56 protein-coding genes, 1 tRNA gene, 1 other RNA gene, 1 pseudogene and 1 riboswitch (1 of these 60 running past the window's edge) are annotated in these 57,671 nt (G+C 33.9%); of the genes and pseudogenes, 26 read left to right on the top strand and 33 right to left on the bottom strand.

Annotated elements, in window-relative coordinates; genetic code table 11:
- The 6 genes from aroC to proQ form a co-directional block, all read right to left on the bottom strand.
- On the bottom strand, nucleotides 1-654 hold the 5' portion of the coding sequence (gene aroC / locus A9G38_RS04960) for a chorismate synthase (RefSeq protein WP_034909680.1). It extends 420 nt beyond the left edge of the window; the window shows 654 of its 1,074 coding nt (coding positions 1-654); the start codon lies at nucleotides 652-654; the stop codon falls past the left edge of the window.
- Between the two features lie 30 nt (nucleotides 655-684).
- Nucleotides 685-1,578 (bottom strand): 50S ribosomal protein L3 N(5)-glutamine methyltransferase, encoded by an 894-nt coding sequence (gene prmB, locus A9G38_RS04955; protein WP_034909682.1) that lies wholly within the window; start codon nucleotides 1,576-1,578, stop codon nucleotides 685-687.
- A 141-nt stretch (nucleotides 1,579-1,719) separates the two neighbouring features.
- Nucleotides 1,720-1,807, bottom strand: a tRNA-Ser gene (locus A9G38_RS04950).
- Between the two features lie 68 nt (nucleotides 1,808-1,875).
- Nucleotides 1,876-1,965, bottom strand: a complete 90-nt coding sequence (gene cydH / locus A9G38_RS11980; RefSeq protein WP_141671006.1) for a cytochrome bd-I oxidase subunit CydH — start codon at nucleotides 1,963-1,965, stop codon at nucleotides 1,876-1,878.
- Between the two features lie 14 nt (nucleotides 1,966-1,979).
- Nucleotides 1,980-4,064: a carboxy terminal-processing peptidase gene (gene prc, locus A9G38_RS04945; RefSeq protein ID WP_065623155.1), complete on the bottom strand. Its 2,085-nt coding sequence runs from the start codon at nucleotides 4,062-4,064 to the stop codon at nucleotides 1,980-1,982.
- A 9-nt stretch (nucleotides 4,065-4,073) separates the two neighbouring features.
- Entirely contained in the window at nucleotides 4,074-4,622 is a 549-nt protein-coding gene (gene proQ / locus A9G38_RS04940; RefSeq protein WP_034909684.1) for an RNA chaperone ProQ, read from the bottom strand.
- 478 nt (nucleotides 4,623-5,100) lie between these two features.
- Here proQ and bamE point away from each other — a divergent pair, with 478 nt between their 5' ends.
- Complete coding sequence (bamE, locus tag A9G38_RS04935) at nucleotides 5,101-5,463, top strand: outer membrane protein assembly factor BamE domain-containing protein (RefSeq protein WP_034909686.1); 363 nt, start codon at nucleotides 5,101-5,103, stop codon at nucleotides 5,461-5,463.
- A 162-nt stretch (nucleotides 5,464-5,625) separates the two neighbouring features.
- An RNA gene (gene rnpB, locus A9G38_RS04930) (RNase P RNA component class A) lies at nucleotides 5,626-6,008 on the top strand.
- Between the two features lies 1 nt (nucleotide 6,009).
- On the opposite strand, the gene A9G38_RS04925 is transcribed toward rnpB, so the two are convergent.
- From A9G38_RS04925 to A9G38_RS04900, 6 genes are all read right to left on the bottom strand, one after another.
- The gene (locus A9G38_RS04925) at nucleotides 6,010-6,705 is read right to left on the bottom strand and encodes a DedA family protein (protein WP_034909688.1); all 696 of its coding nucleotides are present in this window, start codon (nucleotides 6,703-6,705) and stop codon (nucleotides 6,010-6,012) included.
- A 30-nt stretch (nucleotides 6,706-6,735) separates the two neighbouring features.
- Nucleotides 6,736-8,193 (bottom strand): metalloprotease TldD, encoded by a 1,458-nt coding sequence (tldD, locus tag A9G38_RS04920; RefSeq protein WP_034909691.1) that lies wholly within the window; start codon nucleotides 8,191-8,193, stop codon nucleotides 6,736-6,738.
- Nucleotides 8,194-8,331: 138 nt separating this feature from the next.
- Nucleotides 8,332-9,807 (bottom strand): ribonuclease G, encoded by a 1,476-nt coding sequence (gene rng / locus A9G38_RS04915; RefSeq protein ID WP_034909694.1) that lies wholly within the window; start codon nucleotides 9,805-9,807, stop codon nucleotides 8,332-8,334.
- A 10-nt stretch (nucleotides 9,808-9,817) separates the two neighbouring features.
- Complete coding sequence (mreD, locus tag A9G38_RS04910) at nucleotides 9,818-10,303, bottom strand: rod shape-determining protein MreD (RefSeq protein WP_034909696.1); 486 nt, start codon at nucleotides 10,301-10,303, stop codon at nucleotides 9,818-9,820.
- A complete protein-coding gene (mreC, locus tag A9G38_RS04905) occupies nucleotides 10,290-11,132 on the bottom strand; it encodes a rod shape-determining protein MreC (protein WP_051634110.1) in 843 nt (280 codons plus the stop codon). The genes mreD and mreC overlap by 14 nt, the downstream gene beginning before the upstream one ends.
- A gap of 143 nt (nucleotides 11,133-11,275) precedes the next feature.
- On the bottom strand, nucleotides 11,276-12,322 hold the full coding sequence (locus tag A9G38_RS04900; protein WP_034909698.1) for a rod shape-determining protein: 1,047 nt from the start codon (nucleotides 12,320-12,322) through the stop codon (nucleotides 11,276-11,278).
- A gap of 368 nt (nucleotides 12,323-12,690) precedes the next feature.
- Here A9G38_RS04900 and accB point away from each other — a divergent pair, with 368 nt between their 5' ends.
- The 3 genes from accB to A9G38_RS04885 all read left to right on the top strand — a co-directional run bounded on the left by accB (nucleotide 12,691) and on the right by A9G38_RS04885 (nucleotide 15,239).
- Nucleotides 12,691-13,146, top strand: coding sequence for an acetyl-CoA carboxylase biotin carboxyl carrier protein (gene accB / locus A9G38_RS04895; RefSeq protein WP_034909700.1), 456 nt, complete (start codon nucleotides 12,691-12,693; stop codon nucleotides 13,144-13,146).
- Between the two features lie 39 nt (nucleotides 13,147-13,185).
- The gene (gene accC, locus A9G38_RS04890) at nucleotides 13,186-14,532 is read left to right on the top strand and encodes an acetyl-CoA carboxylase biotin carboxylase subunit (protein WP_034909703.1); all 1,347 of its coding nucleotides are present in this window, start codon (nucleotides 13,186-13,188) and stop codon (nucleotides 14,530-14,532) included.
- Nucleotides 14,533-14,600: 68 nt separating this feature from the next.
- The gene (locus A9G38_RS04885) at nucleotides 14,601-15,239 is read left to right on the top strand and encodes a bifunctional 4-hydroxy-2-oxoglutarate aldolase/2-dehydro-3-deoxy-phosphogluconate aldolase (RefSeq protein WP_034909704.1); all 639 of its coding nucleotides are present in this window, start codon (nucleotides 14,601-14,603) and stop codon (nucleotides 15,237-15,239) included.
- Nucleotides 15,240-15,296: 57 nt separating this feature from the next.
- On the opposite strand, the gene A9G38_RS04880 is transcribed toward A9G38_RS04885, so the two are convergent.
- Both A9G38_RS04880 and A9G38_RS04875 read right to left on the bottom strand, forming a co-directional pair.
- Entirely contained in the window at nucleotides 15,297-16,067 is a 771-nt protein-coding gene (locus tag A9G38_RS04880) for an ABC transporter permease (protein ID WP_034909705.1), read from the bottom strand.
- Nucleotides 16,060-17,004 carry an ABC transporter ATP-binding protein gene (locus A9G38_RS04875; protein WP_034909707.1) on the bottom strand — a complete coding sequence of 315 codons (945 nt, stop codon included), beginning with the start codon at nucleotides 17,002-17,004 and terminating at the stop codon, nucleotides 16,060-16,062. Before A9G38_RS04875 ends, A9G38_RS04880 begins: the two co-directional genes overlap by 8 nt.
- 226 nt (nucleotides 17,005-17,230) lie before the next feature.
- Here A9G38_RS04875 and mog point away from each other — a divergent pair, with 226 nt between their 5' ends.
- From mog to cysS, 5 genes are all read left to right on the top strand, one after another.
- On the top strand, nucleotides 17,231-17,809 hold the full coding sequence (mog, locus tag A9G38_RS04870; RefSeq protein ID WP_034909709.1) for a molybdopterin adenylyltransferase: 579 nt from the start codon (nucleotides 17,231-17,233) through the stop codon (nucleotides 17,807-17,809).
- A 162-nt stretch (nucleotides 17,810-17,971) separates the two neighbouring features.
- On the top strand, nucleotides 17,972-18,430 hold the full coding sequence (gene argR / locus A9G38_RS04865) for a transcriptional regulator ArgR (protein WP_034909711.1): 459 nt from the start codon (nucleotides 17,972-17,974) through the stop codon (nucleotides 18,428-18,430).
- 108 nt (nucleotides 18,431-18,538) lie between these two features.
- Nucleotides 18,539-18,712: riboswitch (Lysine riboswitch) on the top strand.
- Nucleotides 18,713-18,786: 74 nt separating this feature from the next.
- Nucleotides 18,787-20,151 (top strand): lysine-sensitive aspartokinase 3, encoded by a 1,365-nt coding sequence (lysC, locus tag A9G38_RS04860; protein ID WP_034909713.1) that lies wholly within the window; start codon nucleotides 18,787-18,789, stop codon nucleotides 20,149-20,151.
- A gap of 306 nt (nucleotides 20,152-20,457) precedes the next feature.
- Nucleotides 20,458-20,703 (top strand): GlsB/YeaQ/YmgE family stress response membrane protein, encoded by a 246-nt coding sequence (locus tag A9G38_RS04855; RefSeq protein ID WP_034909715.1) that lies wholly within the window; start codon nucleotides 20,458-20,460, stop codon nucleotides 20,701-20,703.
- Nucleotides 20,704-20,952: 249 nt separating this feature from the next.
- Nucleotides 20,953-22,350 (top strand): cysteine--tRNA ligase, encoded by a 1,398-nt coding sequence (gene cysS, locus A9G38_RS04850; RefSeq protein WP_034909717.1) that lies wholly within the window; start codon nucleotides 20,953-20,955, stop codon nucleotides 22,348-22,350.
- 101 nt (nucleotides 22,351-22,451) lie between these two features.
- On the opposite strand, the gene trmJ is transcribed toward cysS, so the two are convergent.
- Entirely contained in the window at nucleotides 22,452-23,141 is a 690-nt protein-coding gene (trmJ, locus tag A9G38_RS04845) for a tRNA (cytosine(32)/uridine(32)-2'-O)-methyltransferase TrmJ (protein WP_051634114.1), read from the bottom strand.
- Between the two features lie 314 nt (nucleotides 23,142-23,455).
- Here trmJ and raiA point away from each other — a divergent pair, with 314 nt between their 5' ends.
- The 3 genes from raiA (at nucleotide 23,456) to mutY (ending at nucleotide 26,087) form a co-directional block, all read left to right on the top strand.
- Nucleotides 23,456-23,788 (top strand): ribosome-associated translation inhibitor RaiA, encoded by a 333-nt coding sequence (gene raiA / locus A9G38_RS04840; RefSeq protein WP_034909721.1) that lies wholly within the window; start codon nucleotides 23,456-23,458, stop codon nucleotides 23,786-23,788.
- A gap of 101 nt (nucleotides 23,789-23,889) precedes the next feature.
- On the top strand, nucleotides 23,890-25,041 hold the full coding sequence (gene pheA, locus A9G38_RS04835) for a bifunctional chorismate mutase/prephenate dehydratase (RefSeq protein ID WP_034909723.1): 1,152 nt from the start codon (nucleotides 23,890-23,892) through the stop codon (nucleotides 25,039-25,041).
- A gap of 5 nt (nucleotides 25,042-25,046) precedes the next feature.
- Nucleotides 25,047-26,087 (top strand): A/G-specific adenine glycosylase, encoded by a 1,041-nt coding sequence (mutY, locus tag A9G38_RS04830; RefSeq protein WP_034909724.1) that lies wholly within the window; start codon nucleotides 25,047-25,049, stop codon nucleotides 26,085-26,087.
- A gap of 246 nt (nucleotides 26,088-26,333) precedes the next feature.
- Here mutY and A9G38_RS04825 read toward each other — a convergent pair whose 3' ends face one another.
- Both A9G38_RS04825 and A9G38_RS04820 read right to left on the bottom strand, forming a co-directional pair.
- Complete coding sequence (locus A9G38_RS04825; protein ID WP_034909725.1) at nucleotides 26,334-27,518, bottom strand: FAD-dependent monooxygenase; 1,185 nt, start codon at nucleotides 27,516-27,518, stop codon at nucleotides 26,334-26,336.
- 15 nt (nucleotides 27,519-27,533) lie between these two features.
- Entirely contained in the window at nucleotides 27,534-27,713 is a 180-nt protein-coding gene (locus A9G38_RS04820) for a Sec-independent protein translocase subunit TatA (protein ID WP_034909727.1), read from the bottom strand.
- Between the two features lie 621 nt (nucleotides 27,714-28,334).
- Between A9G38_RS04820 and A9G38_RS04815 the strand changes: the two genes are divergently transcribed.
- Together A9G38_RS04815 and A9G38_RS04810 are read left to right on the top strand one after the other, a co-directional pair.
- The gene (locus tag A9G38_RS04815; RefSeq protein ID WP_034909729.1) at nucleotides 28,335-29,024 is read left to right on the top strand and encodes a LexA family transcriptional regulator; all 690 of its coding nucleotides are present in this window, start codon (nucleotides 28,335-28,337) and stop codon (nucleotides 29,022-29,024) included.
- 241 nt (nucleotides 29,025-29,265) lie between these two features.
- A complete protein-coding gene (locus A9G38_RS04810; RefSeq protein ID WP_034909730.1) occupies nucleotides 29,266-31,101 on the top strand; it encodes an ABC transporter ATP-binding protein in 1,836 nt (611 codons plus the stop codon).
- Nucleotides 31,102-31,162: 61 nt separating this feature from the next.
- Here A9G38_RS04810 and dacB read toward each other — a convergent pair whose 3' ends face one another.
- Nucleotides 31,163-32,599 carry a serine-type D-Ala-D-Ala carboxypeptidase gene (gene dacB, locus A9G38_RS04805; protein ID WP_034909731.1) on the bottom strand — a complete coding sequence of 479 codons (1,437 nt, stop codon included), beginning with the start codon at nucleotides 32,597-32,599 and terminating at the stop codon, nucleotides 31,163-31,165.
- 178 nt (nucleotides 32,600-32,777) lie between these two features.
- Between dacB and A9G38_RS04800 the strand changes: the two genes are divergently transcribed.
- Nucleotides 32,778-33,791, top strand: coding sequence for a TerC/Alx family metal homeostasis membrane protein (locus A9G38_RS04800; protein WP_034909732.1), 1,014 nt, complete (start codon nucleotides 32,778-32,780; stop codon nucleotides 33,789-33,791).
- A 60-nt stretch (nucleotides 33,792-33,851) separates the two neighbouring features.
- Here A9G38_RS04800 and cycA read toward each other — a convergent pair whose 3' ends face one another.
- Nucleotides 33,852-35,225: a D-serine/D-alanine/glycine transporter gene (gene cycA / locus A9G38_RS04795; protein ID WP_034909734.1), complete on the bottom strand. Its 1,374-nt coding sequence runs from the start codon at nucleotides 35,223-35,225 to the stop codon at nucleotides 33,852-33,854.
- 197 nt (nucleotides 35,226-35,422) lie between these two features.
- On the opposite strand from cycA, the gene mltA reads away from it, so the two are divergent.
- The 3 genes from mltA (at nucleotide 35,423) to asmA (ending at nucleotide 39,079) form a co-directional block, all read left to right on the top strand.
- Nucleotides 35,423-36,514 (top strand): murein transglycosylase A, encoded by a 1,092-nt coding sequence (gene mltA / locus A9G38_RS04790; protein WP_051634111.1) that lies wholly within the window; start codon nucleotides 35,423-35,425, stop codon nucleotides 36,512-36,514.
- A gap of 70 nt (nucleotides 36,515-36,584) precedes the next feature.
- Nucleotides 36,585-37,166 carry a dCTP deaminase gene (dcd, locus tag A9G38_RS04785; RefSeq protein ID WP_034909736.1) on the top strand — a complete coding sequence of 194 codons (582 nt, stop codon included), beginning with the start codon at nucleotides 36,585-36,587 and terminating at the stop codon, nucleotides 37,164-37,166.
- A gap of 32 nt (nucleotides 37,167-37,198) precedes the next feature.
- Complete coding sequence (gene asmA, locus A9G38_RS04780; protein WP_034909738.1) at nucleotides 37,199-39,079, top strand: outer membrane assembly protein AsmA; 1,881 nt, start codon at nucleotides 37,199-37,201, stop codon at nucleotides 39,077-39,079.
- A 64-nt stretch (nucleotides 39,080-39,143) separates the two neighbouring features.
- Here asmA and hslU read toward each other — a convergent pair whose 3' ends face one another.
- The 10 genes from hslU to sucC all read right to left on the bottom strand — a co-directional run bounded on the left by hslU (nucleotide 39,144) and on the right by sucC (nucleotide 48,997).
- Nucleotides 39,144-40,469, bottom strand: coding sequence for an HslU--HslV peptidase ATPase subunit (gene hslU, locus A9G38_RS04775; protein ID WP_034909739.1), 1,326 nt, complete (start codon nucleotides 40,467-40,469; stop codon nucleotides 39,144-39,146).
- Between the two features lie 23 nt (nucleotides 40,470-40,492).
- Nucleotides 40,493-41,020, bottom strand: coding sequence for an ATP-dependent protease subunit HslV (hslV, locus tag A9G38_RS04770; protein WP_025316169.1), 528 nt, complete (start codon nucleotides 41,018-41,020; stop codon nucleotides 40,493-40,495).
- Nucleotides 41,021-41,169: 149 nt separating this feature from the next.
- Nucleotides 41,170-42,285 carry a cell envelope integrity protein TolA gene (tolA, locus tag A9G38_RS04765; protein WP_034909791.1) on the bottom strand — a complete coding sequence of 372 codons (1,116 nt, stop codon included), beginning with the start codon at nucleotides 42,283-42,285 and terminating at the stop codon, nucleotides 41,170-41,172.
- A gap of 21 nt (nucleotides 42,286-42,306) precedes the next feature.
- The gene (tolR, locus tag A9G38_RS04760) at nucleotides 42,307-42,732 is read right to left on the bottom strand and encodes a colicin uptake protein TolR (RefSeq protein ID WP_034909740.1); all 426 of its coding nucleotides are present in this window, start codon (nucleotides 42,730-42,732) and stop codon (nucleotides 42,307-42,309) included.
- A gap of 2 nt (nucleotides 42,733-42,734) precedes the next feature.
- Complete coding sequence (tolQ, locus tag A9G38_RS04755) at nucleotides 42,735-43,415, bottom strand: protein TolQ (RefSeq protein WP_034909742.1); 681 nt, start codon at nucleotides 43,413-43,415, stop codon at nucleotides 42,735-42,737.
- Nucleotides 43,416-43,811 (bottom strand): tol-pal system-associated acyl-CoA thioesterase, encoded by a 396-nt coding sequence (gene ybgC / locus A9G38_RS04750; protein ID WP_141671730.1) that lies wholly within the window; start codon nucleotides 43,809-43,811, stop codon nucleotides 43,416-43,418.
- A gap of 291 nt (nucleotides 43,812-44,102) precedes the next feature.
- Nucleotides 44,103-45,239: a cytochrome d ubiquinol oxidase subunit II gene (gene cydB, locus A9G38_RS04745; RefSeq protein ID WP_034909746.1), complete on the bottom strand. Its 1,137-nt coding sequence runs from the start codon at nucleotides 45,237-45,239 to the stop codon at nucleotides 44,103-44,105.
- A 12-nt stretch (nucleotides 45,240-45,251) separates the two neighbouring features.
- Nucleotides 45,252-46,829 (bottom strand): cytochrome ubiquinol oxidase subunit I, encoded by a 1,578-nt coding sequence (locus tag A9G38_RS04740; protein ID WP_034909748.1) that lies wholly within the window; start codon nucleotides 46,827-46,829, stop codon nucleotides 45,252-45,254.
- A gap of 98 nt (nucleotides 46,830-46,927) precedes the next feature.
- The gene (sucD, locus tag A9G38_RS04735; RefSeq protein WP_034909750.1) at nucleotides 46,928-47,800 is read right to left on the bottom strand and encodes a succinate--CoA ligase subunit alpha; all 873 of its coding nucleotides are present in this window, start codon (nucleotides 47,798-47,800) and stop codon (nucleotides 46,928-46,930) included.
- Nucleotides 47,801-47,824: 24 nt separating this feature from the next.
- Nucleotides 47,825-48,997: an ADP-forming succinate--CoA ligase subunit beta gene (sucC, locus tag A9G38_RS04730; RefSeq protein WP_034909752.1), complete on the bottom strand. Its 1,173-nt coding sequence runs from the start codon at nucleotides 48,995-48,997 to the stop codon at nucleotides 47,825-47,827.
- A gap of 178 nt (nucleotides 48,998-49,175) precedes the next feature.
- Between sucC and fldA the strand changes: the two genes are divergently transcribed.
- The 5 genes from fldA to cls all read left to right on the top strand — a co-directional run bounded on the left by fldA (nucleotide 49,176) and on the right by cls (nucleotide 52,784).
- Nucleotides 49,176-49,688 (top strand): flavodoxin FldA, encoded by a 513-nt coding sequence (fldA, locus tag A9G38_RS04725; RefSeq protein WP_034909753.1) that lies wholly within the window; start codon nucleotides 49,176-49,178, stop codon nucleotides 49,686-49,688.
- A 79-nt stretch (nucleotides 49,689-49,767) separates the two neighbouring features.
- Nucleotides 49,768-50,226, top strand: a complete 459-nt coding sequence (gene fur / locus A9G38_RS04720) for a ferric iron uptake transcriptional regulator (RefSeq protein ID WP_034909755.1) — start codon at nucleotides 49,768-49,770, stop codon at nucleotides 50,224-50,226.
- A 65-nt stretch (nucleotides 50,227-50,291) separates the two neighbouring features.
- Nucleotides 50,292-50,834: an inner membrane-spanning protein YciB gene (locus tag A9G38_RS04715; RefSeq protein WP_034909757.1), complete on the top strand. Its 543-nt coding sequence runs from the start codon at nucleotides 50,292-50,294 to the stop codon at nucleotides 50,832-50,834.
- Nucleotides 50,835-50,858: 24 nt separating this feature from the next.
- Nucleotides 50,859-51,314 (top strand): acyl-CoA thioester hydrolase YciA, encoded by a 456-nt coding sequence (yciA, locus tag A9G38_RS04710; RefSeq protein ID WP_051634113.1) that lies wholly within the window; start codon nucleotides 50,859-50,861, stop codon nucleotides 51,312-51,314.
- Between the two features lie 6 nt (nucleotides 51,315-51,320).
- Entirely contained in the window at nucleotides 51,321-52,784 is a 1,464-nt protein-coding gene (cls, locus tag A9G38_RS04705; protein WP_034909759.1) for a cardiolipin synthase, read from the top strand.
- Nucleotides 52,785-52,822: 38 nt separating this feature from the next.
- On the opposite strand, the gene cpdA is transcribed toward cls, so the two are convergent.
- Nucleotides 52,823-53,653, bottom strand: coding sequence for a 3',5'-cyclic-AMP phosphodiesterase (cpdA, locus tag A9G38_RS04700; RefSeq protein ID WP_034909761.1), 831 nt, complete (start codon nucleotides 53,651-53,653; stop codon nucleotides 52,823-52,825).
- 166 nt (nucleotides 53,654-53,819) lie between these two features.
- Complete coding sequence (gene nudF / locus A9G38_RS04695; RefSeq protein WP_034909763.1) at nucleotides 53,820-54,449, bottom strand: ADP-ribose diphosphatase; 630 nt, start codon at nucleotides 54,447-54,449, stop codon at nucleotides 53,820-53,822.
- A gap of 139 nt (nucleotides 54,450-54,588) precedes the next feature.
- Here nudF and tolC point away from each other — a divergent pair, with 139 nt between their 5' ends.
- The gene (gene tolC / locus A9G38_RS04690; RefSeq protein ID WP_034909766.1) at nucleotides 54,589-55,935 is read left to right on the top strand and encodes an outer membrane channel protein TolC; all 1,347 of its coding nucleotides are present in this window, start codon (nucleotides 54,589-54,591) and stop codon (nucleotides 55,933-55,935) included.
- A 150-nt stretch (nucleotides 55,936-56,085) separates the two neighbouring features.
- Here the strand turns inward: tolC and A9G38_RS04685 are convergent, their stop codons facing one another.
- Nucleotides 56,086-56,319 (bottom strand): hypothetical protein, encoded by a 234-nt coding sequence (locus A9G38_RS04685; RefSeq protein ID WP_176713230.1) that lies wholly within the window; start codon nucleotides 56,317-56,319, stop codon nucleotides 56,086-56,088.
- 2 nt (nucleotides 56,320-56,321) lie between these two features.
- On the opposite strand from A9G38_RS04685, the pseudogene A9G38_RS12790 reads away from it, so the two are divergent.
- Nucleotides 56,322-57,055, top strand: a pseudogene (locus A9G38_RS12790) (SDR family NAD(P)-dependent oxidoreductase).
- A gap of 282 nt (nucleotides 57,056-57,337) precedes the next feature.
- Here the strand turns inward: A9G38_RS12790 and A9G38_RS04675 are convergent.
- Nucleotides 57,338-57,671 (bottom strand): IS3 family transposase (locus A9G38_RS04675; RefSeq protein WP_065623264.1); only part of this gene is annotated, 334 nt, incomplete at its 5' end.

Below are 57,671 nucleotides of genomic sequence, written 5' to 3'. Positions count from 1 at the left end.
AAGTCCTACTGGAATATTCTCAGCAACAATGCAAACTTTCGCACCTATTGAGTCACCCTCTTTTTTTAGTAACCGAAGCAACTGTTCAAGCGCATCTAATTTACTTTCATCTGCACAAAAAAATGGATTGTGTTCAACTTGTTGCCAGTCTTTCAATTCACATTTTACATCACCCATCTGAGCCAAATAACCACGAATAGTAATGCCAAGCTTTTCTTGTAGATATTTTTTTGCAATAGCGCCGGCAGCAACTCTCATAGCCGTTTCACGAGCAGAGGAGCGACCGCCACCACGATAATCTCGTATGCCATATTTATTTTGATAAGTGTAATCTGCATGGCTTGGTCTGAAGATATCTTTAATTTTACTATAATCTTGAGAACGTTGATCGGTATTTTCAATAAGTAAACCAATACTCGTCCCTGTTGTAACTCCTTCAAATACGCCTGACAAAATTTTAACTTGATCAGCTTCTCGGCGTTGAGTTGTATAACGAGATGAGCCAGGTCTACGACGATCAAGATCAATTTGCATGTCTGATTCTGTTAACGCAAGTCCAGGAGGAACACCATCGACAACACACCCTAATGCTACACCGTGTGATTCACCAAATGTGGTTACTTTGAATAATTTTCCGATTGAGTTTCCAGCCATAATAAATTTATTCCAATGATTAAAAACAGCTTATTTAAAACAATAATGATATTGGATCAGTTCTTCACGTGTGATAGAAAACACACCCAACCCACCACGTTCAAATTCTATCCAATTAAAAGGGACATCGAGATATTGTTGTTGTAAGCTAACCCAACTATTACCAACTTCACAAACTAATACTCCTTCTGGTGTTAAATAATTTATCGCATCTCGTAAAATTTTTTTTACCAGATCTAAACCATCAAAGCCTGCTTCTAATGCTAATTTAGGTTCATATAAAAACTCATCTGGCAAATCACTCATATCTTCACTATCAACATAAGGCGGATTAGTGACAATCAGATCGTATTGTTTTTCTGGCACATCATCAAATAGATCTGACAAAATAGGAGTAACTTGAAAATCCATTTCGTGCATTTCAATATTTGTTTTGGCGATATCTAATGCTTCTAAGGAAATATCAGTTATATCAACTTGAGCATCAGCAAACTCATAAGCACAAGCAATCCCTATACAGCCACTACCAGTACATAGATCTAAAATATTTTTAGGTTCAGTTAATATTATTTGCTCAAAATGGTTATCAATTAGTTCACCAATAGGAGAACGAGGAATTAATACACGTTCATCAACATAAAAAGCATGTCCACAAAACCAAGCTTGGTTAGTTAAATAAGGGGTTGGTACACGATCTTTTATTCGCTTTTGAATAATATCAATAATTTGATTTTTTTCATCATTAGTTAGATTTGCGGAATAAAATTCTTCAGGAATAAACAACGATAATCCTAACGTTTCTAAAACTAATTGTTTAGACTCATCAATAGGATTATCTGTACCATGACCTAAAAAGACATCTGATAGACTAAGTTGTGATGCTGTCCAGCGTATAAAGTCTTGAACTGTGCGTAAGTTTTCCATAATAACTCCAAATGATTTAGGAGAGGAAGGTATTGTTTGTCATTTTAAATAACAACTATAAATTACGAACTATTAAAATAATCTAGATAGCTAGTTTTATAGCGTTATGAACTAATGGTCCCATCTTTTAATGACTCAATATGGCGGTGAGGAAGGGATTCGAACCCTTGATACGTTGCCGTATACACACTTTCCAGGCGTGCTCCTTCAACCACTCGGACACCTCACCTCATTAGAACCCACTTTTCAAAAGTAGGTTGCATACTATAATGATCACCAACTAATTAATCAAGCTTTTTAATTCACACAAACAATAAAACCAAATGTTGCCAAAACAGCTAACACAGCAATAGTTGTGATTAAAGCATATTTTAAATTTGAATCCATTATGTTATCTCCAATTATTTATTAGCTTTCTCGATTGGTAAATCAAACGTAATAACCTCTTTAATAGGGTTATTGCCTTTGATTTTGGGATACTTAGGTGCAAAATCAAGAAGTATCTCGATAGATTCATCTAAGTAAGCATCAGGTTTTTTATAATTTTTTGGTAAATCATCTAATTTAGTAATTGATGGTAAACCTACCTTATTTAAACGTGCATTAGTTCTTTTTAAATCACGTTCCTCATTATTTTTTTGTTCTGATTCTCGTTTTTTCTTATTAAGTGAAACAATGTATTGACGATCTTTTTTATCATTAAATCGTTTAATATCTTCATCAATATACATAAATTCAGGATTATGTGAAATTCTAGACAAATGTTGTGATTCTAAGTCAGGCAACAATGGCTTAATATTGGCAAGAGTCAAATAATCGGCGGACGGTATTTTATCCCACGGTAATGCGTTATCTAAAAAACGCTCTCCCGTTTCATCAACATACTTAACTTTATTCATTTCAATATCTGGCTCAACGCCTTTTAATTGTGTGCTACCACCATTGATACGATAAAACTTCTGAATAGTATATTGAGCTCCGCCAAGTTCAGGCCAACTTGGATGTAGTCTTGCATCAACTGGATAAGAGATGTTACGAGAAGTTTGGACGGTTCCCTTACCATAAGTGGTTTCACCAACTATTAATGCTCGCCCATAATCTTGCATAGCCGCAGAAAATATTTCGGATGCTGATGCACTATAACGATTAATCATAACAACAAGTGGCCCGGTGTATTCAATACCTTTATTCTTATCATTGTAAGTGATGACTTTTTGTAAATTATCACGTACCTGAACAACTGGTCCAGTATCAATGAATAAGCCAGTTAAATTGATAACTTCGGTTAACGAACCACCACCATTATCACGTAAATCAATAACTAAACCTTGCAAATTTTCTTTATTTGCTTTTGATAAGAGTCCTTCAACTTTTTCCGTTAATCCCATATAGAAACTTGGTATTTCAATAACGCCAACTTTACCACGTGGATTATCAATAATATTTAATTTCGCTTCTCTATCTTCAAAATGAATCTTATCACGAGTGAGCTCAATTACTTTTGCCTTACTATTATTACCAGCAGGTAAAATTTCCAATCTTACAACAGTACCTTTAGGTCCACGAATTTTATCGACAATATCATCCAAGCGCCACCCAATAACATCTTCAATTCCAGAATTACTTTGACCTACTCCAATAATCCTATCCCCGATGGTAAGTAACTTACTCTTTTCAGCAGGTCCGCCTGTTACAAAAGACATAATCACAGTATAGTCATCTTGCTGGCTTAATGTTGCACCAATGCCTTCAAATGATAAACTCATTTCGGAATCAAAATCTCGTTTTTTACGTGGTGCCAAATAACTAGTGTGAGGATCAATTTCTCTGGCAAATGCATTCATAAATACTTGAAAGGCATCTTCATTATTTGATTGCATTATCGTTTTCAAAACGCGATTGTAACGTTTACTTAAAACTTTACGGATCTCTTTTTCATTTTTTCCTGATAAAGATAAACTCAATTCATCATATTTAACACGCTTATCCCAATAAACATTAAGTTCGTTTTCTGATGTCGGCCAAGCAATTTCTTCACGATTAAAATCAATTTCATCATTGGCAGAAAAATCCATAGGCCGTTGTAAAACTTCAAGAGCATATTGATAACGGTCATAACGTTTTTTCAAAAAAAGATTGTAAATATCATAAGCCGTCTTTAAATTACCATCGATTAATTCTTGACCTAAAGACTCTTGTCTATTTCGAAAACCATCAACATCACTTTGAATAAAAATGGATTTACTGCCATCCAATAATTTGAAATAGCGATCAAAAATCTGAGCTGAAAAAGCACCATCCAAGGAAAAATTACGATAATGTGATTGAGTAAAAAAATTCGTTACACGCTTAGCAACAACTTGGTGGATATCATCTTGCTTTAGAACTGGTATTTGTTCATTAGCTTGCGGTTTTGCCTGAACATTTTGGCTAAAAATACCAAAAATAAGGCTAAGTGTAATAATACCATTGAGTAATTTATTCATTCAAACTCTCTACCTATTGATAATATGTTCAGGTTTGACCGTTAACTCCATACCTGCACCAACCTTTACCTTAATATGCTCTTTTTCAATATTAATGACTTGTACTTTTATAGGTTTATTACCTACTATGACTTTAACAAAATCACCAATTTTTAAAGCTTTAGCTTTTTTAGGAAGCATCCGAGTAGCTTTACGTTTTTCTTTTTCACGTTCTTTAAAACGCTCTTTAGCTTTTTCTTTGCTCTCTTTCAACTGTTGTTGCGCATGATCTATCTGTTCTTGGCTAATAACCTCAGTAGGATTACCATCTAAATCAACACGATTGGCTCCTTCTTTTATACTATATAAGTAACGCCAACTCATTGTGTATGAGCGCAGTGCGGCACGAAGTTTAGTTTTACTAAGTTCGTCATTACCATATAAACGAGAAATAATATCTTGAAAAATTCCAATCTTTAATGGCTTTGCCTCACCTCCAAGGGTAAAACAATTTGGGAATTGTTGAGCTAAATAAGCAATAATCTCTTTACTATTTGTTAATTGAAACTGTTTTTCCATTGGTTATTCCATAGCAACTAAATTTTACTAGCGTTAAAGTATATCGCAGCTTATATAATAACACTAACTATCTTTTTCGGTTTATTAATAAATTGTTATAAAATCTTTAATATCTGTATGTATTTGGCATAAAAGCCAAACAGCTTATTCATTAGTTGATAGTTAATTAAATGCTACCACTCAAAATCGATTAAAATAAATACTAAAACGAATTAAACTATCAAATTCTTTCTTGTATTGGGTAGAAAAGAATAACATAGATACTTATGGTTATAAACTAAGATAAATTAAAAAAAGGAAATAAAATTTAGTGAATGGCATAGAGAAGATGTAACTATCTCCTAAAAAAGTACAGCACTAAAGAATTAAATTTTTTAATTATACCTTCAGTTGCCCTATCTTGAACGTTATAAAACATATGCTATTATCAATTCACATTTCATATAAACTACAAATTAACACAATAGGCAACTATATCATGAAAAATATTAAGAAATTTCTGCTCATCCTTTGTTCTATACTTGCTTTATCAGCATGTACACAAAAAAATCTTGTTGAGCAAGGCACACCACTTAATAACGTAAAAGTAAGCAAAATTGTTGAAGGGTCATCAACTGAAGCTCAGATTTTGTCCTTATTTGGTGAGCCAACAACAAAAACCACTATCAATAGCAACGAAACACAGTGGACATATCAATACACTAAAAAGAGCTCAACAAGTCATATGTTAATTGGCGAAACGCAATACAATATTATTGAAGGAAAGCTTGATATTATTATGTCTAAAGGGGTAGTAACATGGTTCAATTATAATGAAAACCAACGACAGAAAAAATGGTAATAAATTATCTTGTTTTATAGCACATCACCAAGATGTGCTAAGAATTTGTTATTTAAATCCTTTGGAATTACATTACTTTACTCATGTTTAAATTTCAGTCATCTATTTCCTAAAGAAAAGACATCTCTGGACAATATTGCGCTTTAGGTTATACTCATCAACGAAATTAACCAGACAATCGCTGCTTTGTTGTTTTTATAAAGAAACAAACAAAGGGGAGGAAAGTCCGGGCTCCATAGGGCAGAGTGCCAGGTAACGCCTGGGGGATTTTGGCGAGAGCGAAAATTCACGACTAGTGCAACAGAGAGTAAACCGCCGATGGCTTATTTTATAAGATCAGGTAAGGGTGAAAGGGTGTGGTAAGAGCACACCGCGCAACTGGTAACAGTTGTGGCACGGTAAACTCCACTCGGAGCAAGGTCAAATAGGGATTCATTGGCGTGGCCCGCGTTGAATCCGGGTAGACTGCTTGAGCTAATGCGTGAGTATTAGCCTAGAGGAATGATTGTCCACGACAGAACCCGGCTTATCGGTTAATTTCACCTTCTACTTCTTGTTATCGTTTAATCCAATTTTAGATTGCTTTTTATTGCTTAAAGAGCGCTTAACAGCAAGAAAAATTGAAAAAATTAACCCTAACACCAACAACAAAACAGGTATTAGCATTAATAAAGACATGATCTGCTTTTCATACTCTTTGAAAACTGGTGATAATCCAAATAGGTAACCTAATGTCACAATCAAGAAAATCCATAATGTAGCACTGATTATGTTATAAATATGGAATTTTCGACTATGTAGTCCTGATAATCCAGCCATCATCGGTAATAATGTACGTACAAAAGCAATAAATCGCCCAATAAATAGCGCTTGTAATCCATACTTATGGAATAATACTTCAGATTTATGATGATATTTTTCAGGTATATGTGCCATCCAACCTTGGACAAGCTTAGTATTGCCAAGCCAAAGTCCTTGAGCATAACCTAACCAAGTACCTAAAGCAGCGCCAGCAATTAAAATAAAATTAATTAAACCAAAATGGAATACATTTTGGCTAATTAACACACCAGTTAAGAATAATAGACTGTCTCCAGGTAAAAAAGCCGCTGGTAAAACGCCATTTTCTAAAAGAATAATGACAAACAACATCCCATATAGTGTCCATAGCACATTAGGGTTTGAAAGCGTTGCAATGTCCAAATTAACAAACGCATGATAAAGTGTAATTATTGTTTCCATCTATTTTTAAATCCCATTGATGTATTATTATTAGTGGTTAATGGTACCACCAACGGTTAAATTATCCACTTTTAAAGTGGGTTGCCCAACCCCAACAGGTACGCTCTGCCCTGCTTTACCACAAACACCCACACCAGAATCTAATGCTAAATCATTACCTACCATAGATATTTGCTGCATAGTTTCTATACCTGAACCAATTAATGTTGCACCTTTAACTGGAGTTGTTATTTTTCCCTTTTCAATCAAGTAAGCTTCTGAAGTTGAAAACACAAACTTACCAGAGGTGATATCTACTTGTCCACCAGCAAAATTAGGGGCATAAAGACCATAATCAACGCTACTAATAATATCGTCAAAAGAAGAATTTCCTGCCAACATATAGGTATTAGTCATTCTTGGCATAGGTAAGTAAGCATATCCTTCGCGACGACCATTACCAGTTGAACATGTATTCATCAATTTTGCGTTGAGCTTATCAAACATATAACCTTTTAAAATACCATTTTCAATAAGCACTGTTTTTTGGCTTGGAGTACCTTCGTCATCAATAGATAGTGAGCCTCGGCGGTTTTCAATTGTACCATCATCAACAATAGTGCAAACTTCTGAGGTGACTTGTTCACCAATTTTCCCAGAAAAAACTGAACTATTTTTACGATTGAAATCGCCTTCTAAGCCATGGCCTACAGCCTCATGTAACAAAACCCCAGGCCAACCAGCACCTAAAACAACAGGCATTGTTCCTGCTGGCGCAGCTTTAGCAGAAAGAGAAACGAGTGCTTGACGCACGGCTTCTCGGGCATAGCTGTCAGCATAACTTTCTGATGTTTTTGGGTTGATTGTTAAAAAATATTCATACCCAAATCGACCACCGCCTCCACTACTTCCTCGCTCACGTCTACCCTCTTTTTCAACCAAAACTGAAACGGATAAACGCACCAAAGGACGGATGTCAGCTTTTAATGTACCATCAGTTGCGGCTATTAAAATATCTTCATAACTTCCAGTCAAACTAGCTGAAACTTCAATAACTCTAGGATCGATTGAACGTGCTAAGTGGTCAATTTGTTGCAACAATTCAATTTTCTGTTCTTTAGAAAAAGAATTGATCGGGTTGATTGACGAGTATATAGATACTGTTTGAGCAGATTTAAATGGCGTCACTTTGATAGGTGTTTGTATTTTAGTGATTGAATTTGCTGCGAATATACTTTGTTCTAACCGCGCTAATGAAAGCTGATCAGTATAAGCAAACCCTGTTTTTTCGCCAACAACGGCTCTAACACCAACTCCTTGGTCACGATGAAATGAGGCATTTTTTATAATACCATCTTCAAGTAACCAGTTTTCATAATAACCAGATAGAAAATACAAATCACCAAAATCAATTTTCCTTGAGCTCAACATATCAAGCAAATGCGAAAGATCTTGTTGGTTTAGATTATTTGGGTTGAGCAGTCGTTCACTCACTTGAGTTACTATCATAAATTCCTTAAATTCTAATTGTTAACAGAAGTTTTTTGATAATCGATTATAACTAGTTGATCATAATAATTATTTAACTTTCATCATTTTTATACTGAAACGTATAGTTACCTGAAACTTTTTTACAAGATATTGCTTCTACATTAATACAACATCATATTGTTCTTGAATATAAAGTGGTTCAACTTTTACTTCAACACGTTTACCCACAAACACCTCAACTTCAGCTAAAGCATGGGACTCATCATTAGTTAAAGCATTAGCCACCGCAGCCGAAGCATAGACCAAAAAGTATTCTGAATGATGCGCTTTATAAACACGAACTATATCACGTAATATTTCGTTGCAAACTGTTTCTACCGATTTGACCATACCACGACCTTTACATGCTGGACATTCTTCACACAGAATATGCCCTATACTTTCACGTGTTCGCTTACGGGTCATTTCGACTAAACCTAAACTCGAAAATAAATTAACAGTTGTTCTAGCTCTATCTTTAGATAAAGAATCATGGAGCGATTGTAACACCCGTTCACGATGCAAATCTTCTTGCATATCAATAAAATCAATAATAATAATGCCCCCCAAATTACGCAAACGTAATTGACGGGCAATCGCTATTGTTGCCTCAATATTAGTATTAAAAATCGTTTCTTCTAAATTTCGATGACCTACAAATGCACCAGTATTGATATCAATAGTAGTCATTGCTTCGGTTTGATCAATAATTAAATACCCACCAGACTTTAATTTAACTTTACGATCTAATGCCCTTTGAATCTCATTTTCGGTATCATAAAGATCGAAAATAGGAATATTACCACGATAAAGAGATAATTTATTGGTTACTTCAGGCATAAATTCTTTTGTAAATTCAACCAATAAATCATAAGTTAATTTTGAATCTACTAAAATTCGTTCAATTGGATCACCAACAAAATCGCGCAATACACGTTGGGATAATGCCAATTCCCCATAAACTAGATTCTTACTTACTGGGCGAGCCATGCGTTCTTGAATTTTAGTCCAAAGTCGTTTTAAAAAATTGGCATCTTGTTCTAACTCATGCGCACTTGCCCCTTCTGCGGCCGTTCTAACAATAAAACCAGCTTCTGTTGTCACATATTGCTCAACAATATTTTTTAACCTTTCACGTTCTTGTTCACTTTCTATGCGTTGTGATGTGGCTACATGCGCAGAATTTGATCCCGGCATTAATACCAAATAACGTGATGGCAAAGTAATATCAGTTGTAAGCCTAGCTCCTTTAGTTCCCAATGGATCTTTAACCACTTGTACCATTAAGTCTTGTCCTTGGCGAACAAGTTCGGAGATATCTTTTACTTGAAATTGTTCTTGCTCTGTATCTGATACGCACTCAGTATGAGGCATAATATCTGATGCATGCAAAAAGGCAGCTTTATCAAGACCAATATCTACAAAAGCGGCTTGCATGCCAGGCAAAATACGAATTATCTTACCTTTATAAATATTCCCAACAATACCGCGTCTAGACTCACGATCAACATGGATTTCTTGCAATACACCATCTTCGATATAAGCAACTCGAGTTTCAGATGGCGTTACATTCATTAATAATTCAACAGACATAGATTTCCTTTTAATTGATAGCAAAGCTTCGTCTTATTAGTCGTAAAAATAAATAGATACCAATCCATAATAGACTATCTATACAGCTTGATATAAAAATCAATGGCGATATTGTTATAGTATGATAAATACAGACTTGAAATAAAAATACCAGTAAATTATAACATATCGATATCCCAAAGATGATAAACGACTGTTGCCATAACGCTAAATTACGTATCAATTGGAATTTAAAAACAAATAAATAAGCAATAAATGAATAAATAAAGGCATGGATTCCTAAAATAGAACCAGTACATAGATCCATTATAGTTCCAAAAACAAAAGCAGTACCAATCCCAACTCGATGAGGAAGCGCTATCAACCAATAAGCAAAAATTAAGATCAGTATATGTGGTTTAAATATACTATATGATGGAGACCATGGAATGATTTGTAAACATAAGCCTATTAATAGCGTTATCCAAATAATTATTATTCGATTACGACCCCTCATGTTTTACTCCTTGATTTCCCCACAATAACAATAAATAACGTAAACGCTTCAAATCCGCTGTCGGTGTTGCTGAAATAATTGGGGTTGAATCTGTAATATCAAGTTTTACTGAACTAACTACGGCTACCGGATATCCTTCAGGAAAACGACCATCAAGCCCTGAAGTAACTAAAATATCACCGACTTTTATATCAACGTTATTAGGCATAAATTCTAATGTTAAATCATTACTACACCCGTTTCCCACAGCAACCATGCCAATATCGTTTCTTAATACTTGTACTGGTATCGCATGTTGATAATCGCACAATAAAATTGCACGACTAGTTGATTGAGCTGTTTCATAAATTTGCCCTACAATCCCTTTTTCATCAACGACAGGTTGCCCAACATAAACACCATCTTGTTTACCTTTATTTACAACAAATTGATAAACATAAGGATCAGTGTCTATAAGCAATACTTGTGCTGCCATCTTCTGTTCATCATGCCTTAAAGGAGAACCTAACAATTCACGAAGTCTATCATTTTCATGTTTTAAATGCTCAAGTAACAATAAATCGTTTTTGTGTTGTAATAAGTCTGCATGCAAATTTGCATTTTCATTTATTAATGTTTCTCGTGTTTTGGACATCTCGTAAAGAGAATCAAACGACGACTTTGGTGCATTGGAAACATAATATAGAGGAGAAATAAGGGTATCTAAATAATAACGAATTTCTTTAAATGGACGATAATTGATATCTAATACAATTAGAACCAAGGCTAACGCCAGAGAAGTAAATAATTGTACACTAAGAGGGGAGCGTTTAGAAAAAAGTAATTTCATTGCCGGTACTTACCTGTTTAAAGCTCAAGATCTAATTATTTCAAAATATGACTCCGCCGACACGATTGTCGGCGGGGAAAATATGATATGCATGCTTACTTATTGTTTTATCAAAATAAAACTAATCAACAATAACTTATTAATTACTCTTCACTAAATAGATCACCACCATGCATATCAACCATATCTAACGCCTTGCCGCCACCTCTGGCAACGCACGTTAATGGATCTTCAGCCACTACTACATGAATACCTGTTTCAGCCGATAATAACTTATCAATATTACGTAATAGAGCACCACCACCGGTTAAAACCATACCATGTTCTGAAATATCAGAAGCAAGCTCAGGAGGGCACTGCTCTAATGCAACTTTTACCGCACTAACAATACCGCTTAATGGCTCTTGTAATGCTTCTAAAATTTCATTAGAGTTTAAGGTAAAGCTACGCGGCACACCTTCTGCAAGATTTCGTCCACGCACTTCAATTTCGAGAACTTCATCACCAGGATAAGCACTACCAATAAAATGTTTGATTTTTTCGGCTGTTGCCTCGCCAATTAAAGCGCCATAATTGCGACGAACGTAGTTAATAATCGCTTCATCAAATCGGTCACCACCAATACGAGCTGATGCAGAATAAACAACACCATTTAGTGAAATGACAGCTACTTCGGTAGTTCCACCACCAATATCAACAACCATTGAACCAGTAGGCGCAGATACAGGTAAATCAGCACCTATAGCAGCTGCCATTGGCTCTTCAATTAAATACACTTCACGAGCACCTGCACCTAAGGCTGACTCTCGGATAGCTCGACGTTCAACTTGTGTAGCACCTACAGGAACACAAACAAGTACGCGAGGACTTGGTCTTAAAAAACTATGGCTATGAACTTGACGGATAAAGTGCTGTAACATTTTTTCAGTAACAGAAAAATCAGCAATAACGCCATCTTTCATCGGTCTAATGGCTGCTATATTACCTGGTGTTCGCCCTAACATTAGTTTCGCAGCATGCCCAACAGCAGCAACACTTTTTGGAGTACCTGTGCGATGATCTTGGCGAATCGCTACAACAGAAGGTTCGTTTAATACTATACCTTGCCCTTTTACATAAATAAGTGTATTTGCTGTACCTAAATCGATTGATAAATCATTTGAAAACAAGCCACGAACTTTTTTGAACATAATAAAAACTCTTCCTAGAATTAATCTTGTTTAAGTATATTTCAGTATTAAAAACCACCATGGAATCAAAAAATAAATATTTCAAATTTATCAAGGCTAAATGGAGTATTATTTAATCCTTTCAAACCATAGCAAATCTCAATAGTAATTAACGGTCGATATTGTATCGCAATTATAAAATAATACCTAGAAAATAGTATAACAAGTGATTGTAAAGGAGATATATAATGACAAAATCTGTTTTACAGTGTATTCTTCCGCGTTAATGTTGAGTTACAACTTTATTACCGACTAAAAAACAGCTTTAGTCGATAATAAGGATGCATTTAAATAATTGTTACTTATATCAAATAAACACGGTGTAATTCATGGATATACGCAAAATTAAAAAGTTAATTGAATTAGTTGAAGAGTCAGGTATTTCAGAGCTTGAAATTTCTGAAGGTGAGGAATCAGTTCGAATTAGTCGAGCAGCTCCTACTACAAACTATTCTGCGCCAGTACAAAATATTCAAATTCCTCAACCAGCTCCTGTTGTAGTTGCTCCAACCGTTCAAACAGAAGTTGTAACTGATAATGTGGTAACTGATGGTACAACAATTAAATCCCCAATGGTTGGAACTTTTTATCGTACACCTAGCCCAGAATCAAAAGCTTTTGTTGAAATTGGCCAAACAGTAAATGTTGGCGATGTGCTTTGCATCGTTGAAGCGATGAAAATGATGAACCAAATTGAATCAGAAAAAGCTGGTACAATAAAAGCCATATTGGTTGAAAATGGTCAACCAGTTGAATTTGATCAGCCACTATTCATTATTGAATAATCTGAATTTATTATTGACAATACGATTAAGAGATTGAATATGCTTGATAAAATTCTTATTGCGAATCGTGGAGAAATAGCTCTACGTATCTTACGAGCATGTAAAGAACTTGGAATAAAAACTGTCGCCGTTCACTCTACGGCAGATAAAGACTTAAAACATGTATTACTTGCAGATGAAACCGTCTGTATTGGCTCAGCAGCTTCGGTAAAAAGTTACCTTAATGTTCCCGCATTAATTTCAGCTGCGGAAGTAACCGGATCAGCGGCTATTCATCCAGGTTATGGTTTCTTATCTGAAAATGCAGATTTTGCTGAGCAAGTTGAACGATCTGGATTTATTTTTGTTGGTCCTAAACCTGATACTATTCGCCTTATGGGAGATAAAGTATCAGCAATTCACGCCATGAAAAAAGCAGGGGTTCCTTGTGTACCTGGTTCAGATGGCCCTCTAAGTAGTGATATTGAAATTAATAAACAAATTGCCAAGCAAATCGGCTATCCTGTTATTATTAAAGCTTCTGGTGGCGGTGGCGGACGAGGCATGCGTATTGTTCGTGAAGAAAATGATCTTGAACAATCTATCAAAATGACCAAGTTAGAGGCCAAAACTGCTTTCAACAATGATATGGTTTACATGGAAAAATTCCTTGAAAATCCACGTCATATTGAAATCCAAGTACTTTCTGATGGTCAAGGAAATGCAGTTTATTTAGGTGAACGAGACTGCTCAATGCAAAGACGACATCAGAAAGTTGTTGAAGAAGCTCCTGCTGTTGGTATTACTCCTAAAATGCGTAAATTCATCGGTGAGCGTTGCGTTAATGCATGTATCGAGATTGGCTACCGAGGAGCTGGCACATTCGAATTTTTATTTGAAAATGGCGAATTTTATTTCATTGAAATGAATACCCGTATTCAAGTAGAACATCCTGTTACTGAAATGATAACCGGAGTTGATCTAATTAGGGAACAAATTTTAATTGCAGCCGGCAAACCACTTTCAATTAAACAAAGTGATATTGAAATTAAAGGTCATGCGATTGAATGTAGAATTAATGCTGAAGATCCTAAATCTTTTATGCCATCACCAGGAAAAATCACTCGCTTCCATGCACCAGGTGGCTTCGGCATTCGTTGGGAATCGCATATTTATGCTGGTTATAGTGTCCCACCTTACTATGACTCAATGATTGGTAAATTAATTGCTTATGGTGAAACACGTGAAGTCGCTATAGCACGTATGAAAAATGCGTTAGCCGAACTGGTTATTGATGGGATCAAAACCAATATTGATCTTCATATTGATATTATGAACGATAAAGGTTTCCAAAAAGGCGGCACAAATATTCATTATTTAGAAAAGAAATTAGGTATTTATGAATAACAAAATAATCCCTATTTATTGGGGATTATTGCTTTATTTAAGTATCAATAAGGTATGGGTAGAAACAAATGAAACAATGGAAACGAAGTGCTGAAGAAATTTTAACTATGGGACCAGTGGTTCCAGTTATCGTTATTGAACGAATTGAGGATGCTGTACCACTAGCTAGAGCTCTCATTGCTGGCGGGGTGAAGGTACTGGAAGTAACGTTAAGAACAGCTTGTGCGATTGAAGCAATTAAGAAAATCATCAAAGAAGTTCCTGAAGCAATTGTAGGAGCAGGAACAGTAACTAGTGTTGAACAACTAAAACAGGTTACTGAAGCTGGTGTAGAGTTTGTTATTACACCAGGAATTACCGATGCTATTTTAGAAGCGGCAGTTGCAGGCCCTATCCCTGTTATTCCTGGTATTGCAACTATTTCTGAATTATTAAAAGCCCAAGAATATGGTTTAACGGCATTAAAATTCTTCCCAGCTGAAATCAATGGCGGAGTTGCAGCATTAAAGGCATTTTCTGGACCTTGCGGATACATGAAGTTTTGCCCTACAGGCGGTGTGAATCCTAAAAACTACCGTGATTATTTGGCACTTAATAATGTACTATGTGTTGGTGGAACTTGGTTTATTCCAACCGATGCCATAGCAAAAGGTGATTTTTCTAAAATCACTGAAATGGCTAAGGAAGCTGTTGCTGGTGCACAGTAGCTAATATTATTCCGCCGATACAATAATCGGCGGTTAATTACTGTTTCCTAACTTTAATTAACTTCTCAATCCTAGCCCTCTATCAATCAGTCGCCATGCAATTACATAAAGTACAGTCACAAATAAAATTAGCATTGAAAAAGTGATCCATAACGGCACGTCTGACACGCCCAAAAATCCATAACGAAAACCGTTAATCATATAAACGATGGGATTAATTTTCGATACCCATTGCCAAAAAGTTGGTAACATAGTAATTGAGTAAAAAACACCACCAAGATAAGTTAATGGTGTTAACACAAATGTTGGAATAATACTTATATCATCAAACGTTTTGGCAAATACTGCATTGAGTAGACCTGCTAATGAAAATAAAATCGAGGTCAATAGCAATGTAAAAATAACAAACAACCAAGAATGTACATCAAAGCGAACAAAAAATAGCGATACGATAGTAACCAAAATACCCGTTAAAATACCGCGCATCACACCGCCACCGACATATCCTAGAATAAGAATATTTGTTGGTACTGGTGCCACCAATATTTCTTCAATATTACGTTGAAATTTAGCACTAAAAAAGGATGAACAAACATTGGTATAGGAATTAGTAATTACTGACATCATTATTAAGCCTGGCACAATAAATTCCATATAGCTAAAACCACCCATGTCACCAACACGAGAGCCAATTAAATTACCAAAGATAATAAAATAAAGCGACATGGTAATAACAGGTGGAATTAAGGTCTGGATCCAAATTCTTAAAAATCGGGTTACTTCTTTACGCCAAATACTTTTTAAGGCAATCCAATATAAATTATTCATTAATGCCACCTTTTTGTTTAGTATCACTATGCAACAGCTCAACAAATAACTCTTCTAATCGATTCGCTTTATTTCGTACGCTGATTACTTTAATATTTTGTTTATTTAATTGTTCAAATAATTGATTTAATCCATTTTGTTTATCTACTTTCACTTCCAACATACCAGGCTCAACATCGGAATAATTATAGCCATTTAACTCAATCTGCTTAGGCGTCGCCACATAATCAATAACAATTGTTTCAGATTGGCTTTTCGACAATAGCTCACGCATTGATGAGTTTGCTATCAATTTGCCGCTCTGAATAATACCAATATTTCTACAGAGCATTTCTGCCTCTTCTAAATAATGTGTGGTTAAAATAATTGTGATACCTTGACGATTGATTTCACGTAAAAAATCCCACATAGAACGGCGTAATTCAATATCAACGCCTGCTGTCGGCTCATCAAGAATTAATAATTTAGGTTCATGCACGAGAGCTCTGGCTATCATTAATCGCCTTTTCATTCCACCTGATAGCATATTAGCTCGACTATGGCGTTTATCCCACAAATCTAAAACTCGCAAATATTTTTCGGCTCGCTCTAATGCGATTTTTCGGGGCAATCCATAATAACCACCTTGATTAGTGACTATTTGTAACACTTCTTCAAATTGATTAAAATTGAATTCTTGCGGTACAATTCCTAATTGTCTTTTGGCATTTACAATATCGGTATCTAAGTCGTAGCCAAAGATTTTTACTTGCCCACAAGTTTTAGTCACTAATGAACTAATAATACCTATAGTTGTTGATTTACCAGCACCATTTGGTCCTAGCAAAGCATAAAAATCACCAGCTTGTACAGTTAAATCGATACCTTTTAATGCTTCTATACCATTTTTATAAATTTTTTTGAGTGAGATTAACTCAAGTGCAGGAATTGATGGCATGAATATATCCTAAGTGAATCAATTGTTATTTTAATAATATGATATCATGTTTAATGAATCGACAATATAATCAATCATTGTAAAAACCTTTTTAGTTTAATTTTATTTATATCAATATAAATAAAATTATAATTTCTAAAATAGAACACATATTATTAATTAAATACTAATAACGTATCTTTAATTATCAATCTGCGTCTAAGTTATTGCTTAAGGAATAAGTATCATGTTTAAGATTGGATTAGTTTCAGTATCAGATAGAGCATCAAGTGGTATTTACCAAGATGAGGGCATACCATCATTAATATCATGGTTACAAACAGCACTGAAAACACCATTTACAACCGAAAACCATATTATTCCAGATGAGCAAGTTGTTATTGAAAAAACATTATGCGAACTTGTTGATAATCAACATTGCCATTTAATTTTAACTACTGGTGGTACAGGCCCTGCGACTAGAGACGTAACCCCAGATGCAACATTAGCAATCGCTGATCGTGTAATGCCTGGTTACGGCGAACAGATGCGTCAGATCAGTTTACATTTTGTACCAACTGCTATTTTATCTAGGCAAGTTGGTGTTATTCGCAAAAAATGTCTAATCATCAACCTACCTGGAAGGCCAAAATCAATTAAAGAAACACTTGAGGGTGTTAAAGATGATCAAGGTAATGTTATTGTGAGTGGCATATTTGCTAGTATCCCTTATTGTATACAACTACTAGAAGGACCTTATATTGAAACCTATGACCAAATAGTGAAATCTTATAGACCGAAGGATGCTATTAAATCAACACTTTAATTTTATGCTATTTTACGCATAATTATGTATATAATAATTGCTACTGATACATTAAAATTGGTAGTAGTTATTTTGGTTTAAATATCAATTAAACTTTATTATGAGTCTTATAACAACATTTATTAGTAGTAAAGAGTAACAAATTAGAAGCCAAGGAACATTATGAAACAAGCTAATCTCACAAAAACATTTAAAGAGATGCTTCGTCAAGAGAAGTTTAGTTCACAAGTAGAAATCGTACAAGCGTTACAAGAACAAGGATTTGATAACATTAATCAATCAAAAGTTTCACGTATGCTAACAAAATTTGGTGCGGTAAGAACCAGAAATGCAAAATCCGAAATGGTCTATTGTTTACCTGCAGAAATAAGCGTACCAACAACTAGTAGCCCATTGAAAAATTTAGTGATTGATATTGATTTCAATAGTTCAATGGTGGTAATACGTACTAGCCCAGGCGCAGCTCAACTCATTGCTCGATTACTAGACTCAATTGGTAAATCGGAAGGTATTTTAGGTTCAATTGCTGGTGATGATACAATCTTTAGTACACCAACTAAAGATTGTACAGTAAAAAAATTATATCAGACCATTATTGAATTGTTTGAACGAGAGCTATAAATCTTTCAATTTCACTTTATTACAACCAAATAATTTTTAACTTTTAACCTATTGACACAATTAATAAAATCGTTAATCCTATATAGTGCTGATTTCGTAACAGAAGTTGCAAAACGAAGAGGCGCATTACTCAGGTAAGTCATTTTAGGGACTGGAACCACTAATAAATGATCGAGGGGACGTAATGCCGAGGTTTGATTACCCATCCAGAAGTAATTAAATCGACTGCAAGGGCTGAATCCCTTGGGTTGTCACCTTAACAGGTGGAGCGCTTCATGGTTTGTACTTTTTAATTGTAAATAGAACATGCCAGCTCTAACTCTGTTAAAAATAAAAATTTTTAATATGAGGAATCCATGGAAACATCATTTGTAATAGCTAAATTTGGTGGTACTAGTGTTGCCGATTATCTAGCAATGGTTAATAGTGCCAATATTGTAATAGCTAACCCTAACGTAAAGGTTGTTGTATTATCAGCCTCCGCTGGTGTAACAAATTTGTTAGTTGCATTAGCAGAAGGACGTGACGCTGAAGTAAGATCTCAACATATTGCGAAAATTCAATCGATTCAATACAACATTCTAGAACAATTACCTGAAAATCCCAAACTACACGCAGAAATAGACCAAATCATTACCAATATAGCCTCATTGTCAGAAGCGGCAAGCTTAGCAACATCACCTGCGTTAACCGATGAGCTTGTTAGTCACGGTGAAATTATGTCTTCAAAACTGTTTGTCGAAATACTAAAAGAAAAACAGAAAAAAGCCATGTGGTTTGACGTACGAAAAGTTATGCGCACCAACGATAACTTTGGTAAAGCAACACCTAAAATTGAAGATATTAAACAGCTTTGTTGTGCCCATTTAAAGTCATTAGACAATAGTTGTGTCATTGTGACACAAGGATTTATTGGTAGTGAAAGTTCTGGAAAAACCACTACTTTAGGACGAGGTGGAAGTGACTATACAGCAGCTTTATTAGGTGAAGCATTGGGTGCAACTCAAATTGATATTTGGACTGATGTTGCTGGAATTTATACTAACGATCCTCGCATTACTCCAGCAGCTAAACGCATTGATGAAATATCTTTTGCGGAGGCGGCCGAAATGGCAACGTTTGGAGCAAAAGTACTACACCCAGCAACGCTAGTCCCAGCTGTACGTAGCAATATTCCAGTCTTTGTTGGTTCAAGTAAAGAACCACAAGATGGAGGAACTATTGTTTATAGTACTAATAGCATCACATCTAAATTACCTGTCTTCAGAGCATTAGCGTTACGTCGTAAACAAACCTTACTAACTTTAACCAGTTTAAATATGCTACATGCACAAGGCTTTCTTGCAAATGTGTTTACGATATTAGCCAAGTATAACATTTCGGTTGATTTAGTAACTACATCAGAAGTAAGTATTGCACTAACCATCGACACTACTGGTACAAACACCAACGGAAACAGTTTATTAACGAAAGAATTATTTGATGAATTATCAAATGTTTGTCATGTCGATATAGAAGAAGATTTAGCACTCATTGCTATTATTGGTAATAACCTAACCTCAACCAGAGGTATTGCAAAAGAAGTGTTTGGTGTATTAGATGAATTTATTATTAGGCTTTGCTGTTATGGGGCAAGTACACACAATCTTTGCTTATTAGCAAAAAGCAATGATGCCGAATCAATTATCAAAATTCTACATAAAACAATTTTCGAACAATAATATATTAAGGGAGATTAAACCTCCCTTTTAATTACGTTTAGTTATCTTCCTATATTCATCAAGTATATGTCCAGAGTTGGAAACATGGTCAAATACTTTAATTTTAATTAAAAAAAATCATAAGTTAACAAATTACCAACAACATTTACCCACAAAACCATAAATCATTGATTATTAAAAAATTTACCGTCATCTATTATTTTTAATCAATTGATTAAAACTATTACATTGAGCATCAACATCTGTTAGATTTTTTAATTTATTTGAGTAAACTAAAATTAATTTCAATAAAAGAAGGAAATTATCATGGCTATTATAAGTTGGGTTATTTTAGGATTAATTGCCGGCTGGATTGCAAAGTTTTTCATGCCACTAGGGCGTGTAGGGGTTATTAAAACTATTTTATTAGGCATAGCAGGAGCCTTAGTGGGTGGGTATATTAGCACCTTCTTTGGTTGGGGTAGTGTAACTGGATTTAATTTCCCTAGTTTGTTAATTTCAGTACTTGGATCGATTATACTCATTTATATCTATCGCCATTTAAAACAATAAGTTATTTTAATTTAAATTGGCGGGTAAACCGCCAATTTAAATAAGATTAAGGTTTGTATTTATAGTACATCATATTTCTTATCATCAACCTTAAAAACATCTATACAAACTCAACAAATTTAATTCAGTTATATTGTTATACGCATTTTCTCAATTTTGCTTACAAAGTTCTTAATAAGTAATTTCGTCATATCCAGAATTTTGTTATATTATCTAACAAAATCCATCAATTTTACCCTGTAGATTATAATGTTAAAAATATTCAATACATTAACACGAGAAAAAGAAATATTTCACCCAATTACCCCTAATAAAGTTGGACTCTATGTTTGTGGAGTGACAATTTACGATCTTTGTCATATTGGTCACGGACGTACTTTCGTTGCTTTCGATGTTGTCGCACGTTATTTACGTTTTTTAGGTTACGATTTAACTTATGTTCGTAATATTACTGATGTTGATGACAAAATAATTAGACGTGCGTTCGAAAATGGTGAAACCTGTGATCAACTTACAGATAGAATGCTACAAGAAATGTATGCCGATTTTGATGCACTAAATATTCGTCGACCTGATATAGAGCCTCGTGCAACTCATCATATGCCACAAATTATCAAATTAGTTGAAGAGCTTCTCGAAAAAAAACATGCATATATTGCTAATAATGGTGATGTCATGTTTTCGGTAGACAGCGATCCGAATTACGGTATTTTATCTCGCCAAAATTTAGAACAATTACAAGCTGGTGCTCGAGTTGAAGTTGTTGATGTTAAACAAAATCCAATGGATTTTGTATTATGGAAAATGTCAAAACCTAACGAACCAAGTTGGGATTCACCATGGGGTAAAGGTCGCCCTGGTTGGCACATTGAATGTTCAGCAATGAACAGCTATCAATTAGGCAATCACTTTGATATTCACGGTGGCGGTTCAGATTTAATGTTTCCACATCATGAAAACGAAATTACCCAATCAACTTGTGCGCATAACGGTCAATATGTAAATTACTGGATGCACTCAGGTATGGTGATGGTCGACCAAGAAAAAATGTCAAAATCACTCAATAATTTTTTCACTATTCGCGATGTATTAAAGCATTATGATCCTGAAACAGTACGTTATTTTTTACTATCTGGTCATTATCGTAGTCAGTTAAATTATAGTGAAGATAATTTAAAACAAGCAAGAATGGCACTTGAGCGACTATATACAGCCTTGCGAGATACTGATGCGAATCATCCACATACGACACCTGATAGTAATTATTATCGCCAGTTTTGTAACGCAATGGATGATGACTTTAATACACCAGAAGCTTATTCAACGCTTTTTGATCTGGCTCGTGAAATAAACAAAGCCAAAGCCGATAATAATATGCAACTCGCTAATGAATTAGCAGCTGAGTTACGTTATTTATCAGCAGTTCTTGGATTATTAGAACAAGATCCTGTTAAATTTTTACAAGGTGATAAGCAAGATGATGTTGATGTGGCATTAGTTGAAGCATTAATAAAACAACGTAACGAAGCAAGAGCAAGCAAAAATTGGTCTCAGGCCGATGAAGCTCGTGACAAACTAAATGCAATGAATATTGTTCTTGAAGATAGTGCAAATGGCACAACATGGCGCAAAAAAGCTAAAAGCTAACATACTTAGAATTGATATTTTGATTAATAGATAAGATACTACATTAAACAGTATCAACCTTAAAATAGCACCCACAAATCTGTGGGTGTTTCTATTTGTCATCAATGTAAAATTTTATTAATCGAAGTTAAAATGCCACGCAAAATATTTAGTTCCTGTTGTTCAATACGTGCACGTGTAAATAATCGACGCAAACGCCCCATAATTTGTCCTGGATGATTGGCATTAATAAAGCCTGTCTGTAATAAAGTTTGTTCTAAATGCTGGTAAAAGCGCTCTATATCAGCATCTATAGGAAACTCAGTTTCAGCCATATTCTCATTCTCCTTTTCAGATTGCTGATCTTCAAGATTGAGCATTGACATGCGAATTTCATAACACAAAACCTGTACCGACATAGCAAGATTTAAAGAACTATAACTAGGGTTAGCTGGAATTCCAACATGATAATGGCACTTTTGCAATTCTTCATTAGTTAAACCAACACGCTCACGCCCAAATACCAAAGCGACTTGAGTATGGAGATTTGAGGCTTCTTGAATAATCTTATCGCCACACTTTTTGGGAGTTAAATATGGCCACTGTAAACTACGAGAACGCGCACTAGTACCAATCACTAAAGTACAATCAGCAATGGCTTGTTCAAGTGAAGAAAAGATTTGTGCATTTTTTATAATATCACTGGCACCTGCAGCTAACGAAATCGATTGAGAATCAGGCTTTATGATCGGATTAACTAAACAAAGGTTAGTTAATCCCATGGTTTTCATTGCTCTCGCAGCAGAGCCCATATTGCCTGTATGAGATGTTTCAACCAAAACAATCTTCACATTATCTAAATAATTCACATTGTCCCCATTATTAAATAATTACTATAACACAGGATAAACTAAATAATTATTAATACAGTATATATTAAAACCATGGTAAAATCAGTTTCATCTGGTCCACATGTTATGCAATATTTAGTCAATGAAATCTATTTTAAAATTAAACTAATAAAAATCAGGCAAAAACAAAAATCTTATTAAAGAGACTAAAATAATTTGCCAATATAGTAACAACATTAAAATTAACTTTGTTGATAAAAAAGAGGAGGTCAATTATGAGTTTAAGTATTACCAGTAAACAAATGGATGTTACCCCTGCAATTCGTAGCTACCTAGAAGATAAGTTTTCGAAGTTAGATAAATGGAGAGCACTGCTAATCAACCCTCATTTTATTTTATCTAAAGAACCAGATGGATTTATTGTTGATGCAACAATTGCCACCAAAGGAACCTCATTAGTTGCTTCTGCCAAACATATTGATATGTATGCTGCAATAAATGACCTTATTGATAAGCTTGAAAAACAACTTAATAAGCTACAACACAAAAACGAATCTCGACGTACAGTTAACAGCATAAAAGACGCAGTATTAGAAGAAGAAATTTAATTTGTCAATTTTCTTGATTGAATAAAAAGGCACTTTGATGGTGCCTTTATTTTTTTGCTTGTTATAATATAAACTATCTTTTTTTAAATAATTAATAAAAAATGGCTACAAATCCTTTATTATCTTTGCGAGATAAAATTAATAAATTAGATAAAGCATTGTTAGAGCTTATTGCCCAGAGGCGCCAACTTTCAACACAAGTAATTCATACAAAAATTGAAGCAAATATTCCTGTGCGTGATATTGATCGTGAGCGTTCACTTATCAGAACTTTAATCAATGAAGGCAAAGACTATCATCTTGATGATATTTTCATTAAACGCTTATATCAATTAATTATTGAAGATTCTGTACTATTACAACAAAAAATCTTGCAAGAAAAACTTAATCTCAGCACAATCACCACAGCCAAAGTTGCCTTTTTAGGCCCCAAAGGATCTTATTCGCATTCTGCTGCGCGCCGCTATGCTAGCGCTCACTTAGATGAAATGATTGAATTAAGCTGTTCAACCTTTAAAGAGATTTTTGAACAAGTCGAAAATGGTGCCGTAGATTATGGAATCTTACCAATAGAAAATTCAAGTTCTGGCTCAATTAATGAAGTTTATGATTTATTGCAAAAAACTAATCTACATATTATTGGTGAGCTCTTCTTACCTATTGATCATTGTGTTCTTGCTATACAAAATTCACAGCTAGAGCAAATCGATACTATTTATAGCCATCCACAACCATTCCAGCAATGTAGTAACTTCTTAGAGAACTATCCTCATTGGAAAATCATATACTGTGATAGTACTTCATCAGCAATGGAAACTGTAACTAAATTGAATCAACCTAATGTTGCAGCTATGGGTAATAAAGATGGTGGTGAATTATATGGGCTACAAGTCCTTGAACGTAATTTTGCTAATCAAAAAGAAAACATTACTCGTTTTATTGTGTTAGCTCGTCAGCCAATAGAAGTATCTGCTCAAATCCCGGCTAAAACCACAATTCTTATGAAAACAGGTCAGCAAGCTGGTGCTTTAGTTGATGCGCTATCGGTATTACGTAACCATAACATTGTTATGACTAAACTTGAATCACGCCCAATTCATGGTACGCCTTGGGAAGAGATGTTTTATATTGATTTGCAAGGTAACATTCATTCTTATGAAATGCAAACAGCTCTCAAAGAATTGGCATCAATGACTTTATATACTAAGGTACTAGGGTGCTATCCTAGTGATTCTATTGTTGCTGCAATGTAATAACTATGACAATACAACACTTTTCACAAACTGTCCTGACGTGGTATGAACAATATGGCAGAAAATCGCTACCATGGCAGGTCGAAAAAAGCTCTTATCATGTTTGGTTGTCTGAAGTGATGCTACAGCAAACCCAAGTTGCAACAGTTATTCCTTACTTTAATCGTTTTATTGAGCATTTCCCACAAATAACAGATTTAGCAAAAGCGCCAATTGATGATGTATTGCATCTTTGGACAGGACTTGGTTATTATGCAAGAGCACGTAATTTACATAACGCTGCACAATTAATTGTTAATAAATTTAATGGTATGTTCCCTACAAAGTTCAATGATGTCATTGCACTTCCAGGTATAGGACGCTCAACAGCTGGAGCAATTTTATCTCTTGCACAAAATCAACATTACCCAATTTTAGATGGAAATGTAAAACGCGTTTTAACCCGATATTTTGCTGTTGAAGGTTGGCCTGGTATTAAAACTGTCGAAAATAAACTTTGGCAATTAAGTGAACAAGTCACACCAAAACATAAGGTAGCAAAATTTAATCAAGCTATGATGGATATTGGGGCGATGGTTTGTACACGCACTAAACCTAAATGCTCCTTATGCCCATTGCAAAACCATTGTATAGCATATAAAACTGAAAGCTGGCAACTCTATCCCACAAAAAAAACTAAAAATGCCATTCCCCAAAAGACAGCCTATTTTTTAATGCTAGAATATGATCATACAATTTGGCTTGAAAAAAGGCCTCCGTCTGGTATTTGGGGAGGATTATATTGTTTTCCTCAATTTTCAAGTAAACAAGCAATAACTGGCTGGTTAAAAAAACAAGGTATCGAAACAACAGCACCAAAGCAACTTGTTGCATTTCGCCACACATTTAGTCATTTTCACTTAGATATTTTTCCTATTTATTGTGTCATTACCAAGTATACAAAATGTTTTAATGAACATAGTGGCTATTGGTATAAACTAAAATCTAACAACGCAAAAATAGGTCTTGCTACCCCTGTTTATAACTTATTAAAACAAACAGTTTAATCACGATTTATTATCAATATTGGTGCACTTTTTAGTGCATCATTATTATTCTTGTTTAACTATAATTTGCTAAGCGCATTAGATCATGCGGCTTTAGTTCAGTTCAGTTTACTTATTTTATGGTTGGATTGTTATTTCTGGAATAGATTCTTAATCTATTAAGTATCATAATTGATTTTTATACTGAAACACATACTTACCTGAAAGTTTTTGACAGACACAATAATAACTAGATATAAGTTTAAATTAAATATGCATAGCATATTTAATCAGTTGCTTTTTTAATAGCTGACTATTATCAATAACATTCATACCAATTGTTCTTAACGTCTTTTTCAACAAATTATCACCATTAAACATATCTTGAATAGTTTGCATGGCCGTGAGCATAACTAACGCATCTTTGCGACGATTAAACTCAAATGATTTTAAATTTTTTACAAGCCCAATATCTTTATTAGTTTCGATTAATTGTTTAATGGTTGAAACTAATAAAGCAGAATCTTGAAAACCTAAATTTACCCCTTGTCCTGCTAAAGGGTGAATAGTATGAGCAGCATCGCCAATAAGTACTAACCGATGCTTAATAAATTGTTTAGCAAACCGCGCTTTTAATGGGAATACCATTCTAGGGTTAATTAACTGGCATTTACCAACTTTATCACCAGTCAACCGAAATAATTCGTTCGAAAATTCTGATTCAGAAAGTGAAGTTAAAGTAGACGCATTATCTGGTTTTGTCGACCAAACTAAACAACTTTTATTTACATTCCAAAGAGGAAGAAAAGCAATAATTCCATTGGGATAAAACACTTGTCTAGCACAGGATTGATGAGGATATTCAGTTTGAACAGTTGTAATCACAGCATGATGAAGATAATCACGCTCAAGAACAGAAATATTTTCACTCCTACGCACCCAAGAATGAGCACCATCAGCCCCTATCATTAATTTAGCTTGTAAAACAGCTTTATTTGCAAGTGTCAAAAAGACAAAATCATCATTAAATGTACAATCAACTGCTTCATGGCTATAAATTTTAATATTCGAACAGTTTAAGGCAAACTGGTAAAGATAATGAGAAATGACATTATTTTCAATTATGTATCCAAGATTAGAATAACCGTAATCTTTGGCTTGGGCAGACAAATGAGCTTGACCATTTTTTTCCCATACACCTATCTCAGTAAATTCCTGTACACGCTTGCTATTGCATAAATCATCCCATATACCAATTTTTGAAAAGTAGCGCTGGCTAGCGCCATTAATAGCAGAAGCTCTAATACTTATTTCAGCATGAGGCAAGAATTCATGCTGACAAAGTTTAGTATCTATAATCGCAATGTTTAAATCACATTGGCTAAGTGCACAAGCAGTGGCTAAACCAACTAATCCACCACCAACAATTACTACGTCAAATTGTAAATTCATACTAAATAAATGCAACTATTTATTATCATCTAACTTATTATCACTTTTTGATTCAACTTCGTCATCATTCATCGCTTTTTTAAAGCCTTTCAACGCTAAACCAAGATCCGAACCTAAATTACGTAACTTCTTAGTGCCAAATAATAAAATCACCACGGCAAGAAACACTAAAAGATGTGGAATGCTAAAAGACATAATCAAATCCTCTCAATAAATACAACGCTCTGTTAGGATAAGCTTTAAAACAGATTCTATAGGAAACTGATTATACTCTTTTTGTGAAGGGATTTCATGAATAGTTCAAAAATAAAAAAAGACCTGTATAAAACTATACAGGCCAACATGAAATATAAGGAATATAAGGAAAGAAAACAATGAAAAATCCTTACCCTGCTTATTATCCATTTTTTTTCGCTTTCGTCAACGTTTTTATTTATTTTTTCAATTTAAATTATTTCTACATAAAAAATATAAATCAAATAAAATCATAATAATATAAAAAAGCCACCATTAAGATACCTTTGATAAATATCAAATAAACAATAAAAAAACTTTAATTAACACAGCAATAAATATTTTTACACAAAAATACACATTCTCGAGCAGAAAAAACAATAAATAACTTTTTTTTCCCAAAAAAATCAACAGTCATAAAAAAAATGAAAAAACAAGATAAAAAAACAAGATATAAAATAAAAAAACAAATTAGCATAGGAATAAAGCAAAACTAATAGATTTTCAATGTTATTAACGTATACAAAAACACAAAAAATACATTATAATTAATAAACTTATGCAAGAAATAATGGTTCAAAGATGAATACAATTAAAAATAATAATATTAAAACTTTTAAAGATAGACTATATAGCTCAATGCAAGGGTTATCTGTATCAGCCTTCGCTAAAAAATGTGATATGTCAGAAACAGTAATCCGAGATTATTTATCAGGTAAAACATATCCATCACTTACACGTTTAGAAGTCATTGCTGAAAAATGTAATGTTTCCTTTAATTGGCTTGCCACTGGACATAAATTAGAAGTATTAGATCCTAAAGACAGTGAAGAAGTCTATAACGAAAATATTTATCGTATCCCTGTATATAAAAAACAGTTACCAACAAAAGAAGAAGCACAAAAAGAGCGTTTTGTTAGAGAAACGCCTCCAGTAATGAATTATCCTATTGTTGAAGGTTGGGTTAAGCATCGAGGTTTGGATGCTAAAAAATTAATTATATACTGGGCTAAAGGCGATTTAATGTCGCCAGAAATCAAAAATAATAACGGATTAATTCTTAATACAGAAATAAATGAGATTATTGATGGTGCAATCTATTTAATTGAATATGAAGATATTACCTTTTTGAGAAAGATTCGTTTAACTCTCAATGGATGGCTGTTAATCTGCAATAATAGCCAATATCCGACTATTGAAGTACCTAAAGTAGACTTTCATAAATATCATATTGTTGGACGCGTTGTACTTATTATAAAAGATATATTTTAAGACCATTAGTATAGTAGCTATATATTGACGTTCAAGATATAATCATAATATGAGGAAATATAAAACATCATATTTCCTCATCAGCTTTTTAATATTTATAATATTATAAATCGCAGATATATCTAAAATTTCATGTAACAATTTAATACATATATAATTTACATATATTTGCGCTATCCTCGTTTTTTAATATCATTGATTGTATTATCAATGGAAAACTCTATTATTTGTCAGGCCTAATATGTATCGATTTTTTGAAAAATTAGTATCACCTTATCCAAAAGTTGAATATGAATGTATGCCTAAAAATTTTTTTAATTTCATATGGCAATCAACTAAAGGAACTCGCTTATTTCTACTATTATTAATTATTCTTAGTGCATTCGCTGGCGCTTTTGAAGCCTTTTTATATGCAGCTCTTGGTAGGGTTATTGATTGGCTTGCAGCTGTTGAACCTAGCAAATTTTGGCAACAAGAAAAAACAACATTAGTAATATTAGCCTTAATCATCATAGCAAGTACAATTATTATTGGATTACAAACTATTATAAAACATCAATGCCTGGCTGGTAATTTTCCAATGAGAATGCGCTGGAACCTTCATCGGTTGGTACTCAATCAAAGTATGCGTTTTTTCCAAGATGAATTTGCCGGTAGAATATCAGCCAAAGTCATGCAAACAGCGCTTGCAGTTCGTGATACTTGTTTTTTAGTGACGGAGATTTTTATCTATGTCTTTATTTCGTTTATTACTATGGCAACAATCATCGGGCAATTAGATCTTTGGCTATTAATTCCATTTATAGGCTGGTGTCTAATTTATGGTATTGCTATGTATTATTTTATTCCTCGTCTAAGTAAAATTGCTAGTTTGCAGGCTGATGCTCGTTCTACGATGACAGGACGAGTAACCGATGCCTATACCAACATCATGACAGTAAAACTTTTTTCTCATGCTGGCAATGAAGCAAAATATGCTAAAGAATCAATGGATGAATTTTTAGTCACTGTCAATCAACAAATGCGCTTAGTCAGTAGCTTTGAAATTGTTAATCATTTAATGTCTATTTTGTTGATACTAAGCACGACAGGTATTGCCTTATGGCTATGGAGCAATCAATTAATTGGTGTTGGTGCAATTGCAACAACAACCGCTGTAGCGCTTCGATTAAACGGTTTTTCACATTGGATCATGTGGGAATTGGCAGCTTTATTTGAGAATATTGGCATAGTTAAAGATGGGATTAATACTTTTTCAGCCACTAAAACAGTTATTGATCAACCTAATGCAACATCACTTCATGTTACCCAAGGGAAAATCGAATTTAAGCACATCCATTTTGCTTATGATAAAAAACAACACAACTCAATTATTGAAGATTTAAATTTAACAATCAAACCTGGTGAAAAGATTGGTTTGGTCGGTCGTTCTGGAGCTGGAAAATCAACGCTTATTAATTTATTACTTCGTTTTTACGATTTACAAAGTGGTAATATTTTTATTGATGGTCAAGATATTACTGCCGTTAATCAAGAAAACTTACGTTCTAAAATCGGTATGGTGACACAAGATACTTCGTTATTGCATCGCTCAGTACGAGAAAACTTACTTTACGGTAACAAAAATGCTTCTGAAGAGGAAATGATAGAAGCAGCCAAAAAGACTCATGCAGATAAATTTATTCAAACACTCGTTGATACAAGAGGTAAAACAGGATACGACGCATTTGTTGGTGAACGGGGCATCAAATTATCAGGAGGACAAAGGCAACGTATTGCCATTGCTCGCGTCATTTTAAAAAATGCCCCTATTTTATTATTAGATGAAGCAACAAGTGCATTAGACTCTGAAATTGAGCAAGCAATTCAAGAAAGTCTATACACTTTAATGGAAGGCAAAACCGTTATTGCTATTGCCCATCGATTATCTACAATTGCGGCAATGGATAGACTAATCGTACTTGATCAAGGTAAAATCATCGAACAAGGAACCCATCAAGAGTTATTAAACAAGAATGGTTTATACGCACAGCTTTGGAAACATCAGAGCTGTGGTTTTTTAGCCGATAACATTTAATTTACAAAGAAGGGCAGGACTTATACTAAATATAAAATATATGTGTCCTGACTACACTTTATTAATTAATAAAATTTTTATAGAATTCCGATTCAAATCGCATGACTGCACTATTTTTGGGTTCTCCTTTATTATCAGCTTGGTATCCTGATAATAGCTGCACAAATGCAACATATTCCCCTTCAGACTTTTGGATAAATCCAGCTAAGTTATAGCAACCTTGAATATAACCTGTTTTGGCTCGTATTGTTTCTTTAAAAGGTGCTTGATTAAGACTTTTTCGATTCTGCAAAGTACCATCAACTCCAGCAATTGGTAACATTTCAATAATTCTTAATTTTGTATTATTAGCTGCAATATATTGTAGAATTTCCATTAACTTATCGGCGCTAACCAAGTTTAATCTAGATAATCCAGAACCATCAGCAATAACTAAATTTTCTAGATTTATACCCGCTTTTTTACGTAAAATTTGCTTAACAGCATCACCGCCATTACGCCATGTACCTTGAACATTATAATAATGGGCACCTAAAGTCCTAAATATAGCATCTGCATACAAATTATTTGATTTTTTAAGCATAACTGTCAACAATTCAGAAAGTTGAGCTGATTGGCTAGAGGCTAATAATGACAACTGAGCATTAGTCCTTTGATTACGTTCAATAATAGTTCCTGTATACGTTATTTTTTTTTGTTTAAGCTCATTTTTTAAAATTTTCGAAAAATATTCAATACTATCAATTACTGCAAATTTTAACGGTATTTTATCTGAACTTACAGCAATGCATCCTGATAAATGGTAATGGTTTTTATCTGAGTAGTTTACATCTAATTCACAATATTTATCATTTAAATCCTTACTATTAGCAGCAATAGTTCTGACATCACCAGTAAGAATAATAGGAGTATTGGAAGATACCGAAACAGAGGCTTTGGAACCGACCTTACCCGGAATAATGGTTGCATTAAAACAGTTATTATCAATAATAGCTGCAGATGGCGGAGCACTATAACATGCAGTTAAGTTATTCCAGGACCAGCCCGATGCTTTATCATGACTTGTAAAGATTGAAGTATCCAAAATCACATTTCCTGAAATTTTCTCAATGCCTTTTTGGCTCAGTGTTGCAATCATACTTTTTAATCGATCACGAGTAAAAGTTGGATCTCCACTTAATTGAATAATAAGATCACCATTTAACTGTTTATTACTTATTGAACCATTGGTTTGTATACGAGTTATAAAACGGAAATCATTACCCAGTTCAAGCTGAGCAGCTAACGCAGTTATCACTTTTTGAGTGCTTGCTGGTTGTTTGAATTGATTACTTTTATATTTTGCTAATGTTTTAGGATTACGCCCAACAGATTGAACCAGAATGGATAAATCACTTCCTTTAGGTAAAGAAGATATATATGGCTCTACTGGTTGTGCATATAATAACCCCGAAATAAAAGGAAGAAGAGTGAGAATAATTATCCTAAATTTTGTCATAAATACTGGCTCAAAATATTATTAAATTAAAACAGTTAAATAAGAATTGCAAATATAACTTTTTTTGATTTAGCTAGCAATATATACTCTATCACTTTTATAATTATATATTACGGTTAAATTAGATAAACCAACTATTCAAATTATCTAAAAACAATTAAAACTAGGTAATATAAATATGATGCAAAGTTCATTAGGATTTCCAATAGATACCATGTTGGTATTTGTTGTGCTAGTCTTGGCTGCAATTATTGTTGATTTATATGCTCACCATAACGATAAACCTATCAGTTTGAAAAATGCCATTATATGGTCACTTTTTTGGATAATTGTTGCACTGGGGTTTGCACTATTTTTATACATTCATCATGGGAGTACTACTGCTAGCTTATTTATTGCTGGTTACGTCCTTGAAAAAGCACTATCTGTCGATAATTTGTTTGTCATTATGGCTATTTTTTCTTGGTTTTCAGTACCTAATAATTATCGACATCGCTTACTTTATTGGGGAGTTATTGGCGCTATTATATTCCGCGCCATATTTGTTGTAATTGGAACAGGTTTGTTATATTTAAGTCCTTGGATGGAATTAGCTTTTTCAATATTAGTAGCTTGCACTGGAATAATAATGCTAAAAAATCAAGATAATGGCCAAGACTTAAAGGATTATTCAAATCACTTAACTTTTCGCATCGCCAAACGTATTTTTCCATCTTACCCCAAAATTGTCGGTCATCACATTTTATTAACAAAAAAACAACTTGATATAGAACTTGCAAAACCTGAGAATAGTAATTTAGTTGGTAAAATACCTAAAAGTATTTTTTATGCTACACCGCTGTTTTCATGTATTGTTGTAATTGAGTTAAGTGACGTTATCTTTGCGTTTGATTCTGTTCCTGCCGTGATTGCTGTAAGCCAAGAACCGTTAATTGTCTATAGCTCGATGATTTTTGCTATTTTGGGGCTTAGAACTATGTATTTTATTTTGCAAGCCATGAAACAGTATTTAGCTCATCTTGATAAGGCAATTATCTGTTTACTCTTTTTTATTGCCGGAAAATTGGCATTAAATGCAAGTAATCATCTATTTGGATACGGTATTGATATAGATCCAATTACCAGTCTTTATATCGTTTTAGGCACACTAGCTTTAGGAATTATTGCTAGCATCATCTGTCCGAAAAAATAAAGTGCGATAATTAGAGTAAAAATATTGGCAGGTTTTCCTGCCAATATTTTTAGTATAAATTTATTGACGTTTTAAAGATCGAATAAAATAACTTATACCTAAAATAACAAACCAAATAGGAGTTGCCACTAATGCTTGGCGAGTATCAATCTCAAAAGTAAGTAATACAATCACGAAGGCAAAAAAAGCCAAACAAACTAAGCACATAAAAATGCCTCCAGGCATTTTAAATTGAGATTGTTCATGTGAGTTATTTCTTTTACGACGATAAGCAATATAAGAAATAAGAATCATCGACCAAATAAACATAAATAAAATAGCCGAAATTGTAGTTACTATAGTAAAGGCTTCCATGACATTAGGCACTAAATAAATCAAAACAACTCCACCAAACAAACATGTGCACGAGAATAATAGCCCATTAGCCGGTACAGAGCGACTCGATAATTTCCCAAAAGGTTCAGGAGCATCTTGTTTTTTAGCAAGCCCAAACAGCATTCTGCTTGTTGAGTAAATACCACTATTAGCAGATGATGCTGCTGAAGTTAATACTACAAAATTAATAATACTTGCAGCAGCAGGCAAGCCAATTAGAGTGAATAATTCTACAAAAGGACTTTTGTTTGGAGAAATAAACTCCCATGGAGTTACACTCATAATAATGATTAAAGCAAAAACATAGAAAAAGATGATACGCGCAGGCACTGAATTAATTGCACGAGGCAAATTTTTGCACGGATCAACGGTTTCAGCTGCAGTTGTGCCAACTAACTCAATCCCAACAAAAGCAAAAATAGCAATTTGAAATCCAGCAAAAAAACCCATACTACCATGAGGGAAAAAGCCCCCGTATTCCCACAAATTCGAAAATGCAGCTGTGGTACCCGTTTGTTCGGAATGAAAAGCAGTCAAAATGAGTACAAGCCCAATTCCTATCAATGCAAAAATTGCAATAATCTTAATCATTGAAAACCAAAATTCTGTTTCACCAAACATTTTTACCGTTAATAAGTTTAGTGTTAAAAGTAAAGCAACTGTTAATAACATTGGTATCCATGACTGCAGTTCAGGAAACCAATGTTGCGCATATCCAGCAATTGCAATAACGTCGGCAATCCCTGTAATTACCCAACAAAACCAATATGTCCAACCAGTAAAAAATCCAGCCCAAGGACCCAAAAGGTCATTGGCAAAATCACTAAAAGATTTGTACTTTAAATTAGAAAGAAGGATTTCCCCCATCGCTCGCATAACAAAAAAAAGGATAAAACCAATAATCATATAAACAAAAATAATAGAAGGCCCTGCAAGACTAATTGTCTTACCCGAGCCCATAAATAAACCTGTTCCGATTGCACCACTAATTGCAATTAATTGAATATGACGGTTAGAAAGATTTCGCTTCAGATCATTTTTTGAGGATGTAATGCTCATCGCTATTATTTCCTTTTATTTTCTATATTTCTCGACTTACTAAGAGTCTAGGACTATAAAGTCTATAGAATAAAATCGCAAGTTGAATTGTTATGAAAACTTTTTATGGATTCATAATAATTATCTGTAGTTTCTTATAATAGAATTGTGTAGCATAACTAGCCATATTGCTTAACTTATTATAATTATTTTTCAAGATGAAAGAAAAAGATCGTTATTATTATTTTTATTTTTTAAGTATTTTACTTGTTTTATCTATTTTTATTGGTAGCCAATACTATTCAAATAAACCAACTAATCAAGGCCAACAATATAAAGATGGAAAATTATCTTTACCACTTAACATTAATCATCCTCAATTAAGTATTCCTGTCAACATATCAGACTACATTATTCAAATAGCTAAAATTAAATCGTCATCGCCTTCTTTATATAAAAAAAATGAACATATTTATAAAGCAATAAATGAGTGGATTAGCCGTTCTTTAACGGTTGATGAATTTTACAAGGTGGGACTTAACAGTTACGAAATGGTTGGACAAGATGGGTATGGCAATATACATTTGACAGGCTACTACACTCCGATAATCAAAGCAAGGCATCAACCAACAGCAGAATTTAAATACCCTATTTATAAGATGCCAGTTGTTAGTGATGAAGAACAACTACCAAATCGTGAACAAATTTATAATGGAGCTCTTTCTGATAGAGATCTTGAAATTGCATACAGTAATTCCTTAATGGATAACTTTATTATGGAAGTACAAGGTAGTGCCTATATTGATTTTGAAGATGGTTCACCTTTAGTCTTCTTCAGCTATGGAGGTAAAAATAATTATGGCTATTCTAGTATAGGAAGATTATTAGTAGAACAAGGCGAAATAGAAAAAGAAAAAATTTCTATACAATCAATTAAAGATTGGGCAAAAAACAAACCAGAAAATAAAATTAAAGCTTTACTAATTCAAAACCGTTCATTTGTTTTTTTTAATCCACAATATAATGCTGAAGTTACGGGTGCTGCTGAAATACCTTTGGTTGCAAATGCATCAGTCGCATCGGATAAATCAGTCATTCCTTTAGGATCTGTAGTATTAGTTGATGTGCCGCTTCTTGAAGACGATGGGCAATATCGAGGCAGACGAGAAACTCGACTTATGGTTGCACTTGATGTTGGTGGTGCTATAAAAGGTCAACATTTTGACCTTTATCTAGGAATAGGAGATAAAGCAGGAAAATTAGCCGGATACTATAACCATTATGGACGCGCATGGGTACTACAGCCTTAAACTACTAACGTCGACGCCATCAAAAGAACCTGTTAGAATAAAGTAATACAAGCTGAATTAAGGATAACTCATGAGATTATGTGACAGAGATATCGAAGCATATTTAAAAAATGGTAAATTAAAAATAACACCGCAGCCTGCAGCAAGCTGTATTAATGGTGCGACTGTTGATGTTAGATTAGGTAATCAATTTCGAACTTTTCGAGAACATACTACACCTTATATAGATTTAAGTGGCCCAAAAGAAGAAGTATCTGCAGTCTTGGAACGAGTGATGAGTGAAGAAATAGTATTACCTGAAGGTGACGCCTTTTACTTACATCCTGGTGAGTTAGCATTAGCTGTAACTTTAGAATCAGTCACTATTCCTGACGATTTAGTTGGCTGGTTAGATGGCCGTTCATCACTTGCTAGATTAGGTCTAATGGTTCACGTTACAGCTCATCGTATCGACCCCGGCTGGCAAGGACAAATTGTATTAGAATTTTATAATTCAGGAAAAATTCCATTAGCACTTAGGCCTGGAATGACAATCGGCGCGCTCAGTTTTGAAACACTAACTGGTCCTGCTACAAGACCATACAATCGGAGGTTAGATGCAAAATATAAAGACCAGTATGGTGCTGTTGCCAGTCGTATTGATAAAGACTGAATAATCGATAACCATAACGAAGGAACATTAATATGATCAAAAAAATATTGGTTATTCTATTTGCTTTAATTTTAGTCATAACAATTAGTGTTGTTTCATTGATTGTTTTTGTTGATCCCAACAATTTTCGTGGGTTTATTTCTGATACAGTTAAAGATAAAACAGGATATGAATTATCCATCGATGGAAATTTACGTTGGCATATATGGCCGCAAGTGAGTATTTTAACTGATTCAATTAAGCTAACTGATGCAGGAGCTTCAAAACCCCTTCTAACTGCAGATAATATGAGATTAGACGTTGAGTTACTACCTCTATTCTCCAAAAAATTATCTGTCAAAAATGTTTTTATAAAATCAGCAGTTATCAGTATCACCAATGAAAGTAAAGGTAATATTGCAAAAAATGGTACAAAAACATCATCTAATACAACCACGAATAAACCAACTGATTCTAAAGATCAAAAAATTTCATCTAATTGGAAATTTAGCTTAAATAAATTTGAAGTTAGTGATAGTACTGTGACATTACAACATAATAATGATTTAATTAACTTTAGAAATATTAATCTAGTGTTAGAACAAAATAGTGAAAAAAATATTTCCATCGATTTAAAAGGTAATATAGATAAAAATCAACAAGATCTATCTTATTTGATACATGCATATGTCGATTTAAATCAATTTCCAGAACAAGCGTTAATCGATTTAAAGAAATTAGATTTCATTTATAAAGGTGTCGACAATTCAACAAAAGAGCTAAAAGGTAACATTAGCGGCGTATTTAACTACCAACATCCACAAATGTTACTTAAAAGCCAAAATTTAGCTTTTTCAATTAATGAAAATCATTTTACTGCTACAATAAATGCTGATTTGGCAAATAAACCATATATAAATTTGCAGTTAAATTCAGATAAAATCGATCTCACTTCGTTCTTGAAAACAAGTCAAAATTCAAATAAAGAAGCAAATCCTCAACAAACTTCACCAGTGGTGTCAAATGTCACAAAAACCAATAATGAATTAAACTTTCTGAATAATTTTAATGCTAAAGCTAAATTAAATATTAAACAGATTAATGCTAACAAAGTAACATTAAATAATATTGACATTGATATGACCAATGAGGAAGGTATTGCAATATTTAAAAAGATTAACTTTGATATTGCTAATGGCCATATAGCTGCAACTGGTTTAGCAAATGGCAAACAAAAAAGTACACTAATGAAGCTTAATACCAAAATATCAAATGTTGATTTAAATACATTTTTTAATCAATTAAATATAGCACATGATTTAGAGGGTTTATTTAACGCTACTGGAGATTTAGAAAGCAACAGCTTATCTGGTTCAAAAATCTTAGCCAACTTGCAAGGAAATTTGAATATAGTAGTGACTAATGCAAGGCTAAATAATTTAAATATTCAAAGAATCATCCAAAATACAGCAACTCAATATTCAAAGGACATCATGACTCCTGAAAATCAAAAAAAATATACTGAATTCCATAAAATTTCAGCTATTGGTAACTTAAGGCAAGGTAATTTGCAATTGTCGACATTAAATGCCAATTCTGAAACTCTTGATGTCATTGATGGCTCAGGGCGAGTTGGTTTTTTAAAACAAGATTTGGATGTTAATTTGAATTTAAAAATATTAGGTGGCTGGAACGGTAAAAGTGAAACAATTAGTAAACTGCAAAAGTTAACAATACCACTACGTATTTATGGGCAATTTGCTAATCTTCATTATCAAATAGATATGAGTAAATTAATTACCGATGCACTAAGCGATAAATTACAAGACCGTTTAGACAAACTCCGCGAAAAATTAAAAACTCATGACTCTAAAGATAATTCAAAATCTAAATCAAAAGCTGCAGATATCTTAGGCGAGCTAATAAGAAAGTAACAAGAAAAAAAGGTGACGTTGAGCAAATTCATCTTCACCTTTTTATGTTTAGAAGTTAAACTTTTTATAAAATAAACTTACTTAGATCTTCATCTGCAACAAGCTTATCTAAATGATCGCTTACATATTTAGCATCAATAGTTACAGTTTCTCCACCGAGTTCACTAGCTTCGAATGAAATATCTTCCATCAAGCGTTCCAAAACAGTATGCAACCTGCGAGCACCAATATTTTCATTTTGCTCATTTACTTGCCATGCTGATTCCGCAATTTTACGAATACCATCCGAGGTAAAATCGATGTTAACTCCTTCAGTTGCCATTAGAGCTTTATACTGAACAGTAAGTGAAGCATTTGGTTCGGTTAAAATACGTTCAAAATCTTCACTTGTTAGGGCTTGTAATTCAACCCTAATTGGTAATCTGCCTTGTAATTCAGGAATTAAATCAGATGGATTTGCTGTTTGGAAAGCACCTGATGCAATAAACAAAATATGATCCGTTTTAACAGATCCATGTTTAGTCGACACTGTACAACCTTCAACCAATGGTAAAAGATCTCGTTGTACTCCCTCACGTGAAACATCTGGGCCTGAAGAATTACCACGTTTACAAACTTTATCTATTTCATCAATAAAAACAATTCCATTTTGTTCTACTGCTTCAATCGCCTCATATTTAAGATCATCAGGATTAACCAATTTAGCAGCTTCTTCTTCAATGAGTTGTTTGAGCGCATCTTTAATCTTCATTTTACGTGGTTTTGTTTTTTGTCCACCTAAATTTTGAAACATTGACTGTAATTGATTGGTCATCTCTTCCATACCTGGAGGAGCCATAATTTCAACACCAATATTAACACCAGCTAATTCGATTTCTATCTCTTTGTCATCAAGTGAACCTTCACGTAATTGTTTGCGGAAAGCTTGTCTTGCTGTTGTATTATTATCTTCAACTTGTCCCCACCCATCTTTAGCTGGTGGTACAAGTACATCCAAAATGCGCTCTTCAGCTAATTCTTCCGCTCGATTACGATTGCGTTCAATCGCCTCTTGACGGATCATTTTTACTGCAGAATCAGTTAAATCCCGAATAATTGAATCAACTTCTTTCCCCACATAACCAACTTCGGTAAACTTAGTTGCTTCTACTTTAATAAACGGTGCATGCGCTAATTTGGCTAGACGTCTTGCAATTTCAGTTTTACCAACACCTGTTGGCCCAATCATAAGTATATTTTTTGGTGTAACTTCATGACGTAATGTTTCATCTAGTTGCATACGGCGCCAACGATTACGTAACGCAATTGCAACAGAACGTTTTGCTTTTTCTTGCCCAATAATATGTTGATTTAGTTCGCTTACAATTTCACGAGGAGTCATTTCAGACATAGTTAAATTTCTCTTAAATCAGATTAATAATTAAGTTCTTCAATTGTTTGGAAATTATTGGTATAAACACAAATGTCTCCAGCAATCGATAATGATTTTTGCACAATATCATGTGCAGAAAGTGAGGTATTATCTAGTAGTGCTCGTGCCGCTGCTTGCGCATAAGGGCCTCCAGAACCAATAGCAATTAAATCATCTTCTGGTTGAATGACATCACCAGTACCTGTAATAATCAATGATGCACTTTCATCAGCAACAGCAAGTAGTGCCTCTAGCTTACGTAGCATTCTATCTGTTCGCCAGTCTTTAGCTAGTTCGACAGCTGCTTTAGTTAAATGTCCTTGATGCATCTCTAGTTTTCTTTCAAACAGTTCAAATAGTGTAAAAGCATCTGCTGTACCGCCAGCAAAACCTGCAATCACTTTGTTATTATATAAACGACGAACTTTACGAGCATTTCCCTTCATAATAATACGCTCGCCGAGCGTAACTTGCCCATCGCCACCTATAACCACTTGACCTTCACGACGGACACTGACAATTGTCGTCATATTCTGCTCCTTCTTTCACTTAAGTAACTTTATTCGGAATGAATAGACTATATATAGGGATGATTAATATAATTTCAACATTTTAATTTGAAGATATTGTTAATTTATTTTAAAAAAATTTCTGGAAATATAGCGTTTGCGAATAGAAACTATTTTGGTTGAAAGTCAATTGTCATTATTTTTACTTGATTATAAAATGTGCTTGCAGGTTTTGGAATAATAGCTTGTTTAGTTGCAGAAAGGGCTTCTCGACATAATGCATCATCACCACCTTTTGCACTCACATCAAGCAATAAACCATCGGGTGCAATTTGAATTTCTAATACACAATTTCGGCCACTATATAATTTATTAGGATTAATAAACTTATTGCTAATCGCATTTTGAACTAATGATTTGTATTTATTTAGCTCTCCATCAGAAGCACCTTTACGACTAGCAGCACCACCTGATGGATTAGATGTGCCTGATGTTAACCCGTTTAGTAAATTATCAAGTTCTTTATCTTTTTTAGCTTGTGCAGCTCGCTTAGCTTTATCGGCAGCAGCTTTTTCAGCGGCTTGCTTTTTTGCTTGCTCTTCTTTCTCTTTAGCTAACTCAGCTTGTTTTTGTTCATTTTCAATTCTCTGCTTTTCTATAATTTCCTGTTCGGCTTTAGCTTTAGCTTCTTGTTCAGCTTTTTGTTTAATTAACTCTTCTTGTTTACGTTGATTTTCCTCACGTTGCTTTTCTAATAGCTCTCGCTCAGCTTTTAATTTAGCTTCTTGCTCAGCTTTTTGTTTAGCTAATTCCGCTTGCTGTTGTTCTAAACGCTGCTTTTCAGCTTGTCTTTGCTGTTCTTCTAGCTGTTCTTTAGCTTTACGTTCATCTTCTTCTTTTTGCCTTGCTACCCGTGCCGCCTGTGCAGCCTCTGCCTCTTTCTTTTGTAGTTCTTCTACTTTTAAGCGCTCTCTTTCTAACTCTTTAAGTCGTTGCTGTTGAGCCAGTTGCTGTTCTTGTAAAGCTTGAGCCTGCTCTTCTATTTGTTGCTGCCTTTGTTGCTCAGCCCGCTTTTGGCTAATCTGTGTTTTTAGTTGTCTTTGGTATTGTTCATTCATTACAGAAGGATCAACCATAATAGCATCGATAGAGTTGCCGTTAAAGCTACCATAATTAACATCATTACTATACATAACTCGGTAACCTAAAATAATAATTAAAATGATATGTAGTATAATAGATATTACAATAGCTATACTTAATTTTGAATTTGACTTATGAGACATTGCTGACATCTTTTATAATATTTAAATTGGTTGAGTCATTAATCCTACAGACTTAACACCTGCTGATTGTAATAAATTCAACGCTTTTATAATTTCTTCATAGGGAACATCTTTAGCTCCACCAACTAAAAACACGGCCTTTTCATTAAGCAACATCTGTTGCTTAACTTCTGCAACAATTTTTTCTTGTGGTAAATTAGCTTGACGGTCATGCTCAATAATTAGAGCATAAACTCCAACACCTGATACTTCAATAATGATTGGTTTAGTTTCTGATGGTGAAATCGTCTTAGATTCCGATGCTTCAGGTAGATCAACTTCAACACTTTGACTAATAATTGGTGCCGTTGCCATAAAAATAAGCACTAATACTAATAGTACATCAAGTAAAGGTACTATATTGATCTCAGATTTAGTCGAATAACGAGAACGTCTGCTTCTACTCATAATTATTTCCTAACAGCAACTGCTTGGCGTTGTAAAATTGCAGAAAATTCATCAATAAAGTTAAGATAGCTTTGTTCAATTCGACTCACACTCAATGATAAACGATTATAAGCAAGTACGGCAGGAATAGCAGCAAATAGACCAATTGCGGTTGCAATTAATGCTTCAGCAATCCCTGGCGCAACCATCTGTAACGTTGCCTGTTTAACTGCACCTAAAGAAATAAATGCATGCATAATTCCCCAAACAGTACCAAACAAACCAATATATGGACTAATAGAACCTACTGTACCTAGAAAAGGAATGTGTAATTCAAGGATATCAAGTTCACGATTCATAGCTAAACGCATAGAACGCAATGCTCCATCTAAAGCAGATTCTGCCATATTTGGATTAATTTGATAAAGCCGTGAAAACTCCTTAAAACCTGAATAAAAAATATGCTCTGTACCACTAATTTCTTCTTTATAAAATTTCGCTTTATCAAATAAAATATTTAAATCATCAGCAGCCCAAAAACTATTATCAAATTCCTCAACTTGTTTTTTAGCTTTTCCTAAAATCTTACTCCGTTGAAATATAATAGCCCATGATATAACAGAAAAAGTAAGTAGCAATAACATAACACATTGTACTAACAAACCCGCTTGCAAAAATAGATTAATAATGTTCAGATTTTCCACTTATATAAACTCCAAAACTAATAACTTAGGAAGCCCGCATGGCTTCATCTTAGCGATATCTACACAGGCAATAAGCACATCTGCTGTGCTGATAACTCGTTCATTTTGATTAACAATAGTCTGTTTGAAAATAATAGATGCTTTGCGAGTTTGATCCACCTTAGTACTAATAGTAAGCATATCATCTAAACGAGCAGGAAAATAGTAGCTAATATCCATCTTTTTAACAACAAACGCAATATTTTCTTGTAATAAGGTCTGTTGGCTAATTCCTAGTTGTCTTAAAATTTCAGTCCTTGCTCTTTCAAAAAATGCTAGATATCTAGCATGATAAACTACACCGCCTGCATCTGTGTCTTCATAATAAACTCTTGCATTCCAATTGAATTGTTTCATATCCAAATCACACTAATCAAATTTGGTGTTATTATATCTGAATATAAACTTCCCTGCACTATGATATAAAAAACAGCAAATGAAAACAATTATCATTTTCCTTTATTGCTAATATTTTACTTACTAATTAAAAAGGTGACTATTTGTCACCTTTTTATTAATTTATACTTGATATTATTTGTTATTAGTTTCTTTTTCGCTACCCCTTTCAACTAACAAACCTGTAACAGCCGATAGCATACATGCAGCAATAATTCCTATAAACCACAAAATGTAATACATAATAGTTCCTTAATAAAGAGAATGTTTATTATTTTCAATATGATTTTTATCTAGTCTTCCAAACATTTTGATATATGACCAAATAGTGTATATAAGGACAATAGGTAAAAATATAAGAACCACAATAAACATAATATTAAGTGTTAATTGGCTTGATGATGCATCCCATATTGTTAAACTTGCATTTGGCATAATGCTTGAAGGCATAATAAATGGAAAAGTTGCAATACCATAGGTAAATAAAACACAGGCAATTGTTAATACTGATGAAATAAATACTAATGCATTTTTGTTTAGACTAGAAAAAAGAATAGTAAGCAGTGGTAACACCATACCTAAAACAGGGACTATCCATAAAACTGGATAATTCAGATAGTTATCTAACCATGAAGCATCAGTAGAAACTGTTTTAGTCAATGGATTAGATGCTGCATTATAATCAATCACACTGGTAACTTCATAACCATGAATGCCAAATGCAACCCAAACTCCAGCCAAAACAAATGCAATTAACATTACTAAGCTAGCAATTTGTGTAGCCTTTCTGGCTCTTAAATAAAGTTCCCCTGATGTTTTCATTTGTAACCAAGCACCACCATGAGCAACAAATAACATTAAGCTAACAACGCCAGTCAACAATGCAAAAGGATTAAGCAAACCAAAGAAGTTACCATCATAAAATACACGATAAGAGTTATCAAATCGGAAAGGAACACCTTCTAATAAGTTACCAAAAGCAACACCAAAAACTAATGCTGGCACAAAGCTACCTGCAAAAATACCAGCATCCCATAAATTACGCCATTTTGAATTTTCTAGTTTACTACGATAATCAAAACCAATTGGTCTAAAAAATAGCGCACAAAGAACTAAAATCATTGCAATATAAAAACCAGAAAACGACGCAGCGTATACCATTGGCCAAGCAGCAAATATTCCTGCACCAGCAGTAATTAACCATACTTGGTTACCATCCCAATGAGGAGCAATTGCATTAATCATAATGCGACGTTCTGTATCAGTCTTACCAATAAATGGTAATAAAATACCGACGCCCATATCAAACCCATCTGTTACAACAAAACCGATTAAAACAACACTAATCAGCACCCACCAGATGACGCGTACAATCTCGTAATCAATCATTGTGTATACTCCCTATGACCTATCTGTTACTGGTTGTGTTTTTTCGTAATGATAATTGCCTGTACCTAAAGAACTTGGTCCTAAGCGAGCAAACTTAAACATTAAGAATAATTCAGCAATTAAGAATAGTGTATAAAGTCCACAAATAAGAACCATAGTGAATAACACTTCACCAGCTGTTAATGATGAATTTGCTACTCCAGTCGGTAAGATGTCTTGAATTGCCCAAGGTTGACGTCCATACTCGGCAACAAACCAACCTGACTCACATGCCAGCCAAGGGAACGGTAAAAAAAGAATTAATATGCGGTGTAACCAACGCTTTTCACCAATTTTATTTTTATAAGTGGTCCATAAAGCAAACCCAGTCCCCAAAATCATTAATACACCAAGGCCAACCATAACTCTGAAAGCCCAGAATAGAGGCCAAACTGTAGGAATTGAGTCTTCTGCCGCAGCCTTTATATGCTCTTCAGTAGCCTGAGGTATAGCCAAATTATCACGATCAGTAAAACGCTTGACTAAATAACCATAACCTAAATCAGACTTATTATCTTCAAAAGCTTTCAGTACATTAGGGTCTTGATTACCCTGATGGATCTTCTCCAAATTGCTATAGGCCAATATCCCATTGCGAATTCTTTTTTCATTATTTGCTAAAATATCTTTTAATCCTGTTACTTGAGTATCAAGTGAACGAGTGGTCATTATTCCCATAACATATGGGATCTCTATTGCAAACAAATTTTCTTTATTGCTTTGTGATGGAAAAGCAATAACATTAAATGATGCTGGAGCAGGTTGAGTTTCCCATTCTGCTTCAATTGCTGCAAGTTTAGCTGGCTGAACAGTTGTCATCTCATGACCTGCTTCATCACCCATAATCGCCACAACGATTGACATAATAAATCCAAATGTGGCTGCAACAGCGAAAGATCGTTTGGCAAAGGCAACATCACGTTTTTTTAACAAATAGTAAGAGCTAATACTTAAAATAAAAATAGCACCTGTTAAATAACCTGCTGCAACAGTATGAACAAATTTATATTGGGCAACTGTATTAGTAATTAACTCATAGAAATTAGCCATTTCCATGCGTGAATTAATAGGGTTAAATTCAGAACCTATTGGGAATTGCATCCAACCATTAGCAACTAAAATCCAAAGAGCTGAAAGGTTAGAACCAAATGCGACACACCAAGTCACCATTAAATGTTTACCACGGCTTAATCTATCCCAGCCAAAGAAAAACAAACCTACCATGGTTGATTCTAAAAAGAATGCCATTAAACCTTCAATAGCTAACGGTGCACCAAAAATATCTCCCACATAATGCGAATAATAAGACCAGTTAGTACCAAATTGAAATTCCATGGTTAAACCTGTTGCGACACCTACTGCAAAGTTGATACCAAACAGTTTACCCCAGAATTTTGTCATATCTTTCCAGACTTGCTTACCACTAACAACGTATACCGTTTCCATAATTGCTAGCATAAACGCTAATCCTAGCGTTAATGGAACAAAAATAAAATGATACATTGCAGTAAGAGCAAACTGGAGCCGTGAAAGTTCTACTATATCTAGCATAAACGCTCCCTAATCCTTAAATGCTCACAAATTTCTACGTTATTGCCAAGCATTATACACCGATAATCACAGAATAAAATTGATATACATCAAAAAATTTATATTTTGAGTTGTTTTTTTACTGCATCACCTATATCGGTAAGGCTTGTTACAACTGTAATACCTGCAGATTGCAATGCTTTAGATTTTTCTACCGCTGTTCCTTTCTTTCCTGAAATAATTGCACCTGCATGCCCCATACGTTTTCCTGATGGAGCTGAAACACCAGCAATATAAGCTATAACAGGTTTAGTTACATGTTTTTTAACATATTCAGCTGCTTCTTCTTCAGCACTACCACCAATTTCACCTATCATTACAATAACTTCAGTTTTAGGATCTTGCTCAAGCAATGCTAAAATAGAAATAAAATCACTACCAGGTATAGGGTCACCTCCTATACCTATACATACGGATTGCCCTAAACCAATATCCGTTGTTTGTTTAACCGCTTCATAAGTTAACGTTCCAGAACGCGAAACAATGCCAACCTTTCCTGCACGATGAATATGTCCAGGCATAATACCAATTTTACATTCATCAGGAACAATAATACCCGGGCAATTTGGTCCAATCATTACAACATTATTTTGTTGTAATTTTGCCTTAACAACAAGCATATCTAGAGTTGGAATACCTTCGGTAATACAGACTATTAGTTTAATGCCTGCATCAATCGCTTCCAAAATAGAATCCTTACCAAATGCTGCTGGCACATAAATAACACTAGCTGTTGCACCAGTTGCAACAACCGCTTCTTTAACAGTATTAAAAACAGGTAAACCTAAATGGGTTGTTCCACCTTTACCTGGTGTCACACCACCAACTAACTTAGTACCATAGGCAAGCGCTTGTTCAGAATGAAAAGTTCCCTGACTACCAGTAAATCCTTGACAGATAACTTTTGTTTCTTTATTAACTAAAATTGACATAATAACTATTCTCCATGCGTCCTATTATTTGGCAACAGCAACAATTTTTTGGGCCGCATCTAGTAAACTTTCGGCAGTAATAACATTTAATTTACTTTTAGCTAAAATTTCTCGAGCAAGCTGTGCATTGTTACCTTCAAGGCGAACAACAACAGGAACAGTAAGACCTATTTCTTTAATTGCACTAATAATTCCATCGGCAATTAAATCGCAACGAACAATACCACCAAAAATATTAACTAAAATCGCTTTCACGTTTTTGTCAGATAATATCAACTTAAATGCTTCAGCAACACGCTCTTTCGTTGTGCCACCACCAACGTCCAAAAAGTTAGCTGGCGAACCACCATGTAGTTTAATAATATCCATAGTTGCCATCGCAAGACCTGCACCATTAACCATACAACCAATATTGCCATTTAATGATACATAGCTAATACCTTGTTTTGCGGCAATTGACTCACGTTCATCTTCTTGAGTTGTGTCCCTTAAAATATTTAAATTAGGATGTCTAAAAATGGCATTATCATCTAACACAACTTTTGCGTCCAAACAAATTAGTTCATCGGAATCAGTAATCACTAATGGATTAACTTCAGCTAATGAAACATCATTTTCTAAAAATAGTTTTGCAAAATTAACAAATAACTTTGTAAATTGATTAATTAATTTACCTGTTAATCCCAATTTGAACGCAAGTTCACGCCCTTGGTAAGCACAAGGGCCAGTTAACGGGTCAAGTGAAGTTTTATAAATTAAATATGGTGTTTTTTCAGCAACGCTTTCAATATCAACACCACCTTCTGTCGAAGCCATAATTACTACACGCTTGGAACTACGATCGACCACTGCTCCTAAATAAAGTTCTTTCTGAATATTAGACGCTTTTTCAATTAAAATCTTATTAACTGGTTGACCTTTATCGGTGGTTTGATAAGTAACTAGATTTTGCCCTAACCATTTTTCAGCAAATTGCATTATTTCACTATAGTTTTGAGTACAAATAACACCACCAGCTTTACCCCTTCCCCCTGCATGAACTTGACATTTAGCAACCCAAGCTCCTAAATTTGTCCCTGAAGATAATTCAGCTAATGTATCTTGTATTTCACCGATTGAGTTACAAACATACCCTTCAGGTACAGGCAAATTATATTGTTTAAAAAGATATTTAGATTGATACTCATGCAAATTCATAATGAAATTCCACAGCCTAATTTAATATAAAAAATAGGCAATAATTTTAATGCAAGATAAATAAATTGTATAGCACATAATAACTTATGTTCTGTGTAATTTAGAATTATTGCTGATAATAAGTGACAATGATATACTCCTAAAATATTTTAATATCATAGATAGTAAAGGTACAAATATGAAACAAGTTGGTATTTTTTTTGGTAGTGATACAGGTAATACAGAAAATGTAGCAAAGCAAATCCAACTCATTTTAGGTAGTGACAAAGCTGATCTTTTCGACATTGCAAAAGCCACTAAAGAAAACATTGAACAATACGATTACCTATTTTTCGGTATTCCAACTTGGTACTATGGTGAATCTCAAGCTGACTGGGATGACTTTTTTCCCAATTTAGAAAAAATTGATTTTAGTGGTAAAACAGTGGCTATCTTTGGTTGTGGCGATCAAGAAGACTATGCAGAATATTTCTGTGATGCTATGGGAACACTCCGCGATATTATTGAACCTAAAGGAGCAAAAATTGTTGGACACTGGTCAACCGAAGGTTATAGTTTCGAAGCATCTAAAAGCTTAATTGATGACACTCATTTCATTGGTTTAGCCATTGATGAAGATCGTCAACCAGAATTAACTGAAGAACGTATTAACAATTGGGTAAATCAAGTCAAAACAGAAATGAAAATTTAGTCTATTGAATTGATTTCTTTTATTTACCGTACATAGTTCCTATAATGAATTATGATCAATAAATTAATTGGGAAGTAATATGACAAATCATGATAATGATAATAACGAAGCACTCAAAAGTGCTGGTTTAAAGGTTACGTTACCACGATTAAAGATTTTAGAATTATTACGAGATCCTTCATGCCAACACATTACTGTAGAAGATCTTTACAAAAAACTACTTAATATGGGTGAAGAAATTGGACTTGCAACCGTTTACCGTGTTTTAAATCAATTTGATGATGCTGGAATTGTTACTCGCCATAACTTTGAAGGTGGCAAAGCTGTATTTGAACTAGCAACACAACAACATCACAATCATTTAATTTGCTTAGATTGTGGCGAAGTATTTGAGTTCCGTGATGATATTATCAATGCTAGACAAAAAGAGATCGCAGAACAATATGGTGTTAATTTAACTTTTCACAGTTTATATCTGTATGGACATTGTCAATCGGGCGATTGCAAAGCTCACCCTGAACTTCATCACAAAAAATAAGCCTATTCCAATAGGCTTTTTATTTAAAAATATCTATTCATCTTTTGTGCTAGGATAATAATTGAATGAAACAACTTTTAAATTTTATTCCTCTTGTATTCTTTTTTGTCTTTCTAACCATGTATGATGTTTTTGTTGGCGTTCAAGCATTAATGATCGCTGCTACAGCATGTTTTCTTCTGATTCTTATTTTATATAGAAAACTAGATAAAGTAGAACTAATTTCTTATCTGATGGTTATGGTTTTTGGTGGATTCACACTCTATATGCGTGATCCTAATATCATAAAATGGAAAGTAACTATTATTAATTTCTTATTTGCCTCAGCCCTATTAGTTAGCCAATTTTTTTTCAAAAAAAACCTACTTCAGACAATGTTAGGTAAAGAAATACAACTAGAGACCAACATATGGAATAAATTAAATTTATTATGGATCTTCTTTTTTATATTATGTGGCACCATTAGTTTAGGAGCGACCTATTACATGACAGATGATTTCTTTTGGATATTTAAAGTATTTATTTTACCTGGTGCATCCTTACTATTATCGTTGATATCAGGTATCTATATCTATAAAAATATGAATAAAGATACCGAAAATAAATAAATTGTACATACGGAGTAATTTAGCATGACACAAAATATAGCCCCTAAAGGTCAATTAGTACTTAGAACGCTAGCAATGCCTGCTGACACTAATCCGCATGGTCACATTTTTGGTGGATGGATAATGTCTCAAATGGATCTCGCTGGAGGTATTTTATCAAAAGAAATAGCCAGAAATCGAGTTGTAACCGTTAATGCTAGTAGTATTACATTTTACAAGCCCGCAATGGTAGGAGATGTTGTTTGTTGTTATGCTCATTGCATCAAAACTGGAAAAACCTCTATCACAATTGGTATTGAAGTTTGGGTTAAAAAAGTCATAGATACATCGGATTCAATACAACGGTTTTGCATAACAGATGCCGTATTCACATATGTTTCAGTAGATAAACATAATAATCCAAAACCATTACCTGAAGTATTTCAAAATTATGATTGTACTAAAGATCCAATAACCAAGTTAAACCTAACTGATAGCTAATTAAATATGCAATTTACCTCATTTCATGCATTAATTAGTACTTTGATCTTCCTTATTTATTGGTTGATCATTGTTTCAACAACTTTACGGATTGTCTTTAAGCGAAGACCGACAACTTATGTTATTGCATGGATGCTGGTTATTTATATTTTACCGCTTGTCGGTGTGATTCTTTATTTTTCACTGGGCGAAGCTCACTTAGGTCAGCAACGAGTTAAACGCGCACAAAAAATGCGCCCGACCATTTCCAAGTTTATTAACCAACTAAGTGACTTTCCTGACATATTCACCAACAAAGTCAGCCAAGTCAGCAAACCAATTTTTCAGCTTTGTAAACATCAAACTGGTCTTGATGGAATTAATGGCAACCATATTGAGTTACTGAGTGAAACAACCATAATTTTTAACCGTTTAATTGATGATATAAATCATGCGACATCAAATATCGAAATGGTATTTTATATATGGAATGAAGGTGGTCGTGCTGATGATGTCGAGCAAGCACTTATTCAAGCAACTAAACGAGGTGTAACTTGCCGATTAATGGTTGATTCTGCTGGTAGCAGACATTTTATTAAAAGTAATGCTAGTAAAAGAATGCGTGCTGCAGGCATCATCATTGTCGAAGCCTTACAAGTAAATTTACTTCGATTTATGTTTAGGCGATTAGACTTACGTCAACACCGCAAAGTAGCTATTATCGATAACTATATATCTTATACTGGTAGTATGAATATTGTCGATCCGCGTTTCTTCAAACAAAATAAACATGTTGGCAAATGGGTTGATATCATGGTCAGAATGAATGGTCCCGTTACAACCCTTATGGGTGCCTTATATGCCAGTGATTGGGAATTAGAAACTGGCAAATATTTATCACTACCGAAAATTACTGATTTCGCTGAACCACCTGAAGATAATAAACATATTATGCAATTAATCGCATCGGGTCCAGGTTATATGGAAAACATGATCCACCAAGTATTATTAACAGCAATTTATTCGGCACAAGAACAAATTATTTTCACTACACCTTATTTAGTACCAAGTGATGATATTTTACATGCTGTATGCACAGCTGCACAGCGAGGTGTTGAAGTCATTATCATCATTCCCAAAAATAATGACTCACTAATGGTTAAATGGGCAAGCCGAGCTTTTTTTGCTGAATTATTAAATGGTGGAGTAAAACTCTATCAATTCAATGATAATTTGCTACATACCAAAAGTGTTTTAATTGACAATCAATTAAGTCTTGTCGGTACTGTCAATTTAGATATGCGCAGTTTATGGCTTAATTTTGAAATTACAACTGTGATTGATGATGCAGAGTTCGCTAAATCTTTATCAAATCTTTTACAAAAATATTTATCTAATTCAGATGAAATAAACACCAAAGAGTGGAATCAACGCCCTATTTGGCAACGCATAGTCGAGCGGCTTTTTTACTTTTTCGCACCTTTGTTGTAATTATTAACCTACTTTAAACTTATTATAATTACTAACTACTAATAACCATTTTGAGAAACATCTGGCAAAAACTGATTATCCTTTAATCGATAAACATCACTATCAATAGAACCATCAATATTAAGTGTGATTTCTCGCCAACCCGGTGCATCGTCACTTGATAATTGAAAATCATAACATTCAGGTTTAAATTGAAAGCAAGTTGAAGGAGTTGAAAATGCCTTACAATTATGCCACACATAATCTTGTTTTTGATGAATGTGTCCCCACCCAATTCCTTTTACATTGGGATGTTTTTGAATAATTTTCTCTAACTGGTCACTATTTTTTAAAATATGATGATCTAACCAATAGCAACCAGAATTAACTGGATGGTGGTGTAAAAAAACTAATGCGTCTCTATATGGATGTTCAGTTAAAACATTATGTAAAAACTTGAGTTCAGATTCAGGTAAAAAACCATAAGCCTGACCAGAAACTTGGCTATTCAATAAAATAATCAGCCACTTATCTCCTAACAAAACTGCTTTATTGTCAGCAAAATGATAATTTGCAAACACATCTTGCATATACGCATAATTATCATGATTGCCAGCCAACCACACACAAGGGGTATCAAACTTAATTATTTGTTCGGCAAAACGCGCATAAGCTTTTTTAGAACCATCTTGTACAAAGTCACCCGTTGCGACAATTAAATCAAACTTTTTATTACTACGTTCAACTTCATTTATAACCGCTAGAAAGCTTGCATTAGAATTAACACCAAGCAATGAAGCATTGTCATCAGCAAAAAGATGAGTATCAGTTATATGTAATATTTTACCGTAATTTTTATTACAGATTGGAAGTTTTAGAAATGACTCCAAAATTCACCCCAATTGTCTATTAATCTATAATCATGGTTAATAATGTCAACAACACAATAGACATTGTGACTGAAAAAACAGTTTATTATAAATCCTAGCATTCTATTAAAGTGTAAAATAGTTCTCACATTTATGAAAGAAATAATTAAAAATGATGCCTAAAAAGTTATTTCCACTCTTTTCTTAACAGCTCATGATTAAGTTCTAGCCACTGAAGCGCAATAATTGATGCAGCATTGTTAATCACTCCATCTTTAACCCATTGATAAGCTTGAGTTCGACTTACTACATGAACTTTAATATCTTCATTTTCTTCGTCAAGACCATGAATGCCTTCAGCGGTTGATGAGTCAACTTCACCCACCAAAATGTGCAATTGTTCAGTTAAACCTCCAGGAGATGCTAAATAACTGATGATGGGTTTACATCGACCAATAACAACTCCCGCCTCCTCCATTGCTTCACGTCTTGCTACTTCTTCAAATGATTCATTCTCATGATCCATCATACCTGCAATAAGTTCTAGTATCCAAGGACTATCTTGGGTTTCAATCGCAGCAATCCGGATTTGCTCAATTAGCACAACTTCATCACGTTTTACATCATATGCTAAAAGTACAACCGCATGCCCACGTTCTAAAATTTCACGAGTTACAATCTCACTAATTGAACCATCAAATTTTCGATATTGAAAACGATATTCAAGCAAAGAAAAAAAACCTTTATACAAGATTCGTTTTGTTAAATTAAACACATCATTTTTGTCAAAATTTACCAAACTGTCTTTAATTTTCATAAAAGCTCCCGAATTTAAACTGAATTTGAATAAAAAGTGCGAATGACACACAAACAATACTTACTATATACTAATTATCTGTTAAAATTACGCTATTAAAAATACTACTATATTTTAATGATTTTTAAAGAGAAGATTGATGAAAAAAACCTTAACCTTTTTAATTGGCTTAGCGTTAAGCCAATCTGTCTTTGCTGAAAATTTGATACAAGTTTATGAACAAGCAAAAGAAACTAACCCAGATCTACGCAGTTCATTAGCTGAAAAAAATAAAGCATACGCAGCAATTTCAGGTTCTCGAGCAAGTTTACTACCACAAGTTGGTTTAAGTGCTTCCTACGGTGTTACTCATGGTCGACGTGATACAAGTGGTGTAAAATCTAAAAATGGCAACTTATACCAAGTCGCAGTATCTCAAAGCATTTTTAATTTCTCAAATTGGAAAGCCTTAGATATTACTAAAAAACAAGCAAGTATTGCTGATATTGCCTATCAATACCAAGGTCAAACATTAATCTTAAATACTTCTGTCGCTTATTTTAATGTATTAAAAGCACTTGATGCATTAAGCTTTATTGATGCACAGAAAAAAGCAATTGGCCGTCAGTTAGAACAAACGCGTCAACAACATCAAGTTGGTTTAGTTGCAATCACTGATGTACAAAACGCTCAAGCTAACTATGACTTAACTGTTGCACAACAAGTTAATGCATTAAATGATCTAAATAATGCCATTGAAGCACTGCGCCAAGTAAGTGGTCGTTTTTATTCAAGTTTAGCAAGTGTCAATACCAATACATTTAAAACAGAATCACCAGCACAAATCAGCGCACTGTTAAAACAATCTGAAAAATCTAATCTTAATTTATTATCCATGAAATTAAATCAAGACATCGCACGAGAACAGATTAAACTCTCACAGGCGGGACATTTACCTACAGCAAGTTTAGATGCATCAACTAATTTGAATAAAACTGACAGATATGGTAACAACATCACACCTGGAGCACATAGAGGCAAATCTTATTCAGGGAACAACTATGTTGGCGTCAGTGTAAACCTACCTATCTTTTCAGGTGGTGCAACAATGTCTAAAGTTGAGCAAGCACAACAAAATTACGTGAGTTTTAGCGAAAAATTAGAAAGTACCAATCGAGGTGTAATTAATCAAGTTCGCTCATCATACAATAATATTTCATCATCAATAAGTGCCATCAAAGCTTATCAACAAGCGGTAGTTTCTGCACAAAGTTCATTAGAAGCAACCAATTCTGGTTATCAAGTAGGAACAAGAACAATTGTCGACGTATTAACTGCAACAACTCAACTATACAGTTCTAAACGAAATTTATCAGATGCAAAATATAACTATTTAACCAGTTTACTACAATTAAAATATGCAGTAGGAACCTTAACTGCCAACGATTTAGTTTATTTAAACAATATGTTAGGTAAAGAAGTGAGCACTTTAGTGACGATAAAATAACTATTGGTTCTTTTATGACAACTGTTAAAAAAGGCGAACAAATCGCCTTTTTTATTATGTATAAAAAACACACCTATTACGATATTGCATTCAACACAAATTCAATAAATGCTTTTAGTTTTGCTGGTTGCTGACGATCAGCAGCACAAATCATATTAAGCGGCTTGGCAGGTGGTAAAATTTTTGTAATATGGGAAATAATTTTTTCTGCTTAATTGGTTCTTGTAACATAGATTTTGGCAACATGGTGATACCTAGTCCTTCAATCGCAGCTATCGCTAACGCTGAAGTCTGATTACTTTGAAATGTCCCTGATATAGGAATATTAACTATTTCACCATTAATCATAAACGACCAAACATGATCTTTTTTATTCTGATTCACATATTGGTAAATCAAGCATTGATGTTTTTGCAAAACGAAATAAAAACCTTATTGTTATTGCAAGAAGACAAGAAAATTTGGAACTTTTACAACAAGAAATTGCAAAATTGCCCCAGCATTAGACGTAATTATAAAACTTTGTGATTTATCATAACCAACCAACGCTTATTCCCTTTTTAATGATTTAGACAGCTATTTATTGAAACATGGATTAATAATGCCGGTTTTGGTCATTACGGCAGTGTTAGTGATCAAGATTTAGTAAAAATAGAATCAATGCTTCATTTAAAAATTGAAACCCTAACGATTTTTTTCAACACTGTATGTACGTAAATATCAAAATGAACCCGAAACACAACTAATAAACATCTCCTCCCGAGGCGTGTATACTCTCGTTCCTAATGCGGTAACTTATTGCGCAACAAAATTCTATGTCAATGCTTTTACCGAAGAGCTAGCACAGGAATTAAAGCAAGCTAACGCACAATTAACCGCAAAGGTATTGGCTCCCGCTGCAACAAAAACAGAATTTGGTGAAAAAGCCAATAATGTTAGTGAATACAACTACGATGCAACTTTTACCAAGAACCATACAGCAAAGCAAATGGCCAAATTTTTACTGGCTTTATACGATAGCAACAAAATTATTGGGGAGATTAATACTAAAGATTTCTCTTTTTCACTAAAAGACAGTATATTTCCTTATTCAGGAAATCCGTCAGAAAATCAAAAGTAAGAAAATAATGAATTTACAAGTAATGTTAAATCGAACAGCAAAATATGATTTTTAGCAAAATTGAACTTTGGCAGTCGTTATTTTGATTGCCAAAGTTCAGGATAAAAAGAGAAACATAGCATATTGATTTAAAGTGAAGTTTTATTTACTTCAATCAAAAAATGGCGTTTAAATGAAATTGGGCGCCAGATATGAAATAGGTTTATAAGTGTAAACGGAAAGGTTTTTATAGGCTTTTTAAAAAGTGGTATGTCCACACTTTTTAGTACCAAAAAGATAAGGTCATCGATTTCTTTTGTATTCAATCGGCGACTGGTAATTTAATGTTGAATGAAGTCGATTATAATTAAACCAATCCACATAGTGATTAAATTCCAATTTAAGTTGCGCCAGTGAATCAAAAATAGTATTTGACACAAATTCTGTTTTCACTGCTTTGAATGTGCTTTCTGCAATTGCGTTATCATAGGGGCAGCCTTTGCGACTTAAAGACCGTTTAATTCCAAATGCTGTTAAACATTCATCAATCAAATGATTATCAAACTCTTTTCCTCTATCAGAATGAAACAACTCAATCGTCTGTAAGTTCATTGGAATTTGACTCATAGCTTGCATG

The sequence above is a fragment of the Gilliamella sp. Imp1-1 genome (genome assembly GCF_001690415.1).
Classification (GTDB): Bacteria; Pseudomonadota; Gammaproteobacteria; order Enterobacterales; family Orbaceae; genus Gilliamella; species Gilliamella bombi.
This window is presented reverse-complemented; position numbering and strand designations above follow the sequence as displayed.

Excerpts from the sequence above, each read along its gene's own strand:
- prmB (WP_034909682.1), bottom strand. The coding sequence starts at position 1,578 with ATGGAAAACTTACGCACAGTTCAAGACTTTATACGCTGGACAGCATCA.
- cydH (WP_141671006.1), bottom strand. The coding sequence starts at position 1,965 with ATGGATTCAAATTTAAAATATGCTTTAATCACAACTATTGCTGTGTTA.
- prc (WP_065623155.1), bottom strand. The coding sequence starts at position 4,064 with ATGAATAAATTACTCAATGGTATTATTACACTTAGCCTTATTTTTGGT.
- proQ (WP_034909684.1), bottom strand. The coding sequence starts at position 4,622 with ATGGAAAAACAGTTTCAATTAACAAATAGTAAAGAGATTATTGCTTAT.
- bamE (WP_034909686.1), top strand. The coding sequence starts at position 5,101 with ATGAAAAATATTAAGAAATTTCTGCTCATCCTTTGTTCTATACTTGCT.
- A9G38_RS04925 (WP_034909688.1), bottom strand. The coding sequence starts at position 6,705 with ATGGAAACAATAATTACACTTTATCATGCGTTTGTTAATTTGGACATT.
- tldD (WP_034909691.1), bottom strand. The coding sequence starts at position 8,193 with ATGATAGTAACTCAAGTGAGTGAACGACTGCTCAACCCAAATAATCTA.
- rng (WP_034909694.1), bottom strand. The coding sequence starts at position 9,807 with ATGTCTGTTGAATTATTAATGAATGTAACGCCATCTGAAACTCGAGTT.
- mreD (WP_034909696.1), bottom strand. The coding sequence starts at position 10,303 with ATGAGGGGTCGTAATCGAATAATAATTATTTGGATAACGCTATTAATA.
- mreC (WP_051634110.1), bottom strand. The coding sequence starts at position 11,132 with ATGAAATTACTTTTTTCTAAACGCTCCCCTCTTAGTGTACAATTATTT.
- A9G38_RS04900 (WP_034909698.1), bottom strand. The coding sequence starts at position 12,322 with ATGTTCAAAAAAGTTCGTGGCTTGTTTTCAAATGATTTATCAATCGAT.
- accB (WP_034909700.1), top strand. The coding sequence starts at position 12,691 with ATGGATATACGCAAAATTAAAAAGTTAATTGAATTAGTTGAAGAGTCA.
- accC (WP_034909703.1), top strand. The coding sequence starts at position 13,186 with ATGCTTGATAAAATTCTTATTGCGAATCGTGGAGAAATAGCTCTACGT.
- A9G38_RS04885 (WP_034909704.1), top strand. The coding sequence starts at position 14,601 with ATGAAACAATGGAAACGAAGTGCTGAAGAAATTTTAACTATGGGACCA.
- A9G38_RS04880 (WP_034909705.1), bottom strand. The coding sequence starts at position 16,067 with ATGAATAATTTATATTGGATTGCCTTAAAAAGTATTTGGCGTAAAGAA.
- A9G38_RS04875 (WP_034909707.1), bottom strand. The coding sequence starts at position 17,004 with ATGCCATCAATTCCTGCACTTGAGTTAATCTCACTCAAAAAAATTTAT.
- mog (WP_034909709.1), top strand. The coding sequence starts at position 17,231 with ATGTTTAAGATTGGATTAGTTTCAGTATCAGATAGAGCATCAAGTGGT.
- argR (WP_034909711.1), top strand. The coding sequence starts at position 17,972 with ATGAAACAAGCTAATCTCACAAAAACATTTAAAGAGATGCTTCGTCAA.
- lysC (WP_034909713.1), top strand. The coding sequence starts at position 18,787 with ATGGAAACATCATTTGTAATAGCTAAATTTGGTGGTACTAGTGTTGCC.
- A9G38_RS04855 (WP_034909715.1), top strand. The coding sequence starts at position 20,458 with ATGGCTATTATAAGTTGGGTTATTTTAGGATTAATTGCCGGCTGGATT.
- cysS (WP_034909717.1), top strand. The coding sequence starts at position 20,953 with ATGTTAAAAATATTCAATACATTAACACGAGAAAAAGAAATATTTCAC.
- trmJ (WP_051634114.1), bottom strand. The coding sequence starts at position 23,141 with ATGGGCTCTGCTGCGAGAGCAATGAAAACCATGGGATTAACTAACCTT.
- raiA (WP_034909721.1), top strand. The coding sequence starts at position 23,456 with ATGAGTTTAAGTATTACCAGTAAACAAATGGATGTTACCCCTGCAATT.
- pheA (WP_034909723.1), top strand. The coding sequence starts at position 23,890 with ATGGCTACAAATCCTTTATTATCTTTGCGAGATAAAATTAATAAATTA.
- mutY (WP_034909724.1), top strand. The coding sequence starts at position 25,047 with ATGACAATACAACACTTTTCACAAACTGTCCTGACGTGGTATGAACAA.
- A9G38_RS04825 (WP_034909725.1), bottom strand. The coding sequence starts at position 27,518 with ATGAATTTACAATTTGACGTAGTAATTGTTGGTGGTGGATTAGTTGGT.
- A9G38_RS04820 (WP_034909727.1), bottom strand. The coding sequence starts at position 27,713 with ATGTCTTTTAGCATTCCACATCTTTTAGTGTTTCTTGCCGTGGTGATT.
- A9G38_RS04815 (WP_034909729.1), top strand. The coding sequence starts at position 28,335 with ATGAATACAATTAAAAATAATAATATTAAAACTTTTAAAGATAGACTA.
- A9G38_RS04810 (WP_034909730.1), top strand. The coding sequence starts at position 29,266 with ATGTATCGATTTTTTGAAAAATTAGTATCACCTTATCCAAAAGTTGAA.
- dacB (WP_034909731.1), bottom strand. The coding sequence starts at position 32,599 with ATGACAAAATTTAGGATAATTATTCTCACTCTTCTTCCTTTTATTTCG.
- A9G38_RS04800 (WP_034909732.1), top strand. The coding sequence starts at position 32,778 with ATGATGCAAAGTTCATTAGGATTTCCAATAGATACCATGTTGGTATTT.
- cycA (WP_034909734.1), bottom strand. The coding sequence starts at position 35,225 with ATGAGCATTACATCCTCAAAAAATGATCTGAAGCGAAATCTTTCTAAC.
- mltA (WP_051634111.1), top strand. The coding sequence starts at position 35,423 with ATGAAAGAAAAAGATCGTTATTATTATTTTTATTTTTTAAGTATTTTA.
- dcd (WP_034909736.1), top strand. The coding sequence starts at position 36,585 with ATGAGATTATGTGACAGAGATATCGAAGCATATTTAAAAAATGGTAAA.
- asmA (WP_034909738.1), top strand. The coding sequence starts at position 37,199 with ATGATCAAAAAAATATTGGTTATTCTATTTGCTTTAATTTTAGTCATA.
- hslU (WP_034909739.1), bottom strand. The coding sequence starts at position 40,469 with ATGTCTGAAATGACTCCTCGTGAAATTGTAAGCGAACTAAATCAACAT.
- hslV (WP_025316169.1), bottom strand. The coding sequence starts at position 41,020 with ATGACGACAATTGTCAGTGTCCGTCGTGAAGGTCAAGTGGTTATAGGT.
- tolA (WP_034909791.1), bottom strand. The coding sequence starts at position 42,285 with ATGTCTCATAAGTCAAATTCAAAATTAAGTATAGCTATTGTAATATCT.
- tolR (WP_034909740.1), bottom strand. The coding sequence starts at position 42,732 with ATGAGTAGAAGCAGACGTTCTCGTTATTCGACTAAATCTGAGATCAAT.
- ybgC (WP_141671730.1), bottom strand. The coding sequence starts at position 43,811 with ATGAAACAATTCAATTGGAATGCAAGAGTTTATTATGAAGACACAGAT.
- cydB (WP_034909746.1), bottom strand. The coding sequence starts at position 45,239 with ATGATTGATTACGAGATTGTACGCGTCATCTGGTGGGTGCTGATTAGT.
- A9G38_RS04740 (WP_034909748.1), bottom strand. The coding sequence starts at position 46,829 with ATGCTAGATATAGTAGAACTTTCACGGCTCCAGTTTGCTCTTACTGCA.
- sucD (WP_034909750.1), bottom strand. The coding sequence starts at position 47,800 with ATGTCAATTTTAGTTAATAAAGAAACAAAAGTTATCTGTCAAGGATTT.
- sucC (WP_034909752.1), bottom strand. The coding sequence starts at position 48,997 with ATGAATTTGCATGAGTATCAATCTAAATATCTTTTTAAACAATATAAT.
- fldA (WP_034909753.1), top strand. The coding sequence starts at position 49,176 with ATGAAACAAGTTGGTATTTTTTTTGGTAGTGATACAGGTAATACAGAA.
- fur (WP_034909755.1), top strand. The coding sequence starts at position 49,768 with ATGACAAATCATGATAATGATAATAACGAAGCACTCAAAAGTGCTGGT.
- A9G38_RS04715 (WP_034909757.1), top strand. The coding sequence starts at position 50,292 with ATGAAACAACTTTTAAATTTTATTCCTCTTGTATTCTTTTTTGTCTTT.
- yciA (WP_051634113.1), top strand. The coding sequence starts at position 50,859 with ATGACACAAAATATAGCCCCTAAAGGTCAATTAGTACTTAGAACGCTA.
- cls (WP_034909759.1), top strand. The coding sequence starts at position 51,321 with ATGCAATTTACCTCATTTCATGCATTAATTAGTACTTTGATCTTCCTT.
- nudF (WP_034909763.1), bottom strand. The coding sequence starts at position 54,449 with ATGAAAATTAAAGACAGTTTGGTAAATTTTGACAAAAATGATGTGTTT.
- tolC (WP_034909766.1), top strand. The coding sequence starts at position 54,589 with ATGAAAAAAACCTTAACCTTTTTAATTGGCTTAGCGTTAAGCCAATCT.